We start from the raw sequence: 57671 nt of genomic DNA, 5'->3' as shown, positions 1-57671 counted from the left end.
AGAGATTCGACACGGTACACAGCGAGGTCGAGGTTAAGGGAGCAAAAACACCATTTCTCTTACACGGCCTCGAACTGTACAGTTTCCCGGATGACGGAGAACCCATCGATATTCCGGAGATATTCAGCTCGGCGCTGACCGTAACCATCGATGGTTTCGATGCCGCAGGCCGACCGGTCAACCGGCCCATCATCATCGACCTGTTCCCGTCCGGCAAGGCGCCATTCTCGACCATCCAGGTGTCCTTGAACAAGAACTCCGGCTGGACCAGGCCGGTGCACTCGGTGGTGTTCACCGCCGAAGGCGGCAGCGCACCACGCTTCGTGATGGACAACCTCGCCTTTACACCTGTGCCCCTGCCACCGGCACTCCTGCTGCTAGGCTCGGCCGCCACCCTGCTGCTGGCGGCTACCCGCAGGCGCAGAAGGCCGCTCTCCCCTCAGGGTAACTGACCGGCCGCGATCATGCGCTCGTAGAGCACCACGGGCGAGATCCATTCCACGATGTCATCGAAATAGGCCCGCGCCACATCGGTGTCAGGCTCTCCGCGACGCGGGCCGGCCACGAAAATATCGTCCTCCGCGATCCAGTAACCGCCCAGCAGGGAAGGGATGACAGCCGACTCTCCCGCGTTTTCCAGCTGGTAGGTGGAGAAGAAGCCGTAGCCGGGCATGTTGCTGCCATCCGGCCCCAGGGAATAGAACACCACCGGTGCCTGACTGGTCAGCGCAAGCGCGCCACCGTCACTACAATTGGGAGTGACCTCACTGCCCGTGCCCGTAACGTCGTCCGGTGGCGGACCCTCGCTTGAACACACCTCCAGGTCCGGTTCCAGATTCTCCATGCCCACCCGGCGCATCTCGCCATCGGCCACGAAGTCCCACCCTTCCTCAGCATCCAAATTGAATCTCGTGACGCTGTAGCGATAGGGGTTGCCCCAGGCATCCACCAGCACCAGCAGGTTGTCGCCGTTGAAGGGGCCGGAGACGCCAAGGGTCACCGCGGGAACGAAGCCGTGCTGGAGGGACTTCACGCCATCGTTGCAAGTTCTTGCGGCCCCGCCCGCTGCCTCCAGTTCCTCCCCATCGGTGGCGTGGGTCGCGGGACAGGGCAGGCGGCCGTTCACCTGGGCAAAGCCGATGAGGGCGCTGCGGATCTCCGCCAGCTTGCGCTGGGTCTCCTGGATCTTCGCAGTCTCCACTTGCACCGACAGGGGCACCAGGATCCCCGTCAGCAGCAGCCCGATGACCACCACCACCACGGCCAGCTCGATGAGGGTAAAGCCCGTTTGCTTACCCTGATCCCGATGACAGCCACGGCGGCCCGCTCGCCCGCTATATGAGAGACCTTTCAAGGCGTTACGATCCTCATCACATCATTAAGACCGTCGTGGTCTACTCCAAACCAGAAGAATTCATCGTCTGTGTCGGCATTTTCACCTTCAAGGTAGCAGTCCACGGTGTTAGCGGCACTGCATTGGATTCCCTGTGCTCGATCCTGAGGGAATGGGCCCGGACCAACACTCGCTTGAGCCTGCCCGGCCACCAAGACTAAAGCCTCCACATCATTCCGTATCACGGTTCCGCTTTCATCAACCAGATTCAAACAGTTTCCTGCGCCGGCGCAATTACCGGCCCCGTCGGGGTCCTCGTCATCGGAGATCGCCACCGCCACGAGCCGTTCCCAGCCCTGTTGGAAGAACCATGGCGGAAGATCGACGACGTCTTGTTCGTCCACATCCCCGTCACCGTCAATATCCTCGTTGACGAGCTCCGTCTGGGGCATGAAATCCAGACGCAGGCCGGAAACGCGCATCCACCCCGACCAGCCGGTGGAGGTCCCGCTGATCGTCCACTCACCCCTCCCCACCTCCGATGCACCGGCGTAGTCCTGCACCGTTAATTGCCCCTCGACCTGCCCATCGAGAGTGACATCGGCTTCGGTGCCAGACACGCAAAAGGGAGAAACGGGGTCATAGCCGATGCAAACGCTGCGCGTTCTGATGTCACCGGATGGCTCCACGACGAACTCCGAGCCATTGAAACGCAGCCACAGACGATAGGTGCGCTCAGTGACCTCGCCGACGTCAGTGAAGGTGCCGGCTACCGTGCATCCAGACGGGCTCTCTTCATCGGCCGTCACGGTCAGGGAGAAGGGGGTGATGGTCTCCACCGTTTCGCAGTATACCCCCCGGGGATGGGTCCACTGGCAGGCCCCCGGGGGGAACGACCGCGAACCGGACTCCACCGCATCCTTTAGCTGGAAGGTGTGCTGCCGCTCGAGCGTGAGGGTAGCTGCTCCCGAGCAGAGTTCCAGTATCCCACCAGTCACGTTCCAGTCCAGGGTGAAGGCACTGATGTAGGGCCGCCCCACCGCATGCACGGGCAACAGCCCGAAACGGGTCCCCTCAACGGAAAACTGGCGCCCCAGTTCCCAGCCATCACCTGGCGCAAAAGCGTCGCTGGTGCCACCCAACAAGTGTCTGACTATGAGCTGGTTCGGCAGGGTTACGGTAGCCACCAGACCGAGCGACCCATCTGAATGATTGATGATAGGATCCTCCTGCTGGACACGGAGGTCCGCGAAATCCACCTCGTCATCCACTAGGGTGTCACCCGCGCTGCCAGCGTCGGCCCGGCCATAGCTCGCGCGGAAGCGGTACTTATTGCCCACCGTGAGACCGATATCCCCAACGATTTCCACGGTGCTGGTGCCGGCGCTGAAGCTGACCCTGCTGGCCAAGCTCGCGCCGCCGCCTGTCAGGTTTTCCAACACGCTACCCGGTGGTATCGCCAGTTCAACCAGGTTACTCGCGGTTTCCTTCAGCTCGTCGCCGGCGGTTCCCGTGTCGGCGGTGCCCTCGATGGTGGCATTGGCGGCAACAGGACGGCCACGAAGCAGGATCTGATAGAAATCCGAACCTGCGAAAGTATTTCCTACGCCTCCGGATAACGCGCCCACCGTCAACGTCTGGTTATCTGGGATCCCTACGGTATCCACTACGCCGAGGGAGCCATCGGTGACGTTATGCACCAAGTCACCCCCTTGGACTCCTACCGCCACGAAGTCGTAGGAGGAATCCTTCAAGGTGTTACCAGCGCTCGTGTTCCCCGCAGTCCCCTGGATCCGTGGTTCCAGGGCCAGTGGCTCCCGAAACTCCGCCAGCCATGGAAATCGGCCATAACCATTCTGATAGTTCCTGAGTGCGCTCGCCACCAGTTCGGCCACCCGCTTTTCCACCCGGGGCATCAGCTCGTCGATGGTGATGTAGATGAGGCGGTCGTTGAACTCGTCGCTCTGGTGGATGTAGAAGTCCTCGCCGAGACTATCAGCGCAGCCAGCCGCCACATCGGGGCAGCCGTCGTTGTCGATGTTGCCCACGGTATCGCCGGCCTGATCGAAGGTCTCCAGAAATTCGTCGATAGGCGGCGTGGCGCCGCTGCGGTCCTGACCCTCCAGGGCGGGGCCGGGGGCGATGATGACGGCGGCCACGCGGTCGCTTACGATGTTGCCCTCGCCGTCCCTCACCTGGAGCCAGGGAAAGGGTGGCGGATCGAGATCCACCAGGTTGGAATTCAGAGGTGCTGCACCCGGCCCGGGGTTACGGACCAGGTTCTGGGACACCGCGTACCACAGCCGTGCCCCGTAGCCGTCGGTGATATCTTGGCCATCATGAATGATTAATGATCCGGTACATCCCGCCTCCCCCCGCCAAGGGAAGCGGCCCATAAGCAGCCCAATATTTGCGTCACCAGTAAAACAGTCCGCCTCTCCATCGTAATTTCCATCATTGTTGTCTCGATCTGGATAAGGCAACTCTCCCGGCTTCCGGTTACTCGAAACCGCCCACCCCATCAGCAGCTCCTTCGCCCGCGCCAGGGCCTCGGAGGTCTGCGTCTCCCGGGCCCGTTGATGGATGGAAGGATCGAACCGGGCGAGGATGACGGCGGAGGTGGCCACCACCAGGATGATCAGGAGCACCATGAGGGCCGCGCCGCGCTGGGCCGCGGCGGGGCCGCGAGGCAGGGGGGCCGGCGGTGAAGGGGAGCGGGAATATATGGGCTGCGGCATGGCGGTGACGGACCCCCGGGTGGTCAACGGGAGCGACTGGTGGTCATGGCCCGGCGTCGCCGGCGCGGCCCTGGGGCGCCAGCCCGGGCGCGGTCTCGGAGGGGCCGGGCGTGAGTTCGGAGACGCGGGCGCTGGCGGGGTCGAAGCGCTGGCCGGGTTTGAGGTCCACGGTGGTGTCCGAGCCCCGCACCCGCACGGCCACGCCGCCATCGCGGGTGCTGGTGGGGTCCACGGTCACGCCTTCGTCGGTCGTGCCCTTGCGCAGCACCGGGCGGCCGTCCACCCACGCGGTGTTGGGACCGTGGCTGCGCACCACCAGCCCCTCCATGCGCAAGGAGCGCAGTGGCGGCGGCGGCTCCGGTGGCGGTTGCTCTTCCGCCACCTCGGGCTCCGGGGCCTGCTCCGGGGGCGGGGCGAAGCGTTCCTCGTCCAGGGCCGCGCGCTGCTCGGGGGTGAAGAACAGCCGCCCCAGGGCCTCGCCATGGGCCATTCCCGGCACCAGGACCGCGACCCAGAGCACGCCGAGCACCAGGGCGCCGGGCCAGGAGAAGGGGGGATGCCTTGCGGCCATGGTAATCACCTGCACCTCACGAGGGGTTCCGGAGGGTAATCCACAGCAGGCGGCAACTGGCCATCAGGTTGGGCTGGTCTGGCTGGGGGGGCGCCGTATCCCGGCCGCGCCGGCTGAGGGCGCAGCCGTCGACGCTGAAACTGCCGCTGGCGTCTCTCTCCAGGCGGTCGAAGAGCCTGAACAGGTCGGTCTCGTGGACCAGTCCGGCGGTCAGTTCCATGGCGCTGGCGTAGGGCTCATAGTCGCTCCTGGGGAGCTTTGCGGGCGGCTCGTACTCGCCGCGCGGGGAGATGCTGTACTGCAGCGTGGGCAGCCGCAACTCCTCCTTGACGCGGCGCAGGGTCTCGAGCCATTGCAGGCGCTGCTCCTCACCGATGAGGCCCGCCGCCTTCAACGCCTCGAAGCGCGGCAGGTACTCGCGGATGAGACGCTCCTCCTCGTCCACCGACAGGTATTTACGGCTGGCGTTCAGGAACCGGCGCTGCTCGGTGCTAAAGGCCTGCTCCTGCTCGGCCTTGAAATAACGGCTGGCCACCACCATGGCGCTGGCCACCGCCAGGGTGATGACCAGGATGACGATGGCACCCCGCAGCACGGACCAGTCGATATCATGCCTGTCCATCTTGCTCTCCGAGTACCACGATGAGCGAAAAACCCGCCTCGTCCCGGGCGCGGTCGCCGACGGCATTGCCCGAAAGGGCCTGATTGGGGCTGAGGTTGAGGGGCAGTTTGGTCAGCCTGACCTCCACCACCCCCTGGAGCCCCCGCAGGTTGGCGGCGAATGCCTCGAGCATGTCGAGGGCGGCCCGGTAGTCGCCGTCGAAGGGGTCTATGCGCCCATCCAGCACCGCGTGCTCGTCGCCCGGGCGCTGGTCCTTCTTCTGGTACCGTCTCTGGCGCTTGTCGGTAACCTCTTCCGCCGGCGGTTGTCCGGGACCCTGACCCCACGCCACCTGTTCCACCCGCAGCCGGGGAAAGGCATCCAGGGCCAGGCTGATGAGCTCCATGGCCTCCAGCGGCGTGGTGCGGTGTTGTTCCAGGGTCGCCACGGCTTCCACGGCCCGCTTGAGTTCCTCCGCCTCGGCGGGCAGCTCGGGCAGGCCGGTGCGGGCCGCGTCGTAGCGCTGCTGATAGTAGGCCGTCTGCAGCTGGGAGGCCGCGCTGCGCTGGCTGAGGATCATGCCGGTCACCACGTTCATGCCAGTCCAGGCCACGGCCCCCAGCCCCAGCACGATGGTCGCTGCCGTCATGCCGTTGCGGGCGTAGCGCAGGGTATTGTAGCGGCGCTCCCGGGGCGTGGCGTAGTGGTTGGCGGGGGGGCGGCGCAACAGCAGGTGGGCGAAGAGTGCGTCGGCGTAGGGGGACACGAAGGCCGGATTCATGCCCATGCCATCGGCGATACGGGACATCTCCACCAGCACACAGTGCATGGTGTCGGTGTCCTGGGCCCGCGCATGGAGGATCTCGGCGATGCGGCCCTGGGTCAGCATATACACATTGAGGGGCCGGTCGCGGGGCAGGAGCCGCAGGCTGTTGAGATAGCGGCGCAGTTTCTCGGCCTCGTCCAGCATGGCATCGGCCACCGCCGCAGGCTCCTTGCTGGGCACGTGGGCCAGGCGGCTCATCTTCAGGTACTTGCCGCTGAAGAAGCACTGGCGCAGGTTGCCGGAGCCCTGGAGGGTCATGATCAGGGACTGGCCGTCCTCACCCGCGACATAGGGCACCAGGGTCTCGCACAGCAGGGGCAGGGAGTAGATGCCGGCCAGGGGCACCTTGGCCTGGATGATACGATCCACCCACGGGGTCAGCAGCCCGGGGTTGGTGAGGGCGCTGTAGAGTACCCGGTCGTCCTTGCGGCCAACCGTCTCGCGCCCCTGGAAGCGGGCGGTGTGATAGGACGTGTCACGGAAGTAACGGGCGATGCGGCCCTCCACCATGCCGCGGCGGTCCCGGGCCGACACGTGGGGCACGGTATCCCGCCGGTATTCCTCCTCCACCACGTCCACCACCATGTAGACGGGAATGGAGGGCGCCTCGTTGAGGTAAGAGGAGAATTCCGACAGCCCCTCCTCGCCGAGCTGGAACATGAAGGCCTCCGTCAGGCCGCCCCGCCGCCACTCGTAGGCGGTGAGCTGGTGGCCCGCCACGTAGAGGGCGCGCTTGGGGCCGCGATTAAATCTGGACGGAAGCGACGAGATCATAGAGGGGTCCAAGCACGGAAATCATCACCCAGCCCAGGATGCCGCCCAGCACCAGGGTGATGGTGGGCTCGATGGCCTTCTGCAGGCGGGTGATGGCATCCTCGACATCACGGGAATAGAAATAGCTGACATTGGCCAGGGAGCGGTCCAGGGCGCCGGTATTCTCGCCCACGCGCACCATGCGCAGCACCAGGGGCGGGAACAGGCCCGCATACTCCAGGCTCTGGCTGATGCTGGCACCGTCGGCGATACGGCCGCCGGCGCGGTGAATGGCCTCCTTGATGGCGGCATTGCCGACGATCTCCTCGCTCACCCGCACGCACTCCAGCACCGTGATGCCGGAGCCGTACATGAGCCCGAAGAAGTGGGCGAAGCGCGCCAGTATGGTCTTCTTGAGCAGCGGCCCGATGATCCACACCCGCAGCTTGAGGTCGTCCACGGTGTAGCGGGCGGCGGGACTGACGCGCACGGCGTACTTGAGCCCCGCGAACAGCAGCACCGGCAGGGCGAGGACCACATACCAGTAGTCGACGAAGAAATCCGAGGTGGCGATGAGGATGCGGGTGTGCAGGGGCAGGGTCTGGCCCATGTTCTCGATGACCTTGACCAGCTGGGGCACGATGTAGGTCATGACGAACAGGATCACCGCCGTCATCACCACGGCGATGACGGCGGGGTAGATCATCAGGGTCTTGATCTGCCGTATCTGCTCGTCCTGCCACTTCAGGGTCTCGGTGAGGTTGGCGAGCACCGCCGACAACTCGCCGCTGGTCTCGCCGGCGCGGATGAGGTTCACCATCACCTCGTCGAACACCGAGGGATGCTGCGCCAGGGCCTCCGACAGGGGCGACCCGCCCTCGATGCTCTCGATGAGGGAGGCGATGACCTCGCGAAAACGCGGGTGCTCGATGGTGTCCCGCAGGTCCGACAGGGCCTCGAGGATGGGTACGCCGGCCTGGGACAGCTGCTCCATGTGGAACAGGAAGCCGATGAGGTCCTGGCGGGTGATGCGCTTGTGGCCCACGCTGCGGGTGCGGCGTTTGACCTCCTTGGAGCGGATCAGGTCCAGCCCCATGCGCGCCAGGCGCAGCTCCAGGTCCGCCGGGTTCACCGCCTCCATCTGGCCCCCGGCCATGCGCCCGGCGGGATTCATGGCCTTGTACTGGAACAGTGCCATCAGGTCAGCCTGTCCGTCAGGTCCACCACCCGCGAGATCTCGTCGATGGTGGTGAGGCCCTCCATCACGCGGCGGATGCCGTCATCGGCCAGCGAGCGGAAGTGCCGTTCCTGGGCCTGCCTGGCGATATCGCGCGTGGTGGCCCCCTGGGCCAGCAGCGCGTCGATCTCCGCATCCACGCGCAGGATCTCCATGAGGGCGATGCGCCCCTTGTAGCCCTGATGGTCGCACTTGGCGCAGCCCTTGGCGGCATAGAGGATGGGCGCGGCATCCCCGACGTGCAGGCCCAGCAACTGGCGCTCCACCTTGGTGGGCTCGTAGGGCTCCTTGCAGTCGGGGCACAGGGTGCGGATGAGGCGTTGCGCCACCACGCCGATGATATTGCCCGCCATGATCTCGGAACTGATGCCGATATCCCGCAGCCTGGACACGGCCCCCACCGCCGAATTGGTATGCAGGGTGGAGAAGACCTGATGGCCGGTCATGGCGGCCCGGAACGCCATCTCGGCGGTGTCCTCGTCCCGGATCTCGCCCACCAGGATGATATCCGGGTCCTGGCGCATCAGGGTGCGGATGCCGTTGGCGAAATCGAGCTTCACGGTGTCGTTGACGGAGGTCTGGCGAATGAGCCCCATGGGGTACTCCACCGGGTCCTCCAGGGTCATGATGTTCACGCCCTCCTCGTTCAGATGCATGAGCAGGGAATAGAGGGTGGTGGTCTTGCCGCTGCCGGTGGGGCCGGTGACCAGGATGATGCCCTCGGGCCGGGCGATCATCAGGCGCAGCAGGGACAGCTCCTCTTTGTGCAGGCCGAGGCCGTCCAGAGGCACGATGCCCTTCTGGCGGTCCAGCACCCGCAGCACGATATTCTCGCCATGGGTGGTGGGCAGGGTGGAGACCCGGAAGTCGATGGCGCGCCCGTACAGGGACAGGGAGAAACGCCCGTCCTGGGGCGCCCGCATCTCGGCGATGTCCATGCCCGACATCACCTTGATGCGCACCGCGATGGCGGACCAGTAGTTCTTGTGCAGGCTGCGGATCTGGCGCAGCACGCCGTCGATGCGGTAGCGGATGCGCAGGAATTCCTGCTCGGGCTCGAAGTGGATGTCCGAGGCCTCCCGTTTCACCGCATCGGACAGCAGGGCGTTCACCAGGCGCACCACCGGCTGGCTGTACTCGTCGGTCTCGGCCTCGAGGCTCTGGTAGTCGATCTCGCCGGTCTCGATCTCCAGCAGAATGCCGTCCACGGACAGCTCGAAGCCGTAGAACTGGTCAATGGCCTTCTCGATCTCGGCCTCGCCGGCGAGCAGGGGCCGGATGTGGTATTCGGTGCCGATCTGGGTACGGATCTTGTCCAGGGCCACCACGTTGAAGGTGTCCCCCATGGCCACGGTGAGGAGCTTCTTATCCTCCTCCAGGGACACCGCGAGGACGTTGAAGCGCCGCGCCACGTCGCGGGGAATGAGGCGCACCACGTCGCTGTCCACCACCACCCTGCTGATGTCGATGGAGGCCTGGCCCAGGGAGCCGCCCACGACATCGCGGATGACACCCTCGGTGACGAAGCCGAGGCGCACCAGGATCTTGCCCAGATGCTGGTTGCTGCGCTTCTGCTCGGTGAGGGCGATCTCCACCTGGTCCTTGCTCACCAGTCCCTTGGCGACCAGGACCTCACCGATGCGTCTGGGGCTTGGGGTTACGGTCATGTCATGAAGCCGGTGCCACCGCGGGTGGGGCGAGGGCGTCGATGCGCTGCACGACCCGCGCCCGGTCGAAGCTCACGGACCGCTCGCCGGCGCGCGCCAGGGCCTCGCGGTAATAATCCAGGGCCGCGGCATGCTGCCCCATCTGGTCGAGGCTGATGGCGAGGTTGAAGGCGTAGTCGCCGTTGGTCTTGTCCATGCGGTAGGCATTGAAAAAGGCCTGCTGGGCCGCCGGCCATTGCCGCTGGGCCGCATAGACGTTGCCCAGGGCGAAGTGCAGATAGCCCTCGTCGGGGTTCCTGTCCAGCAGCACCTTGAGGCGGCTGACGGTCTGCACCGGGTCCTGTACCGCCTGCAGGGAGGTCAGCGCGGCGAGGGCCAGGCGGTCCTTAGGGTTCAGGGCCAGCAGGCGCAGGTAGTAGCCCTGGGCCTCCTGCGGCCGCCCGGTCTTGAGGGCCACCGCCGCCAGCCCCAGCAGGGCATCGCGGTTCTGGGGGCTCTTCTTCAACACCTGCCGGTAGGCCGACTCGGCACCGGCCAGGTCACCGCTGCGGTACATGTCGTAGGCGCCGCGGGTCTGACGGAACTCGGGGTCGCGGGCGGGGCTGCGGTCGATGCGGATGGGCAGGGAGCCTTCATCGGCGGCGGGCCGCCCGGCCCGCGCCACCGTTCGCGGCTGTTCCGTCGCCGCGGCGGTGCGTGATGGGGTCTCCCGTGCGGCGGCGGCCCGGTCCGTTCCCCTATCCGTCGTGGCGGCGGCGCCGTCCGCCGCGGCGGTGCGCGGCGGCTCGGGCTCGGCGGCCGGCGCCTGGGGCGTGGTGGCCGCCGCCAGGGCCTGCTCGGGCGTCATGGGCGATGCGGGGGTAGCCGGCGCGGGTTGCGGGGGGGAGGACGGAGCGGCACTCGACGCCGTGGCGGCGGGTGCCGCTGCGGTAGCCGGCGTGGTGGCCGGGGCCGCCGGCGGGCGCGCCGCCGTGGCGGGCGCCTCCGCCACCGGGGCGGGCAACGGGACGCGGGCCACGGGCGGGCGCGCGACGGAGGTCAGGCCGCTCATGGACACCCACAACCAGCCCCCCACCCCGGCCAGCAGCAGCACCCCCGCCACCCCCAGCAGCACCCAGGTACGGCGCGGCGTGTCCTTCCTGCCGGCGCCCTTCACCTTGGCCTTGAACACGTTCAGGGCATCGTGCTGGGACACCCGGGTGGTGGCGCCCGTCGCGTCGGCGCCGCCGCGCTGGGAGGCCATGGCCGACGTCACCTCGTCCCCGGTCATCCTGCCGGTGCCGTCGTAGAAATCGCGCATGGACTCCTGCACGTTTCTCATGGAGGGCATGGTGGCGGCCTGGGGGTCGAACTCGTCGGTATCCCCGGGCGGGGTCAGGTCCTCGTCCGCCGCCGGCCGGGCGAAACGGCCCGAGGAGTCCGTCAACCGGGATGCCAGCTCCTCGAGGTTCAGGCGGTCGCTGTCCTCCTTGCCCCCCTCCCGCCGTTCCAGCCGCAGGGATTCGTCCCCTCCGGAACGCGGGCCCTTCGAGTCATCGTCGTGTTCCATACGCCACCCCCCCGCGGGGGCCTCTTCCAGAGGTTCGATACTGAGTCCCTCGCCGGGCTCCTCATGGGGTTCCGGGCCAGGCATCTGCCGCTCCGGCGGAGGCTCCATCTCCAACCGCTCCGGGCTGGCGCCCTCGCCGGTACGCTCCAGCTTCGCCTTCTCGGCCTGCTTGAGGGCGTCGAGGAGGAGGCTCATGGCCGCGAGCCGGTGGTGGCCGAGGAAACGCTCGGCAGCCGGTAGGCCTGCTCCAGGAAGGGACGGAACTCCCGGAGGTCCTTTTCGATATCGGCTTCATGCACTACCAGGGGGCGCATGAAGATCACCAACTCCGACTTGGTCACCTGATTACGGCGATGCTTGAAGGCCTCGCCAAGCCCACCGTTGTCCGGTAGCCCAGGTAGGCCACTGCTGGTACGGCGATCCTCATCCTGCATGAGCCCACCCAGCACCGCAATGCGCCCGCTTGGCACCTTGAGCACCGAATCCATCTCCCTGACCGCCACCTGGGGCACCAGATTATTGGCGTTCAGGGGGTCGGCGACGAACTGAGTGACCCGGGATATGGTCGGACGCACGTTGAGGATGACATTGTCGGACTCGCTGATCTGGGGAGTCACGTGCATCACGAGTCCCACGGGCACCGTCAGGATGTTGGACTCCTCCGTGGTCACGGTGGAGGCCTCGGACTGCGAAGTGTCGCGGTCGATCTCGAAATAAACGATGTTCTCCACAACCTTGAGCACGGCGGTCTGATTGTTCAGCGCCATCAGTTTGGGGCTGGACAGTACCTTGGCGTTGCCGAACTCCTTAAGCAGACTGACGGTGAAGGTGATACCGTCGTTGCGGTCATCCTTGCTCTGGAAATCCAGCAGGAAGCTGGGAATGTTGTTGGCGGCCCCGAAGGCCGTGGTGGCCAGGGCACCGCCCACCGGAGAAGCGATGCCGGCGGCGCCGGACAGCACGGTGAGGCCTTCACCGATGGCCACTTTCGACCAATCCACTCCCGACTGGTACTCGTCGTTCAACTCGACTTCCACGATAGTGGCCTCGATGAGCACTTGGCGGCTCACACTGGCGACCACACGATCGATGTATTCCTGGATCTGGCGATGCTGCACCTCTGTGGCCCTCACGGTCAGGACGCCGGACTCGCGGTTGCTGATGACGATCTCTTCGTCGCCGGAGCCCTTTCCGAGCATGGATTGGATATTCGTCTCCAGGGTCTCCCAGAAGGTATGATTGGACTCGTTGTCCACTTGGGTGGAAGAGCCGCTCCGGCCCCCGCCGCCCCCACCGCCACTTCCGCTTCCCGAATCACCCACCGACGCGATCTCGGTACTCAGCTGGACGTCACTGGAACTCGTGCGGGCAAGATTCACGTAGTCCACCTTGTAGGTCTTGAGATAGGGACTGTCCGGCATCACCACGAGTTGGTTGTCGGACATCTCGTAGCGCAGGTCCACCTGGCGGGACAGGCGCTCCAGGATCTGGGGCAGGGTCTGGTCCACGGCGTTGAGGGTGACGCTGCCGGCGATGTCCTGGTGGATGTCCACGTTGAGACTGGCGTCCCGGGCCAGGGCGAACAGCAGCTCGCGCACCGGCACGTCGGACACCACCACGGTATAGGTCTCCAGCTTGGGCGCCGGCGAGGGCTCCGGCAGGATGGGCACCTGGCTCACCGGGTCGGGGATGTCCGCCGGGGCCGCCGGAGTGGGATCGGGCCGGATATGGCCCGCGGAGGGCTCCTGGGGCGGCGGCAGGGCCGAGGAGCAGCCCGCCAGCAGGGCGCCGCTCGCCAATAGCAATACCAGTCTTTTCATGATGTCCCCCATGTGCCCCTCACCCTCTTGTCGGCCCGACCCGAGGAATTTTAAACCACTCTCGCCGGTAAATCGCCGCCACTACACATAAATCGCCATCCTGTCACCGCCGCTCGCGGGCACGAGCGGGTCCCCTGCCCGAATGGAGCGTTTGGATGTCGGGATGAATCCCGACCTACATTCATCGTGGCTCGACCCGGCGCATGCGGGCGGCGCGGATATGCCGCCCGCGGATGTCGGGATGAATCCCGGCCTGCGTTCATCCCGGCTCGATCCGGCGCACCCGGCCGGCGCGGATGTCTCGCACGTTGCGGATGAAGGGCTGGGCCGTCTTCATGGAGCGGGGCAGGTCCTCCAGATCCGCGCGGGCGGCGGCATAGCGGGCGTAGTCGCCGAGCAGCACCCCCACGACGTCGGCGCCGTTCACCAGCGCCCGATAGACGTAGATATCCTCGAGACGATGGCCGAGCCCGGCGTCCCGCAGGCGGCGGTCGAGTTCGGCGGCCCGGCGCGAACTCACGAGCATGAGCTGGATGCTGAAATGGGCGGGATCGGCCTCTTCGAGCCAGTCGCGGGTGGCCGCCAGCCGGGCCTCCAGATAGGGGTCCCCGGCCGCCACCGCCGGGGTGGTGACCATCTCCCCGGGGACGAGGGCCGGCGGTGCGGCGGGCCGGGGCTCTTCACCAGCCGGGTCGGACGGTGCAGCGGGCGGAGGCGGTGCGTCCTGCGCCCGTGGGGCGGAGGTTGCGGCGTCGGTGTACGCGTGGGGTCGTACCGGTGTTTCCGGCGCCCGTGGGGCGGAGGTCGCGGCGTCGGTGTACGCGTGGGGTCGTACCGGTGCTTCCTGCGCCCGTGGGGCGGAGGTTGCCGCGGCACGCGGCGGCGTGGCCACGGCGGACGGCGCGTCGGCGACCTGGGGAAGGGGGGTGGGCGCGACCGCCACGGCCGCGGGGCGGGTAGCCGCTGGCCGTTCCGGTTCCCGGGCCGCTTGCCGCGGCGGTACGGGGGCGATGTCCATTCCGGGTCTGACGCCGCCGCCGGGGGCCTTCTTTGCCTGCCCCTGTGTCTGCTGCCCCTGTGTCTGCTGCCCCTGTATCTGCTGCCCCTGTGTCTGCTGCCCCTGTGTCTGCTGGCCCTGTATCTGCTGGCCCTGTATCTGCTCCGGGGCCGCGCTGGGTGTCTTCTCTGCCTGGCGCGGCGAATACTCCCGCACCGGCGCCCCGCCGGGCTGCGGCTGGGGCGGCGCCGGTTGCGGTGCGCCGGCGGCCTCCCGCGGGGGCGCTTCCCGGTTGGCGGCGGGGGCGGCCTGCCGGGACGCGGACGGCGCCGCCGGCGCGGCGGCGGCCGGGGCGTCGGGCCACTGGGGGCGGGTGAGCCACAGGTAACCGGCGGTGGCGAGCACCGCCAGACCGGTGGTGATGCTGACCCAGGCCAGGGGCCGGCGCCACCGCGCGCGACGGCCGAACTCGCTGTCGGCCACCGCCACCTTCACCAGCCGCGGCGTCACCTGATGGGTACCCGCCGCATAGGCGGCGAGGAGGGATTTGTCCGCCAGGATATTGATGCGCCGGATGAGGCCCTCGGAGGCCCGCGCGATGGCCCGCACCGCCGCCGGGGTGAACACCGCCGGACCGCGGTAGCCGGCGGCGCGCATGCGGAAATCCAGGTACTGGCCGATCTCGTCGCGGCTGAAGGCCGGCAGCTCGAAGCTGTGGGTGATGCGCTCGCGCAGTTGGCGGATGTGGGGCGCGGACAGATTGGGCTCGAGTTCGGGCTGGCCGAACAGCACCAGTTGCAGGAGCTTGTGGCGCTGGGTCTCGAGGTTGCTGAGCAGCCGGATCTCCTCCAGGGTCTCGATGGGCATGCTCTGGGCCTCTTCCACGAACACCACCACCTGGCTGCCGGCACCGTGGCGCTCCAGCAGGTAGCGCTGCAACACCTGCATGACCTGGAGCCGCGAGGCGTCCTCGGCGAGACCGAGGTCCAGCTCGAAGGCGATGGCGTGGAGGATGTTGTCGGGGGACAGGTTGGGGTTGGCCAGGTACACCACCTCCACCCCCGCGGGCAGGCGCACCTCGAGCATGCGGCACAGCATGGTCTTGCCGCTGCCCACCTCCCCCACCACCTTGACGATGCCCTCGCCGTTGGTGATGGCGAAGGCCAGGGCGTCGAGGATGGCACCGCGGTTGCCGCCGGTGAAGAACCAACGGGTATCCGGGGTGATGCGAAACGGTGGCTCTGTCAGTCCGAAGTGATCGTAATACATGAAGGCTTAGTCGTGGGCTGCGGTTTCAATGACGGGAGGACGCGTCGGCATCCATGCCCAGCCGCTGGAGCCGGCTGTACAGGGTGGTGCGGTTCACCCCCAGCATGCGCGCGGCCTGGCTCAGGTTGCCGCCCGTGAGTTCCAGGGCGGTGCGAATATAACGCTGTTCCCAGCGGTCCAACACCTCGTCCAGGCGGAAACCCTGCTTCACCAGTTCCAACTGCACCGCCTCATCGCTGCCCTCCTCCCTCGCGACCCGGGCGACCACGCCGGTCTCCAGCTCCAGGGCCAGGGCCGCTTCGTCGACCTCCCGTCCCGCGTACTTGGCGGTCAGGCGGATGACGATGTTGCGCAGCTCGCGCACGTTGCCGGGGAAACCATAGGCGGCGAGGCGTTGCACCGCCTGCTCCGTGAGCCTGAAGGGGACGGAACCGCGGCTGTAGAGACGGCGGAAGCGCTCCAGCAGCAGTATACGGTCGTCGCCCCGCTCCCGCAGCGGCGGCACACGGATGGTCAGCACACTCAGGCGGTGGTAGAGGTCTTCACGAAAACGCCCGGCCCGCACCTCTTCCCGCAGGTCACGGTTGGTGGCGGCGACGATACGGGCCTGGGCGGTACGCGGGCGCGTCTCCCCCACCCGGTAGTACTCGCCATTCTCCAGCACCCGCAGCAGCTTGGGTTGGAGGTCGAGGGGAAAATCGCCGATCTCGTCCAGGAACAGGGTACCGCGGCCGGCATCCTCGAAGAAGCCGGCCTTTGCGGTGGCGGCCCCGGTGTAGGCGCCCTTGGCGTGACCGAAGAGCTGGGCCTCCAGCAACTCGGCGGCGATGGCGGCACAGTTGATGATGAGTGAGGGCTCGCCGGCGCGACGGCTGAGGCGGTGCAGGCACTCGGCCACCAGTTCCTTGCCGACGCCCGATTCCCCCTCCACCAGAACGGGAAACGGGGTGTCGGCGAACTGGTCTATCTGCTCCCGCAGGGTGCGTATGGGGGGGCTGTCACCGAGGATGTTGCAGCCGTCCGGCTGGGCCTCGGCGGCGTCGCTCTCGGCCTCCAGGATCATCAGCTGATGGGCCAGCCGGGCCTTGAGGAGTTCCGTGTCCGTGGGCTTGGGGATGAAGTCCACCGCGCCGAGGGTCAGGGCGTGCTGGATATTGGCACGGCCGCTCTGCCCCGACAGCACCAGGATCTTCACCCGCGGATTGAAGGCGAGGAGTTCCTGGATGAGCTGGAAACCCTCATCGGGCACATGGGTGTCCGGCGGCAGGCCGAGGTCCACCAGGGCCAGCAGCGGCGCCGACCGTCCGCTCTGGAGGATGGCCCTGGCCTCGGGGCGCGAACGGGCCGTGGCCACCGTGTAGTCCTCGGCGAGGACGAACTCCAGGGCATCGGCGATGAGGGGGTCGTCGTCCACCAGCAACAGGGCCGGTGGGGTGCCGCCGTCCATGGTCGGGGATCCATTCACGGGCCCGGGACGCCATGCCGCCATGCCGGCGCCTCGCGAACGCCGGCATGGCCCGCCCATCCCACTGGATCGATTGCCGTGCACATCATCGATCCAAGTCTAGCAATTTGTTCGAATTTATGTCAGCTAATTATCTCAACCCACTGTTATCACGTGAGATTGCTCAGCACTTTCAGGGTCGCCGTGGAGCGATTCATGGTATAGAAGTGCAGTCCCGGCGCGCCCCCGTCCACCAGTTCCTGGCACAACCGCGTCACCACCTCCTCGCCGAAGGCACGGATGGACTCCAGGTCGTCGCCGAAGCCCTCCAGGCGCTTGCGCATCCAGCGCGGGATGTCGGCACCACAGGCATCCGAGAAGCGGGCGAGCTGGGAGTAGTTGGTGACGGGCATGATGCCGGGGATGATGGCTATCTCCACGCCGAGCCCCTGGCACTCCTCGACGAAGCGGAAGTAGGCCTCGGCATTGAAAAAGTACTGGGTGATGGCACCGTCGGCCCCGGCATCCACCTTGCGCTTGAAGTTCTCCAGGTCGGCCCTGGCGTTCTTCGCCTGGGGGTGCACCTCGGGGTAGGCGGCCACCTCCACCTGGAAGTGGTCGCCGCTGTCCTCGCGGATGAAGGACACCAGTTCGTTGGCGTAGTGGAGGTCGCCCAGGGCACTGGAGCCCGCGCCCGAGGGCAGGTCGCCGCGCAGGGCCACCAGGCGCTTGACGCCCTTTTCCCGGTAGCGGGCCAGCAGGGCGGCCATCTCCTCGCGGCTGGCGCCGATGCAGGAGATGTGGGGCGCGGCGTCTATGCCCTGGCCCATGAGCCAGTCGACGGTGGCGAAGGTGCGGTCGCGGGTGGAGCCGCCGGCACCGAAGGTGACGGAGAAGTAGTCGGGTTTGGCAGCGGTGAGTTCGGCCACCGCCGCCTGCATGTTCTCCATGCCCTCTTCCGTCTTGGGCGGAAAGAGTTCGAAGCTCAGATTATTCAATTGTTTCATAGGATATCTCGCAGGAGGCAACGACCGGCGGCGGGACCATAACCGCCCGTGACGCCGCGCTTACACAGGCGCCGCGGAGGCCCCGCCGGGGCGGGGGGTGCCTCATGGCACTCCTCGCCCAGCGGGGTCGCCGGCCGTTACGCTGCGGCCTCATTAATGTGAAAGACGTGCCGGAGGCACACTACCGGCCCCCGCTCCCTCGGGGAGAGGGATCGGGTGAGGGAACGTTCCGGGGCGCGGCGACCTTTCATCGTATGGGTGCGGAGCGCCTCGCCCCATGAACGTCAGTAGCGGTAGTGGTCGGACTTGTAGGGACCGTCCACGGGCACGCCGATATAGTCGGCCTGGTCCTGGGTCAGCCGGGTCAGATGGACGCCGATCTTCTCCAGATGCAGGCGCGCCACCTCCTCGTCGAGGTGCTTGGGCAGGATGTAGACGCCGATGGGATATTCCTCGGGCTTGGTGAAGAACTCGATCTGCGCCAGCACCTGGTTGGTGAAGGAGTTGGACATCACGAAGCTGGGGTGGCCGGTGGCGCAGCCCAGGTTCACCAGGCGGCCTTCGGCCAGCAGGGTGATGCGATGGCCGTCGGGGAACACGATCTGGTCCACCTGGGGCTTGATGTTGATCCACTCGTGCTGCTTGAGCTTCTCCACCTGGATCTCGTTGTCGAAGTGGCCGATGTTGCAGACGATGGCCTGGTCCTTCATGTTGGCCATGTGCTCGTAGGTGAGGATGTCCTTGTTGCCCGTGGTGGTGACGTAGATATCGGCCACCGGCAGGGCCTCCTCGGTGGTGACCACGCGGTAGCCTTCCATCGCCGCCTGGAGGGCGCAGATGGGGTCGATCTCCGTGATCCACACGTTGGCGCCGAGGCCGCGCAGGGACTGGGCGGAACCCTTGCCCACGTCGCCGTAGCCGCACACCAGGGCCACCTTGCCCGCCACCATGACGTCGGTGGCCCGCTTGATGCCGTCCACCAGGGACTCGCGACAGCCGTAGAGGTTGTCGAACTTGGACTTGGTCACCGAGTCGTTGACGTTCATGGCGGGGAACAGCAGATCGCCGTTCTTGAACATCTCGTACAGACGATGCACGCCGGTGGTGGTCTCCTCGGTGACGCCCATCACCTGCTTGCCGATGCGGGTCCACTTCTGGGGATCGGCGGCCACGGAGGCCTTGAGGGTCTGGACGATGACGCGCCATTCCTCGGGATCATCGGCGGCGGCGTCGGGCACGGCGCCCGCCTTCTCGAACTCGGTGCCCTTGTGCACCAGCAGGGTGGCGTCGCCACCGTCGTCGAGGATCATGTTGGGGCCATCGTCACCCGGCCAGGTGAGGGCCTGCTCGGTGCACCACCAGTACTCCTCCAGGGTCTCGCCCTTCCAGGCGTAGACGGGGATGCCGGCGGCGGCAACGGCAGCCGCGGCGTGGTCCTGGGTGGAGAAGATGTTGCAGGAGGCCCAGCGGATCTCGGCGCCGAGCTCAGCCAGGGTCTCGATGAGGACCGCGGTCTGGATGGTCATGTGCAGGGAGCCGGTGATCTTGGCGCCCTTCAGGGGCTTGCTGGCACCGTACTTCTCGCGCAGGGCCATGAGGCCCGGCATCTCGGTCTCGGCGATGGCCATTTCCTTGCGCCCCCAGTCTGCGAGACTGATATCGGCGACCTTGAAATCTGTAAATCCTGTGTCTGGAGCGTTCATGAGTTCTCCTCTTAACGTGTAGTAAGAAGAGCGCGGTTCAAAACTGATGGGTATGTCCCCTTTAACCCGAGCCTGGCAGGAATGGCTCCTGTTGCAGCGCTCCTCGGGAGGGAGGTGGAAATAATTATGAATTTTTAATTTTTAATTGAGGCGTGCGCTGCGCGCACAATCTTTTTTATTTAAAAAGACAGCGAGCGGAGCGAGCCTCAAAACAGGGAATTCAAAATTCACAATTCAAAGTTGAAAATTGGCTGTAAGCCTACGGCTTACAGCTTCGCGGCTGACCGCAGGGCCTCGGCCTTGTCGGTCTTTTCCCAGGTGAATTCCGGCTCCTCGCGACCGAAGTGGCCATAGGCCGCGGTCTTGCGGTAGATGGGCCGGATGGCGTCCAGCATCTGGAGGATGCCGTAGGGACGCAGGTCGAAGTGCTCGCGCACCAGGGCGACGATGCGATCATCCGGGATGCGGCCGGTACCGAAGGTCTCCACGGCGATGGAGGTGGGCTCGGCGACACCGATGGCATAGGACACCTGGATCTCGCAACGATCGGCCAGCCCGCCGGCGACGATGTTCTTGGCCACATAACGCGCCGCGTAGGCCGCGGACCGGTCCACCTTGCTGGGGTCCTTGCCGGAGAAGGCGCCACCGCCATGACGGGCGGCGCCGCCATAGGTGTCGACGATGATCTTGCGGCCGGTGAGTCCGCAGTCGCCCACGGGGCCACCGATGACGAAGCTGCCGGTGGGGTTGATGTGGTACTTGGTGTCCTTGTGCAGCCACTCCTTGGGCAGCACCGGCTCGATGATGGTCTCCATCACGGCCTCCACCAGGTGCTTCTGGTCCACGTCCGGGTCATGCTGGGTGGACAGAACCACCGCATCGATGCCCGCCACCTTGCCGTTGTCGTAACGGAAGGTCACCTGGCTCTTGGCATCCGGGCGCAGCCACGGCAGCACCTTGGATTTGCGCATCTCGGACTGGCGCTGCACCAGGCGGTGGGCGAAGGTGATGGGGGCCGGCATGAGCACGTCGGTCTCGTTGTCGGCGTAACCGAACATGAGGCCCTGGTCGCCGGCGCCCTGCTCCTCGGGCTTGGAGCGGTCCACGCCCATGGCGATGTCGGAGGACTGCTTGCCCACCAGGGACATGACGGCGCAGGTGCTGCCGTCGAAACCCACGTCGGAGCTGGTGTAGCCGATGTCGCACACCACCCCGCGCACCAGGTCATCCAGATCGACCCATGCCTCGGTGGTGACCTCGCCGCCGACGATGACGGCGCCGGTCTTGATCATGGTCTCCACGGCCACGCGGCTGTTGGGATCCTGCTCCAGAAGGGCATCCAGGATGGCGTCCGAAATCTGGTCGGCCACCTTGTCGGGATGTCCCTCGGACACGGATTCAGAAGTAAAGAGATATGATTTGGACATATGTTTATCCACCTAAGTCAATGATTTAATAGGCTCTTGATGCGCCAAAGGAGGGCGCGAGCCAAATTAGTTCGAGTCAGAAGCAATCAAGTCTAACACAAGCCGGACCTCCTTTGCCGGACGACTTAAGTCAGCCGGCATTAATTATGGCGTGAAGATAAAAAGGTATTTGTGCCCCTATAAGAGACTGCTATTGCTGTAACCCCACTGTTAATGGAGAATACAGCGTTTGCTGATAAAGGATGGGCTTGTACCCCTTCGCGAATCTAAGGAGATGAGGATTTAGAGGGAAGACCTCGGCAACGTCCTGTCCTGTACCGAGTTTATACGGATGGTCCATCTCCGGGATGAATAGCGGCCTACACCGCCTAGACGTCCCGTAGAACCCCCTGGATCATCCCACCACGCCATTTCGATAATCGAAACGCTGTTGAGGAGAACCCTATGCCTTCGCGACGAGAACTAGCCAACGCCATCCGCGCCCTCAGTATGGATGCGGTCCAGAAAGCCAAATCCGGCCATCCCGGTGCTCCCATGGGCATGGCTGACATCGCCGAAGTCCTGTGGAACGACTACCTGAAGCACAACCCGGCCAACCCCTCGTGGGCCGACCGTGACCGCTTCGTCTTGTCCAACGGCCATGGCTCCATGCTGGTCTACTCGTTGCTCCATCTGACGGGCTATGCGCTCCCCATCGAAGAACTCAAGAACTTCCGCCAGCTCCACTCCAAGACCCCCGGCCACCCGGAATACGGTTACGCCCCCGGTGTCGAGACCACCACCGGCCCCCTCGGCCAGGGTATCTCCAACGCCATCGGCATGGCACTGGCCGAGAAGGTGCTGGCCGCCCAGTTCAACCGTCCCGGCCACGACATCGTGGACCACCGTACCTACGTGTTTCTGGGGGACGGCTGCATGATGGAAGGGATCTCCCACGAGGCCAGCTCCCTGGCCGGCACCCTGGGCCTCGGCAAGCTCGTCGCCTTCTACGACGACAACAACATCTCCATCGATGGCGAGGTGCGGGGCGGTGCCGAAACACCGGCCTGGTTCCTCGACGATACCCCGGCCCGCTTCGAGGCCTACAACTGGCACGTCATCCGCGATGTGGACGGTCACGATGCCGCCGCCGTGAAGGCGGCCATCGAACAGGCCCGCGCCAACACCGACCAGCCCACCCTCATCTGCTGCAAGACGGTCATCGGTTTCGGCTCCCCCAACAAGGCGGGCAAGGAGGAATGCCACGGCGCCCCCCTGGGGGAGGACGAGGTGGAACTCACGCGCAAGGAGCTGGGCTGGAGCCACCCGCCCTTCGAGGTGCCCCAGGATATCTATGACGGCTGGTCGGCGAAGGAGTCGGGCAGCAGCGCCGAGGCGGCCTGGCAGAAACGCTTCGAGGCCTATCGCGCCGAGTTCCCGGCCGAGGCCGCCGAGTTCGAGCGCCGCATGGCCGGCGACCTGCCCGCCGACTGGGAGGAGACCGCCGCCGCCTTCATCAGGCAGGTCAACGAGAAGGCCGAGACCATCGCCTCACGCAAGGCCTCCCAGAACACCTTGAACGGCTTCGGTCCTGCGCTGCCGGAGTTCCTGGGCGGCTCCGCCGACCTGGCGGGCTCCAACCTCACCATCTGGTCCGGCAGCAAGGGCATCTCCAAGAACGATGCCGGCGGCAACTACATGTATTACGGCGTGCGGGAATTCGGCATGTCCGCCATCATGAACGGCATCGCCCTCCACGGCGGCTTCATCCCCTACGGCGCCACCTTCCTGATGTTCATGGAGTACGCCCGCAACGCCGTGCGCATGGCCTCCCTCATGAAGCTGCGCACCATCTTCGTCTACACCCATGACTCCATCGGCCTCGGGGAAGACGGCCCCACTCACCAGCCGGTGGAGCAGGTCTCCACCCTGCGCATCACCCCCAACATGTCCACCTGGCGGCCCGGCGACGCGGTGGAATCGGCGGTGGCGTGGAAGGCGGCCATCGAGCGCACCGACGGCCCCACGGCCCTCATCTTCTCGCGTCAGGCCCTGGCTCACCAGAACCGGAGTGACCAGCAACTGGCGGACATCGCCCGCGGCGGCTACGTGCTGGTGGACCCCGACGGCGGCAGCCCGGAGGCCATCATCATCGCCACCGGCTCGGAGGTCGGCATCGCCGTGGAAGCGGCCAACCAGCTCAACGGCGCCGGCGGCAAGGTGCGGGTGGTGTCCATGCCGAGCTGTGACCGCTTCGACGCCCAGGACGCCGCCTATCGAGAGTCCGTGCTCCCGTCCGCCGTCACCCGCCGCGTGGCGGTGGAGGCCGGCATCACCGGCTTCTGGTACAAGTATGTGGGTCTGGACGGCAAGGTGATCGGCCTCGATCGCTTCGGCGAATCCGCCCCCGCCGGCGACCTCTTCAAGGAGTTCGGCTTCACCGCGGACAACGTGGCCGCAACGGTGCAAGAGATCATTTAACCGACGCGCGGGGGCACGGCGCCGGAGCGGCGCCCGTGCGACCCGCGTCCTGGCCTTCAACCCGTTAGACTCAGGAGCAAGCGATGACAATCAAAGTGGGTATCAATGGCTTCGGCCGTATCGGCCGCATGGCGTTTCGCGCCATCGCCAAGGACTTCCCGAATCTCGAAGTGGTGGGCATCAACGACCTGCTGGACGCCGATTACCTGGCCTACATGCTCAAGTACGACTCGGTGCACGGCAACTTCGACGGCGATATCTCCGTGGACGGCAACCACATGGTGGTCAATGGCAAGAAGATCCGCCTGACCGCCGAGCGCGACCCGGCCAACCTGGCGTGGGGCGACGTAGGCGCCGAACTGGTGATCGAGAGCACCGGGTTCTTCCTCACCGAGGAGACCTGCCAGAAGCATATCGACGCCGGGGCCAAGAAGGTGGTGCAGAGCGCCCCTTCCAAGGATACCACCCCCATGTTCGTCTACGGCGTGAACCAGGAGGCCTATGCCGGCCAGGCCATCATCTCCGCCGCCTCCTGCACCACTAACGCGCTGGCCCCCGTGGCCAAGGTGCTGAACGACAAGTGGGGCATCAAGCGCGGCCTCATGACCACCGTCCACGCCGCCACCGCCACCCAGAAGACCGTCGACGGCCCGTCCCAGAAGGACTGGCGCGGCGGCCGCGGCATCCTGGAGAACATCATCCCGTCGTCCACCGGCGCCGCCAAGGCGGTGGGCAAGGTGCTGCCGGAGCTGAACGGCAAGCTCACCGGCATGGCCTTCCGCGTGCCCACCTCCGACGTCTCGGTGGTGGACCTGACGGTGGAACTCGACAAGGACGCCTCCTACGACGACATCTGCGCCGCCATGAAGGCCGCCTCCGAGTCGGGTGACCTGGCGGGCGTGCTGGCCTATACCGAGGACAAGGTGGTCTCCACCGACTTCCGCGGCATGAGCGCCCCCTCCGTCTTCGACGCCGGCGCCGGCATCGCCCTGGACGGCACCTTCATCAAGGTGGTGGCTTGGTACGACAACGAGTACGGCTACACCTGCAACATGTTGCGGCTGGCGGAACACATAGCGAAGTGATTGGGCTGCTGCCGGAGTGGGCTCGCCCCACTCCGGCAGTGCCCAATCACACATGAATTGTGAATTGTGAATTTTGAATTGAAAACCGGCACTGGCCAACGCATGGGCTTCGCCGGGACCGCAATTCAGAATTCAAAATTCAAAATTCATAATTCGAACGACGAAGGAGTTCGTACTTCATGTCCTTTATCAAACTGACCGACCTCGACCTCGCGGGTAAGCGGGTCCTCATCCGTGCCGACCTGAATGTCCCCGTGAAGGACGGCAAGGTGACCAGCGACGCCCGCATCACCGCCTCCATGCCCACCGTCGAGCATTGCATGAAGGCCGGGGCGAACGTGATGGTGTTCTCCCACCGCGGCCGCCCCGAGGAGGGCATCGTGGACGAGGAGAACTCGATGCAGCCCATCGCCGACGACATGTCCGCCAAGCTGGGCCGCACCGTGCCCCTGGTGAAGGACTACCTGGAACACGCCCCGCAGATGGATGACGGCGAGGTGGTGCTGCTGGAGAACGTGCGCTTCAACAAGGGCGAGGGCAAGGACGACGAGACCCTGGCGAAGAAATACGCGGCCCTGTGCGACGTCTTCGTGATGGACGCCTTCGGCACCGCCCATCGCGCCCAGGCATCCACCCACGGCGCCGGCAAGTTCGCGCCCGTGGCCTGCGCCGGCCTGTTGCTGGCCGAAGAGCTGGACGCCCTGGCCAAGGCCCTGGCCAATCCGGCCCGCCCCATGGTGGCCATCGTCGGCGGCTCCAAGGTCTCCACCAAGCTCACGGTGCTCGAGTCCCTGTCCACCAAGGTGGACCAGCTCATCGTGGGCGGCGGCATCGCCAACACTTTCATCGCCGCCATGGGCCACAACGTCGGCAAGTCCCTCTACGAGGCGGACCTGGTGGACGAGGCCAAACGCCTGATGGAGGCTGCCCGCGCCAAGGGCGGTGACATCCCGGTGCCCCTGGACGTGGTGGTGGGCAAGGAGTTCTCCGAGTCCGCCGCGGCCACCGTGAAGAAGGTGGACGAGGTGGCGGACGACGACATGATCTTCGACGTCGGCCCCGAGACCGCGGCCCAGTACGCCGACATGCTGAAGAACGCCGGCACCATCGTGTGGAACGGCCCCGTGGGGGTGTTCGAGTTCGACCAGTTCGGTGCCGGCACCAGGGCCATGGGCATGGCCATCGCCGAGTCTAACGGCTTCTCCCTGGCCGGCGGCGGCGATACCATCGCCGCCATCCAGAAGTACGGCATCTACGACCGGGTATCCTACATCTCCACCGCCGGCGGTGCCTTCCTGGAGTATCTGGAGGGCAAGACCCTGCCGGCGGTGGCCATGTTGGAGGAACGGGGCGCCTGAGGCCCCCGCGCCTTCGCCGGTAACCCCCTGGCAACCGAAGGCGCGTATCCTGGCGCCTTGGCGGCGGCGGTCCTCCCCGGCCACCGCCCGGCCATGGCCCCCGGGATTTCGACACTCCGGGTCCATTCGTACCATTTCACAGGGTTACCAAGGCATCCCATGCTGAGAAGAACAAAGATAGTCGCCACCCTCGGGCCGGCAACGGACGACCCCAAGAGCATGGACCGCGTCATCGAGGCCGGCGTGGATGTGGCCCGCCTCAACTTTTCACACGGCGACTGGGCCACCCATCGGGTGCGCGCCGAGACCGTGCGCAACCGCGCCCGCGCCTTCGGCCGCCAGGTGGGGCTGCTGATGGATCTCCAGGGCCCCAAGATCCGCATCGAGCGTTTCAAGGGTGGCGAGGTGGTGCTGGAGGAAGGGGCCGCCTTCGTGCTCGACGCCGAATGCCCGACCGACGAGGGTGATCAGCACCGGGTGGGCGTCACCTATAAGGCCCTGCCCGCCGACGTGAGCCGGGGCGACATCCTGCTGCTGGACGACGGCCGCATCGTGTTGTGGGTGACGGGGGTGGAAGGCCCGCGGGTGGAATGCCAGGTGACGGTGGGGGGTATCCTCTACGACTGCAAGGGCATCAACCGCCAGGGTGGCGGGCTGTCGGCCCAGGCCCTCACCCAGAAGGATCGCGACGACATCGTGGTGGCGGCGGAACTGGAGGCGGACTACCTGGCCATCTCTTTTCCCCGCGACGCCAACGACGTCCTCGAGGCACGCCGGCTGTTCCGGGAGGCCGGCGGCAAGGGCAGCATCGTCGCCAAGATCGAGCGCGCCGAGGCCCTGCAGAACATCGACGAGATCCTCGAGGCCTGCGACGCCATCATGGTGGCCCGCGGCGACCTCGGCGTGGAGATCGGCGATGCCGCCCTGCCGCCGGTGCAGAAGGACCTCATCCACCGCGCCCGCGAGGCCAACCGCCTGGTGATCACCGCCACCCAGATGATGGAATCCATGCGGGACAACCAGATCCCCACGCGCGCCGAGGTGTTCGACGTGGCCAACGCCGTGCTGGACGGCACCGACGCCGTGATGCTGTCCGCCGAGACCGCCACCGGTAAGTACCCCGCCATCGTGGTGCAGGCCATGGACCGCATCTGCGTGGAGGCGGAAAAACAGCGCTCCGCCCGCACCTCCGCCCACCGCATCGGCACCATATTCGGCCATATCGACGAAGCCATCGCCATGGCCACCATGTACACCGCGAACCACCTGGGGGTGAAGGCCATCGCCGCCCTCACGGAGTCGGGCTCCACGCCCCTGTGGATGAGTCGCATCAGCTCCGGCATTCCCATCTACGCCTTGACCAAGCACGTCGCTACGCGTAGAAAAGTGACCCTTTACCGCGGTGTGTACCCGGTCAGCTTCGAGCTCTCCACGGACGATATTCTCGAGGCCAACAAGGAGGTTACGGACGAGCTGGTGCGGCGCGGCACGGTCCGCGAAGGCGACCTCGTCATCATCACCAAGGGGGATCGCCGCGGCATCGAGGGCGGCACCAACCTGATGAAAATCATCCGCGTGGGCCAGGAGGTCACACGCACAACTAGGAAACAGCAGTGATTCTTATTCGAGAGGAGAGAAGACAATGGCATTGATTTCCCTGCGCCAGTTGCTGGACCACGCCGCCGAACGCGGCTATGGCGTGCCTGCATACAACGTGAACAACCTGGAACAGATGCGGGCCATCATGGAGGCCGCCGACGAGACCGACAGCCCGGTCATCGTCCAGGCCTCGGCCGGCGCCCGCAAATACGCCGGCGCACCCTTCCTGCGCCACCTGATCCTGGCCGCCATCGAGGAGTGGCCCCACATCCCGGTGGTGATGCACCAGGACCATGGCTCGTCGCCCGCCGTATGCCAGCGATCCATCCAGCTCGGCTTCTCCTCGGTGATGATGGACGGCTCCCTGGGCGAGGACATGAAGACCCCCATGGACTACGACTACAACGCCCGCGTCACCCGTCAGGTGGTGGACATGGCCCACGCCTGCGGCGTGTCCGTGGAGGGTGAGCTGGGCTGCCTCGGCTCCCTGGAGTCGGGCATGGCCGGCGAGGAGGACGGCTCCGGTGCCGAAGGCAAGCTGTCCCACGACCAGCTCCTCACGGATCCCGAAGAGGCCGCCCAGTTCGTCAAGGACACCCAGGTGGACGCCCTGGCCATCGCCATCGGCACCTCCCACGGCGCCTACAAGTTCACCCGCCCACCCACGGGCGACATCCTGGCCATCGAGCGCATCCGCGAGATCCACGCCCGCATCCCCAACACCCACCTGGTGATGCACGGCTCCTCCTCGGTGCCTCAGGACTGGCTGAAGATGATCAACGACCACGGCGGCGACATGGGCGAAACCTACGGTGTGCCGGTGGAGGAGATCGCCGAGGGCATCAAGAACGGCGTGCGCAAGGTGAACATCGACACCGATCTGCGCATGGCCTCTACGGGCGCCATCCGCAAGCACCTGGCGGAAAACCCCAAGAACTTCGACCCGCGCAAGTACCTCCAGGCCGCCACCGACGGCATGAAGAGCGTATGCAAGGCCCGCTACGAGGCCTTCGGCACGGCCGGCAATGCCTCCAGCATCAAGGTCCTGTCCCTGGAGGCCATGACCGACCGCTACATCAAGGGCGAGTTGGACCCGCGGGTGAACTGACCCGACCATAAAACACTTGGCAAAGTGTGAAGGGGCCTGCGGGCCCCTTTTTTTGTTCGGGGGACATTCTTTCATCCCGCCCCCGCGGTGTGCTTAGATCGGGCCATGGATCTCGTGCCGCCTTCGACGCCCGAACGCTTCCCCTGCCCCTGTTGCGGGCATCTGGTGTTCAGCATGGCCCCCGGCAGCCACCAGGTCTGCCCGGTGTGTGCCTGGGAGGACGACCTCGCCCAGCTGCGTTTTCCGCGCATGCCCGGCAGTGCCAACGGCATATCCCTGGAGGATGGTCAGATAAACTACTCCAGCCACGGCGCCGCGGAGCGCCGCAATCGCGGCACCACCCGCCCCCCCCTGGAGCAGGAGCCCCGGGAGGCCGCCTGGCGGCCCCTGGATGCCCGCCGCGACAACATCGAGGAACCCCGGCGCGGGGTCCGATACGGCGACTCCTATCCCCTCGCCGACACCACCGTGCTCTACTACTGGCGGGACACCTACTGGCGGCGGCTGTCCAGCTGATGATCCGGGTACCGCGCGTATCGCCCCCGGGGCGGGCAGACGAAACTTGCCCGTGCCGGCGCGAATGGCCCTAGAATAGGGCTCCCGCGGAGCCGGCCACCGCGGTGTACTCCCCCGATACCCCACCACTGCAGCGTGCAAGGTTACGAAATTGAAGAGAACGAAAGTCAATTACGTCGGCGTGCGTAACGACCGCAAGGCCGGCATCAGCGACGCCGAGCGCATAATCCGGGACGCCTGGTTGTTCGAACTCCTGCCCGAGACGGAGGACGGGGCGGGCTGGAGCTACGACCGTATCCAGGAACTCTACGACCAGGTCTACAAGGAGTGGATGAAGTACGGCCACCTGGTATCCAGGCTGCCGCCGGACTTGCGGGAGCGTCACCAGCGCATCTACGACGAGGCCATCCACCAGGCCCGGGAGGACGGCTGGGACCCCTCAGCCGACCTCGAGGACGAGGCCTGAGCCACCACCATGGCGTCCGGCCACACCACCGAGACCTTCGTGCGCCTGCCCGAGGTAGACAGGTTGGCGTGGACCATGCCCGCCCGCTACTACAACCGCTGCCGGCTGTTCCTGGCCCGCAGTGAGACCGGTTGCGTGTTCATACCCATCCGCACCATGCAGTACGTGGGGGTGGTAGACGCCGAGGAGATCGTCTTCGTGGATAGCCAGGGCGGCCATGTGCGCCACGACGAAGACTGGGGCCGCCCCATACTCATCTCCTGGCGGGCCGCGGCAGGCGCCGCGCGCAACAGCCTGGAGGCCGGCGTCCCCTGCGAAGTCATCTACTACCGGGAAGGCCTCGATGACATTCAGCAGCGTTTGGTGAGCGAACTGGGCCCAGCCCTGGACCGCATGGAGGAACGCTACCGCGACGGCGCCATCCCGGCGCAGGGTGCCCAGGTAGTCCCCCTTCTCCGCGAGTAGCCCCCCCGACTCATGGACGCGCCAGCGACCGACGGCCGCTGGCTCCAACATTTGGGGTCACAACATTTGGGGTCAGAGTAAAAACCTGCTGTTTTTACTCTGACCCCAAATCTTCCGGTTGACGTACTGGACATACCGCTGCCCCAACCGTTTCATCATCTTCCCCTGTTATCCTGCCCTGTTATTCTATTATTTGGCATCTCGACCCTTGGCGCGCTACATTTCAGAAAAAGCACTCGTTTTTCCTGAAAAGATCAGCACTCAAAAATCGTGCAACCTGTTGAAAAAAAAATAATATCAAGGATATACGGGCGCGGCAGGGGGTGGGCCTTCACCAAGGCGGACTTCGCCCCGGATTTCAGTGAGGCCAACATCCACCAGGCCCTGTCCAGCCTCGCGCGCGCCGGCACCATCCGGCGGGTGTACCGCGGTGTCTATGACTATCCCCGCTACAGTGAGTTGCTGGGCCAGATTCTGAGCCCGGACATGGACCAAGTGGCCCACGCCTTGGCTCGGAAGTTCAACTGGCGAATCCTCCCATCCGGGGATGCGGCGTTGAACCTGCTGGGGCTGTCCAGCCAAGTGCCGGGGCGCTGGGTCTATCTCTCCGATGGGCCGAACCGCCTGTACGACGTCCGGGGAACCACCCTGGCATTCAAGAAGTCCGCACTGAAAGACGTGGGGTTCCAGGTCAGGGAAAGCGGCCTCTTGGTCCAGGCTATCAAGGCCCTCGGCCCCGAGCACGTGAACGAGACCGTCGTCGAGGCCCTACGCAAGCGGCTGGACCGCAATACCTGCCGGCGTATCCTCAAGGAAACCCGAACTGTGACCACCTGGGTCCTCCAGGTCATCAAACGGGCCTGCCGGGAGGCCAACTGATGGACCGAGTCGCCCGCCTTTCCCCTGGAGAACGGCGCGACCTGTTCTCCGAGACAGCGGCCGTCAAGGGGACCACCCCGGCGGTGGTGGAGAAGGACTTCTGGGTGACCTGGGTTCTCGGTCGGATCTTCCAGGCGCCCCAGCTAGCGCCGTTGCTGATGTTCAAGGGCGGCACCAGCCTGTCCAAGGTCTACGGTTTGATCGAGCGGTTCTCCGAAGACATCGACTTGATCCTGGACTGGCGGGTGCTAGAAGGGGAGGACCCCTTGGCCGAGCGGTCGAAGACGAAGCAGGACTCGCTGAACAAGGCCATCGACGAACAGGCGGAGACGTATATCGCCAGGGAGTTGCTCGCGTTGATCGCCATGGCCCTGGACGGTGTCTGCCATTGCGGGGTCGATGGCGCCGATGGGCACGTCATCAACGTCCGGTACCCGGCGGCCTTTAACGCGGGCTATCTGCGCCCCGAGGTACGCCTGGAGATTGGTCCGCTCGCTTCCTGGCTTCCCAACGAGGAACGGACCATCAGCAGCTATGCCGCCGAGGCCTTTCCAAACGTGTTCGAGCGCTCGAGTTGCGCTGTCCGGGTGATCAAGGCGGAACGGACGTTCTGGGAAAAGGCCACCATCCTTCATCATGAGGCCCATCGGCCGGAGGACAGGCCCCAGCCACCCCGTTACTCGCGCCATTACTATGACCTGGCGAGAATGGCGCGATCACCGGCAAAGGACGCCGCGCTCGCCGATCTGGAACTGCTGGCCAACGTGGTGGAGTTCAAGCAACGGTTCTATCCTCGTGGATGGGCGCGCTACGATTTGGCGGCGCCGGGAACCATGCGCCTGGTTCCGGAAGGACACGTGCTTGCCGCCATAGAGGCTGACTACCGGTCTATGGCGACTATGATATTCGGGGAGCAGCCGAAGATCGGCGAGGTGCTGACGGCCATCCAAGGACTCCAAGACGAAATAAACGGGGCTCGCCAGCAGAATTCGTGAGTGTAGAGAGGAGAAGTTCCTCTCACCAAGCCAAGAGCGCCAAGTTTGAGATCATCCTGAACATTTGGGGTCAGAACATTTGGGGTCAGAGTAAAAACAGCAGGTTTTTACTCTGACCCCAAATACGACCCCAGATACGCGTTCAGTTCCCGTTCATCCCCACCATGGAATGATGCTCTCCAAGGTCGAATCCTCGGCCGCCATCGAACCCCTGGAGGTGAACACCATGAAAAGCAAGATCGGCAGTCTGCTGGCCGTCACGGCCCTGAGCGTCTTCCTGCTGCCCGCAGCCCCGACCCAGGCGGGGACCAAGTTCGGGCTGTATATCGGCGACTACCACCCATCGGACCGCCACCACTCCTATCGCGGCCGCTATTCGAAAAAAGACCACTACTACGGCAAAAAAGACTACTACCACGGCAAGAAAGACTACCACCGCGAGCACGGCCCCAAACACTACAAGCGCGGTCATCGCTCCCGCGGAGCCAAGGTAATCATCATCAGCCCCCGCAGCCATTATCGATCCGACTACGGCCACGGCTACCGCGATTACCGGGACCACGGGAGTTACCGCGGCTACCGCAAGCACTATCGGTACTGAGGGAATAGTCAGCGCCTCCCCCACGGCCCACGGACGGGCCCACTCCCCATCACCCATGTCCCTTTCACCATTCCCTATTCCCTACTCCCTACCCCTCATTCCCATTTCCCTATTCACCATTCACTATTCACCATCCACTATTCACCATTCACCACCCACTATTCCCTATTCACCATTCACTATTCACTAATCACTATTCCCTATTCACTATTCCCACCTCCCATCCCCCACCCTTCAAAGCTGCTTCTCCGCCTGCCGAAGGACCGGATCGTCGGGATTCGTGGTCAAGCGGAAACCCAGTGACTTCAACAACTCGAGCATGGGGCGGTTGTTGGCCAGGATATCCCCCGTCATGGTGGCCAGGCCGCGGGCCCGCGCGGCCTCCATGAGGGTGGTCATGAGGCGGGTGCCGAGGCCGCGGCCCTGCCACTCGTCTCCTACCACGATGGCGAACTCGCAGGACTGGCCGTCCGGGTTGATGGCATAGCGGGCCACGGCGATCTCCCGCTCGCCGTCATCCTCCTCGATCACCGCGATGAGGGCCATTTCCCGGTCATAGTCGATCTGGGTGAAACGGATGAGCATGGTGTCGGACAGATCGCCGATGTTCTGCATGAAGCGGAAATACTTGGACTGCTGGGAGAGGTTGTTTACGAAGTCCCGCTCGATGTTGGCATCCTCGGGACGGATGGGTCGGATCTCGATGTTGGTGCCGTCAGCCAATTGCCATACGCTCACCAGGTGGGACGGGTAGGGATAGATGGCCATGTGGGCATAGGGCGCCGTTCCCGGCGGCGGATGAGCCGCCACGATGCGGGCATCCACCACCAGCACCCCCTCGTGATCCGCCATCACCGGGTTGAGATCCATCTCCACCAGTTCGGGCAACTCGCAGGCCATCTCCGAGACCCGGAGCAACAGGGTCTCCAGGGCGGTCATGTCGATGGCGGGGAGGTTGCGGAAGGCCCCCAGCATGGCCGCCACCCGGGTCCTGGATATCAGGTTCCTGATGATGAAGCGATTCAGCGGCGGCAGGGCCACCGCCTGGTCGCCCATGATCTCCACCGTGACGCCGCCGGCACCGAAGCTGATGGTAGGGCCGAAGGCGGGGTCGCGGGCCACGCCCACCATCAGTTCCCGGGCGTTGGGGACGCGGGCCATGCGCTCCACGGTGACGCCGCTGATACGGGCATCGGGCATCACTTGCTGCACCGCCTTCACCACCTCCCCGTAGCCGGTGCGCACCGCCTGCGGGGTGGCCAGGTTCAGACGCACCCCACCCACATCCGATTTGTGAGTGATGTCGGGGGAGCTGATCTTCAGGGCCACCGGAAAACCCAAGCTCTCCGCCGCCACCAGGGCCTCGTTGGCGGAATGGGTCTCCACCGAGCGTGCCACCTCGATACCGAAGGCGGCCAGCACTGCCTTGGACTCGGTGAGGCTGAGGTTGGAGCGGCCCTCCTCCAGCACCCCCTGGATGATCATGCGCGCGCCCTCGGCATCGGGGTGGCTCTCGTAGCCCAGGGGACCGGGCACCTGCATCAGCAGCTTCTGGTTGAGGCAGTACTCCGCCAGATACGAGAAGGCCTCGACGGCGGACTCGGGGGTCTCGAAGTGGGGTATGCAATGGCTCTGGAACAGTTCCCGCCCCGCCGCCACCTGGGCGCCCCCCATCCAGCACATGAGCACGGGCTTCTTCTGGCCCTTCGCCGTCTCCGCCACATCCCTGGCCACCGCCAGGGGATCGGTGACCGCCTGGGGGGTGAGCAACACCAGCACGCCGTCCACCCCCGGGTCTTCGAAGCACAGGGCGGTGGCCTGTTGATAGCGCTTCGCATCGGCATCCCCCAGGATGTCCACGGGGTTGCCATGGGACCAATGGTCGGGCAACAGCCGGTCGAGGCGCTTGACGGTGCTGGGGTCCAGCGCCGCGAGGGCGAGGTTCTTCATGTCACCCAGCCGGTCCGTGGCCAGCACCCCCAAGCCGCCGGCGTTGCTGACGATGGCGAGGCGGTTGCCCAGGGCCCGCGCCCCACTGCCCAGCACCGCCGCGGCGGCGAACAGGCCGTCCAGGTCCCGCACGCGGATGACACCCGCCCGTTCCAGGGCGGCGCTGAAGACGTCATCGCCACTCATGAGGGCGGCGGTATGGGATTTCGCCGCCGCCGAACCCGCCGGGTTGCGCCCGGCCTTCACCACGATGACGGGCTTGACCCGCGCGGCGGCCCGCAGGGCGCTCATGAAGCCGCGGCTGTGCTGTATGCCTTCCACGTAGAGCAGGATGCTGTGGGTCTTGCGGTCCAGGGCCAGGTAGTCCAGCACCTCGCCGAAGTCCACGTCGCCGGCATTGCCGAGGGACACCATGGCCGAGAAGCCCAGGTTGCGCTCCTGGGCCCAGTCGAGCACCGCCGTCACCACCGCACCGGACTGGGACACCAGGGCGAGGTCCCCCGCCAGGGCCGAGCCGTTACTGAAGGTGGCGTTGATGCCGGCATCCGGACGGATGAGACCGAGGCAGTTGGGGCCGAGGATGCGCACGCCCTGTTTGCGGGCGAGGTCCATCACCTGCTCCTCCAGGGCCTGCCCCTTGGCCCCCGTCTCGGCGAAGCCGGCCGACAACACGATGGCGGCGGGCGTGCCCCGCTCCCCACACTGGCGGATGATGCCCGGCACGGCACGGGCCGGCGTGGCCACCACCGCCAGGTCCACAGCATGGCCGATGGCCTTGAGATCGGGATAGCAGTCGCCGTCCAGCACCCGCTTGTGCTTGGGATTGACCGCGTACAGGGTGCCACGATAGCCGCTGTCCGTGAGGTTCCTGAACACCCGCCCACCCACGCTGCCCGGGCTGTCGCTGGCCCCGAACACCGCGATGGCGCGCGGATTGAAAAAGCCCTCCATGTCCCGCAGGGCATTGGGCTGCGTGCTGCGCGGCTTGGTCACGTGGATTCGCCCCAGAAAGGTCCAGAGACATTCTTGCTGCATCGCAGCAACAGATCAAGGCCCACCCTACAGGCTGAACCCGCCGTCGGCCAGGCCCACCGTGCCGGCGACGATGGGCACGATTTCGAGTGCCTTCCCCCGGAGGGGCCGTGAGCGTGCCAGTTGATGATGGACGATCGCGGCCCGCGCTTCGGTGCGCTGGACAACATAGGGTTGTCGAGGGGCTATAATATTGATTTTCTGTGGGTCACAGGAGGGATGCTGTGAATCGCGAGGCCAGACCAAGGAATGTAAGTACGGCAGGTCGCAGTGCCGTTGCCCGGTTCGATGCCGCGACCGGGAATCGACTGCTCGACGCGTTGCCGGCCGAGACGCGCCGGCGCCTCCTGCCGCATCTGCAGCGGGTGCCGATGGCGTTGGGCGAGGTGATTTGCGAGCCTGGCAGGGCAATGGGCCACGTCTATTTTCCCACCAGCTGTATCGTATCCCTGCTCTACGTGACCAGGGATGGCGAGTCGAACGAGATCGTCGCGGTCGGCAACGAAGGCATGGTCGGCATATCAGCATTCATGGGCAGCGAGTCCACCACTACCCAGTCCATGGTACGCAATGCCGGCCACGCTCACCGCCTGCCGGCGCAGGTGCTGAAGGATACCTGCGATCCTGGTGGCCCGCTGCACCGCCTCCTGCTGCGCTATGCTCAGGCCCGGATCACCGAGATGGCCCAGACGGCGGCGTGCAACCGTCACCACTCTATCGACCAGCAACTGTGCCGCTGGTTGCTGATGCAAGTGGACCGCCTGGATTCGGACGAAATGACCATGACCCAGGAACTGATCGCCAGCATGCTCGGGGTCCGTCGCGAGGGGGTCACCGCAGCCGTTGGAAAATTGCAGCGTGCGGGCCTGATTGATCACCATCGTGGCCACCTCACGGTGCGGGACCGCGGCGGCCTGGAGGCGCGCGCTTGTGAATGCTACCGGGTCGTCAAGATCGAGTTCGCCCGCCTGCTCCCGGAACTTAACCTGTGACGACGGGGGATGGTGCCCGGGGCCCACTGAACGTTTGCGTTCGACCGCCCCGCCCTGCCAGGGGCCTGCCATCGCGGGGAACTGAATACGACGGGGTAAGCCGGGCAGGACGAGGCGGCCCCGGGCGTGCGCCACGATTGCTTCGTCCCATGATGGCCTCCTATCCTTCCAGTGAGGGTATGATGCTGGGTGACATTGGCACATTCTGTCTATGGGGACACGGGTATCACGGCACAACTTTTACGAACTGCATGGGCCTTACGAACTGCATTGGTCTTACGAACGGCATTGGACGATGCATCATGGACGCCCGGCCGCGAGTGCCGGAGTAGTCCGGCGCCGGGGTGTCTTGCGCCACTGTAGATAAACGGAGGTTATATGTCCAAATCCACCCGTGAGCAGAACGACCCGTTCAGTTTGCGCATCGACGCCGAGACCTGGCTGAAGCAGGGTACGGCGCCCTCCTCCGGCGACTGGTCCGTAAGCGTCGACGCCCTGGCCATGCTCCACCGCCTCGCCAGTGCGCCCGCCACCGCCGGTGACGCCCTCAAGCTCCTGCACGAGCTGCAGGTTCACCAGGTGGAGCTGGATCTTCAGCGCGGGCAACTCGAGGTGAATGAGCGCGAGATGGCGCAGGCCCTGGCGCACTACAAGGCCCTCTACGATTGTGCACCATTGGGATACTTCGTCGTCGATCTCAACGGCCAGGTCATCGAGGCCAACCCGGCCGGAGCCGACCTGCTGGGTATCGCAAGGGACGCGTTGGCGGACCGCGCGATGGCCAGCCTGCTGGAACCCGCGAGCCGGCCGGCCCTTGCCGGGCTGCTGGAGGAGCTGCGCGACGGCAATGCGCACGCGGCCTGCACGGTGCAGTCCGGCACAGGCGCTCCGCGCCCCCTGAGGATCATCGCGAAGGTCTCTCCGGGCGGCGAGGCCATCATGATGATGGCCTTCGAGAACGAGGGGTCGCAGGGGGCGTGACGTCCCCCGGCCGCACCCCCGGATCTACCGAGAGCCGGTCCGGCATGGACTCCCCGGCGGCCGCTGATGGCGCCGCCGAAGCGGCCGCCTCGATCCGCATCGTCGGCATCGGTGCCTCGGCGGGTGGGCTGGTGGCACTGGAGCAGTTCCTGGCGCCGATACCGCGCAACAGCGGCATGGCCTATATCGTGGTGCAGCATCTCGATCCCACGCAACGCGCGCTACTGCCGGAACTGTTGCAGCGGGCCACGAAAATGCCCGTCCACGAGGCGCAGCAGGACATGCGCGTCGAGCGGAACTGCGTTTATGTGATCCCGCCGAATGCCGAACTCAGCGTGGTCGACGGCACGCTGCACCTGGCGAGACCCAGCGAGCCGCGCGGCATGCGGCTGCCCATCAACGTGCTGTTCTCGTCCCTGGCCAAGGCGCAGGGTGAGGATGCCATCGCGGTAGTCCTGTCCGGCATGGGAACGGACGGCACCCTGGGCCTGCAGGCCATCAAGGCGGTGGCCGGACTGACCCTGGTGCAGGCACCCGACTCGGCACAGTTCGATTCGATGCCCAGGAGCGCCATCGCCGCGAACTGCGCCGACATCGTCGCGCCACCCGGCGAGTTGCCGGCCCACATCCTGGCCTCTGTCGCCAAGGTGTCGGGCCCGGACACTACCGAGGAGCAGAAACCGGCCGAAGCGGCCGCAGCACCGCTGGAGCGGGTTGTCAACCTGCTGCAGACGCACACCGGGCACGACTTTTCGCTGTACAAGAACAGCACCCTGCATCGCCGCATCGAACGGCGCATGACCATCCACAAGATCGCCTCGATGGCACTCTACGCGGAGTTCATCGAACACAATGCCCAGGAGCTCGACCTGCTGTTCAATGAGCTGCTGATCGGAGTAACCAGCTTCTTTCGCGACCCGAAGGTCTGGGAGTATCTCGCCCAGGTCGCCATACCGGACCTGCTGGCGCGTCGCGAGCCTAAGCACCCGCTGCGGGCCTGGGTCGTGGGCTGTTCGACCGGCGAGGAGGCCTATTCGCTGGCCATGGTCTTCCGGGAGGCGGCGCGGCGGGTGACGTCGGCAGACGAATTCCGGTTGCAGATCTTCGCCTCGGACCTGAGCCAGGACGCCATCGCGACGGCACGGCGCGGCAGCTATCCCCTGTCTATCGACGCCAACGTGTCCGCGGACAGGTTGGCCCGCTACTTCGTTCGGCACGAGAACCACTATCAGATCGACGCGCGCATCCGCGACATGGTGCTGTTTGCCAAGCACGACGTGATGCTCGACCCGCCTTTCACCAAGCTGGACCTGATCGCCTGCCGCAACCTGTTGATCTACTTTGATCCCCGGTTGCAACGCCGACTGCTGCCGCTGTTTCACTACTGTCTGCGCCCGGGTGGCCTACTGCAGCTTGGAAGTGCGGAGACGGTGGGGCAGCTCGATTACCTGTTTGTCCCGGTCGTGTCCAGGCTACGCCTCTACCTCCGCCAGGACGATGTCTCCGTGCGGGACCCACACTTCACACTCAACGCGTTCCCCCAAATATACCGGCCAACCAAGGAGCACCACGTGTCGCCTCCCAGCCCACCCAGCCACCCGCCGGACAGCCTGCAAGCGGCGGCCGATGAGGTATTGTTGCAGGTGTACGCCCCTGCAGCCGTCGTGCTCAACAGGGACGCCGATATCGTCTATATCAGCGGGCGCACCGGAAAGTACCTGGAACCGGCAGCCGGCAAGGCCAACTGGAATTTCTATTCCATGGTACGCGACAGTCTACGCGTGCCCCTCACCGACGCCCTTAAAAGGGTCTCTGCACGGATCGAACCACTGCATCTGCACGGCCTCCGGGTGGAGCTTCCGGGCGACACCCAGCAGTCCGTCGACGTCACCGTGCACGCCTTTCGCGAACCGGCTGCGCTGCGGGACATGACCATGGTCGTGTTTCGTGATGTCGCCGCGATCCCGACCGGCCGGGGCAAGGCCAAGGGTGCGCGGGATGCGGCCCACGAGGCCGAGGTACAGCAATTGCGCCACGAGATCGAGATACTGAACGATCAGGCACGCGCATCCGGGGAGGAACTGCAGTCGGCCAACGAGGAATTACAATCCACCAACGAGGAACTGCAGTCGACCAACGAGGAACTGACGACCTCCAAGGAAGAGATGCAGTCCATGAACGAGGAACTGCAGACCATCAACGTCGAACTTCAGACCAAGCTGGACGATCTCTCCCTCGCCCAGAGCGACATGCAGAACGTGCTCAACAGCATCGAGATCGCCATCCTGTTTCTCGACCAGAACCTGCATGTAAGACGCTATACCGACCGGGCGGCGAAGATCATCAACCTGCGCGAAAGCGACGTCGGCCGGCCCCTCAGCGACCTGACCACCACCCTGCAATACGCGGGGCTCCATGAAGATGCCCTGGAGACCTTGCGCACCCTGGTGTTTACGGAAAAGGAGGTCCTCGCCGACGACGGACGATGGTTTGCCGTGCGCATCATGCCCTATCGCAGGCTGGACAACGTCATCGACGGGGTCGTAATCACGCTGGTCGACATCACCGCGACTAAGAAGCTTGAGTCCACACTGCGTCAGGAGGCGGGCCACTGACCGGCCGCCTTTCGCCCCTGGCCGAAGACGGGGCGCCCTGCGGCGCCCGGGACGTCCGGCAGGCGCCGATCTAGCCCCCACGGCCATCGCTATGTGCGCTGCCGCACGGAATGCCGAGGATCAGCGCCATACCATTGCCGGTAATAGTCCAAGCCTCGGCTAAGGGATCGCCCCACTGCAAGGAGCGCGGTCTGCAAAGAGGGTTCGTATGGACGGTATCGACAAGAAGAAGGATGCAGCTGTGCTGCGCCGCCGGGCAGAGGCATTGCTGCGCCAGCAGCAACGAGAGGGCGTGACCCACGGCAAGTATGCCGACGTCCTCAGACAACTGAACGAACTGCAGGTGCACCAGATAGAACTGGAACTGCAGAACACGGAACTGGCTCGGGCGCGTGACGAGATCGAAGACGGCGCGCGCCGCTACGCCGAACTCTACGACTTCGCTCCGGTGGCCTACCTGGTCCTCGACCAGGATTTCATCATCCGCCAGATCAACCTCATCGGGGCCGACCTGCTCGGAACCGAACGCACGCAGCTGATCGGGGAGCGCTTCAGCCGCTTCGTCGCCCCCGGCGATCTCTCCTCCTTCGAGGATTTCGTCGCCAGGGTCGTGGCGAATCGGACTCAGGAGACCCGCGAGACCTGCGAGGTCGGGCTGCTGCGGCCCGACAGCCCGGACGCGCAAGCCCATATGCGCATCGAGGCCGTCGCCACGGACTCGGATACCAGTTTCCGCGCCATCGTATTCGACATTACCGAGCAGAGGCACTTGAAAGACCTCATCTGGCGGCAGGCCAACTACGATACGCTCACGCAACTCCCCAACCGCCGCCTGTTCATCGACCGCCTGGGCCATCAAATCAGCGTGGCGCAGCGCGCCGGCCAGATGCTGGCACTGCTGTTCATCGATCTCGACCATTTCAAAGAGGTCAACGACACCTTCGGCCATGACGCGGGTGACCGGCTACTGGTCGAGGCGGCGCGGCGCATGGGCGAATGTGTGCGTTCCACCGACACCGTGGCGCGACTCAGCGGTGACGAGTTTGCGATCTTTCTGCCGGCACTGACCGATACGGATCGCGTCGGCACGGTCGCACGCAAGATCGGCGAGGCCCTCGCGCAGCCGTTCCTGATCGGCGAGACCGCCGTGCACGTGTCGGCCAGCATCGGCATTACCCTGTATCCGAGCGACGCGCAGGACGCCAGTCAACTGCTCATCAACGCGGACCGCGCGATGTACGTCGCCAAGGCCGATGGGCGCAACCGATTCCACTATTTCACGCCCAGCCTGCAGCTTGCCGCGGAGCAGCGACTGACCCTGATCGAGGAGCTGCGCCTCGCCGTGGAGCACGGGCAGTTCGAACTGTATTTTCAGCCCATCGTCGATCTCGGAACCGGAAGCGTTGTCAGGGCCGAGGGGCTGTTGCGCTGGCATCACCCGCAGCGCGGCTTGCTCAGTCCGGGCGAATTCATCGCCGTCGCCGAGGATGCGGGGTTGAGCGGTGCCATCGACGACGCGGTGTTTGCCGACGCAACACGCCTGGCACGGCAGTGGCGGGACGAACCGGGGCACGACATACAGATGAGCATCAACGTGTCGACGAGACGGTTCGCGGTTGCGGGCAGGGCCGCGCGCTGGGGCGGGGTGCTGAGCGACCTGGGCCTGGCCTGCAGCCAGGTCGGTATCGACGTCACCGAGGCCCTGCTGCTGGATGACGCCCCGGAGGTCGAGGACGAACTGCGTCGTGTCCGCGAGAGCGGCATTACCGTGTCCATCGACGGCTTCGGCACCGGTACGTCTGCGCTGTCCTGTCTGACGGCACGAGGTATCGACTCCCTCAAGATCGACCGCAGCATTATTCGCGGGGTCGACACCGATGCGAGACAGCGCACCCTGGTCGAGGCCATCGTTGCCGTGGCCCATGCCCTCGGCATTCGTGTGGTCGCCACAGGGGTCGAGTCGGTGGCGCAGCGCGACTTCGTACGCGCTGCCGGTTGCGATTTCGCCCAGGGCTTTCTGTTCGCACCACCGCTGCCGCCGGCGTCGGCGTGGGCCCGGTGGTCGACCATCGGCGCGCCTCACGACGCGGAGCGAGGGTCGCACCCAGCGCACGGACGAACGGCATTGCAAGCCTAGAGTTTCCGTCGGCTGCCAAGAGCAGCGGACCTACGCCTCTGTCCTTCTCCCCCGAGGAAATGGGAAAGGGGAAATGGGAAAGGGGAAAAGATTACCACCCGTGCGTCCGCTCTGCTGAGGTCGAAACGGTGGATCCGCTGCGCCTTTTCAAACGGCCACTCCTCCCTGACCTTCTCCCTTTTCGCGTCACTCGCGTCTTTCGCGGTTACGCTTTTCGTAGGTCGGGATTCATCCCGACATTCGAACCCGCCGCGCATACCTCACGCCGGGTCGGTACCACCGGCCAGGGTTCGGTGTCGGGCTGAAGCCCGACCTACAGCCCGACCTACAGCTGGGCCTACGCAACACCCCACCGCCCATTCCTTTGGCACGGATGTAGGTCGGGATTCATCCCGACATTCAAACCCGCCGCGCATCACGCGCGACCCGGTGCTGCCCCCTTTGCGAGGGCTGATGATGTGACCTGCCGCAGGCATGCGCACGCCACCGGCCTCAGGCGTTCCACGGGTCAATCAATTCCAGGCCGCAGTCCGCGAAATCGCGAACGTTGCGGGTGGCCAGGACAGCCCCCCTCGACCGCGCCATCGCTGCGATCATGGCGTCGAACTGGCTGATGGGGCGGCCCAGCAGCCTGCGGGAGGCGGCGATCTCCGCGTAACCATCCGCAGCGTCCGCGTCGAAGCTCAGCACCTGTCCCGCGAAGTCCTGGTCGAAAATCGCCTGCAACGCCGCCATCAATCCACGGCGCCGCCGGCCATCCGGCAACAGGCGCACGCCGTAGAAGAGTTCTCCCCGGGTCACCGTCGTGGTGAACAATGCACCACGCCATTGCCCTTCCAGCCACTCCAGGATGCGGAGCGTCGGCGCCGGGCGCAGGGTTTCGGACAGGACGTTGGTATCCAGAACGATCACCGACCCAGATCCTGCGGCTCCCGGATGAGTTCACGCGGCGGTTCCTCGAGTTCCACGCCCCCCAGGGGTGCCAACCGGGAACGGATCGAATCGATCAGGGACGGCTTTGCTGCGGACTCGACAGACAGGGCCGAGCGCAGGATATCCCGGACTTCATCCTCCATCGATCGGCCATGCTGGGCGGCGCGCACGCGCAGCCGTGCCTTCAGACGATCATCGATATTGCGAATGGTCATCGTTGCCACGGGTGCAGGCCTCCAGTTGACAGCAATGCATGCATATTAGTCATTGACTGATCAGCGATCAAGCGACCATCAGGCAGCCTCGCCGCGTCGCCGCTGACCGGACGTGAAGGGCGTGAAGGTGCCATAGTTACTCATGATGAAACGAATACTGACGATGCTCTTGCTGGTCCTCATGTCCTGGCAGCAACCGGCTTGGGGCCAGGAGTTGTATACATCCGAAACCAACGTCACGGCCCCGGCGATCCAGGTGCTGGACGTCCCGGAGGACGCCCTGATCCGCAACCGTCTCCTCGCCGTGCTGGGCGCCATCGACGGCCTGCAGGACATCGATGTCCAGGTCACTTCGGGTGTCGTCACCCTTGCCGGCGAAGTCCCCAGCTCCCGCCTCAACCGCGACGCCTTCGCGATCGCGAGCCACACCGAGGGCGTCGTCTATGTCTTGAACCGCCTCAGCGAGGAGGCGGACGTGGCCAGTCGCCTGCGCCCGGCCAGCCGCAAGTTTCAGAAAATTGGCGCCGACCTGCTGCGAGCCTTACCAGTGGGCCTGGTCGCCCTGCTCGTGGTGGTGCTGTTCTGGTTCCTCGGCCAGTGGGCGGGGTCGCGTGGTGCCTGGTTGCGGCGCGCCGGCCTATCCGACCTTGCCGTGAACCTGGGGCTGCGCGTCGTTCGCCTGCTGGTCATCGGCATCGGGCTGCTGATCGCCCTGGAGATCCTGGACGCCATCGCCGTGGTCGGGGCGCTGCTCGGTGTCGCTGGGATCGCAGGGATTGCGCTGGGCTTCGCCTTCCGCAATATCGCGGAAAACTACCTTGCCGGCGTGCTGCTCAGCGCCCGCAACCCCTTTTCCATCGGTGACCAGGTGCAGATCGGAGAATTCCTCGGCAAGGTGGTGCGCCTGACCTCACGCGATACGGTGCTGATGACCCTGGATGGCAACCACTTGCGCATTCCCAACAGCACTATCATCACCTCGGCAATGTTGAACTTTACCCGCAATCCCTTGCGTCGCTTCGAGTTCAAGGTGGGTGTATCCGTGGACCTGGACGTAGCGGCCGCCCGGGACCTCGGCATGACGACCTTGGGGCGGATAAACGGGATCCTGCCCGCCCCGGGACCGCAAGTGCTGATCTCGGAACTGGGCGACAGTACGGTGCAACTGAGTTTCCTCGCCTGGATCGACCAGCGTGAAACGGACATCTCGAAGGCGCGCAGCGAGGCCATCCGCCTGGTGAAGGCCGCGTTCGACGCCGCTGGCATCGAGATGCCCGAACCCATCTACCGCATCCACCTGCGCGATGCGGTTCCTCTATCGCCCGGCGAAGGCGGGGCCGCACGCCCCGCACCGGCACCGCCGCCGCGCCAGGCCGCTGCCATGGCTGCAGACAGCGACGTGACGGCCGACCATACGATCGACAAGCAAGTGGCCGATGACCTGCGCACCTCCGACGAAGAGAACCTGCTGAAGAAAGGCGGCTGACTTTCCGGCTGGGAAGGGCGCGCAAGTAACGGGGTCAGACACTGTGGGATCCCCATGAATTTCCTCTCGCCAAGACGCCAAGAGCGCCAAGGGAACAGCAATGGTCTTCCAGCCGATTGACGAAGCGGGTGATGCCGTTCTCCATGAGCGCCTCGCCGAATTGGACGTCTTGGGGCTCGACTGGAATCGAGACATCAAAATTCGTGGAGATGCCTCGGATACTGACCCCTTTAGGGCCTTTCAACCCAGCCCTACTTCGACGGTGTGTTCGCGGCGGTCGTCGACGAGTGGAATGAGCGTGTCGGGACACTCGGCACCGTCCAGCGTTACGCGGCTCACGTGCCCCTGCGTGCCGGCACGTCTGATGGTGATGTGATAGACGGTGTCGCGATAGCGGTAATGGATCTTGTACGAATCCCAATCGGCCGGGATGCGGGGCGCTATGCGCAGATGGTCCACTTCGAGGTTGAGGCCGAGCAGGGTTTCCACGGCCAGCCGGTACATCCAGCCGGCCGCGCCGGTGTACCAGGTCCACCCACCACGGCCGATATGCGGTGACACACCATAGATGTCGGCACACATGACGTAGGGCTCTACGCGGTAGCGCGCGATCCGCTCAGGTGTGCTGCCGTGGTTGACGGGATTGAGCAGATCAAAGTATTCCCACGCGCGTTCCGTATCGCCCAGCATGGCGAAGGCCATCGTGGCCCAGATCGCCGCGTGGGTGTATTGACCGCCGTTCTCGCGCACGCCCGGGATGTAACCCTTGATGTAGCCTGGTTCCAGGTCGGCGGTATCGAAAGGCGGGTCGAGCAGCTGGATGAGCCGATGGTCACGCCGCACCAGACGCTGGTCGACCGCTGTCATCGCCTGGTGGGCCCGCCCGGCGGCGCCTCCGCCGGAAATGACCGCCCAGCTCTGGCTGATGGAATCGATCTGGCATTCTTCGTTGGCGGCCGATCCCAGCGGGGTGCCGTCGTCGAACCAGGCGCGCCGGTACCATTGACCATCCCAGGCCTGGTCCTCGATGTTGCTGCGCAGCCGGGTTGCCTGGGCGGTACACAGCTCGGCAAAGTCGGTATCTTCGCGATCGCGCGCCAGGCCGGCAAATAGTTCCAGGTTTTCGAGCAGGAACCACGCCAGCCATACGCTTTCGCCCTTGCCATCCTTGCCGACGAGATTCATACCGTCATTCCAGTCGCCGCATCCCATCAGGGGCAAATGATGCTCGCCGAAACGCAGCCCGTGCTTGAGGGCACGCACGCAGTGCTCGTACAAGCTGGCGGCGTCGGGCGAACGTCGCGGCTGATCGTAATAGGCCTCTTCTTCGGCATACAGCTCGCGGCCTTCCAGAAAATGGATGAGTTCGTCAAGCACGCCGGTGTCGCCGGTCGCCCGCACATAGCGGCAAGCGGCGTACGGCAGCCATAGATAGTCGTCGGAAAAACGCGTGCGCACACCCTGTCCGCCGGGCGGGTGCCACCAGTGCTGCACGTCGCCTTTGGGAAACTGTCGCCCGGCGTGTCGGATCAGTTGCTCGCGGGCGAGCCCGGGCGTCGCATGGATCAGCGCCATGGTGTCCTGCAGCTGATCGCGGAAACCGTAAGCGCCGCCGGACTGGTAATAACCGCTGCGTCCCCACAACCTGCATGACAATGTCTGGTAAACCAGCCAACCGTTGACCAGCATGTTGAGCGCGGTATCGGGTGTGTCGACATTTACCGCACCGAGGGTACGGTTCCAGTGTTCCCACACCGCTTCCAGCGCCTGCCGCGCGCTCGCGCATCCGCCGAAGCGCTGAATGAAGCGCCGCGCTTCGCCGGTGTCACGGGCCGCGCCGAAGATGAACACGATCTCGCGTTCCTCCCCGACCGCCAGCTCGGCCCCGGTCTGGATCGCGGCGCATGGATCGAAGCCCGCGCCGGTCCGGCCCGACAGGCGCTTGTGTCCCATGGCCGCCGGGCTCGCCAGCGAGCCGTTACGACCGATGAACTCGACACGGTCTCCGCTCACCGTACGCCCGCGTTCGCTGACGTGGGCGAACACCACGCGGTCGGCGTATTCACGGCCGTAGGCATTGCGGGCAAACAGCGCGTCGCTGTGCGGATCGGTTTCAGTGACGATGTGCATCTGGTTGGTGTGCCGCCATTCGCCGAGCACCAGTTCCCAATAGCCGGTAAGGGATAGGCGGCGTTTGTACTGCGAGGCGTTGCGCAGCTTCACGACCACGAACTTCACCGGCGCGTCCATGGCGACGTAGGTACGCAACTCGGAAGCGATGCCGGACTCGAAATGCTCGAACACGCTGTAGCCGAAGCCGTGTCGGCACACATAGCCGGATCTGCCACGAGCGGGCAGCGGCGTCGGCGACCAGAATGCGCCGGTCTCCTCATCGCGCAGGTAAACCGCTTCCCCGCTGCTGTCGGAGAGGGGATCATTGTGCCAGCTGGTCAACCGGAATTCGTGGGCGTTCTCCACCCAGGTGTAGGCGCTGCCACCCTCGCTGACGACCGTGCCCATGTACGGGCTGGCGATGACGTTGGACCACGGTGCCGGTGTGTCCTGGCCGGGTTCGAGGGTAATCACGTATTCGTGCCCGTCGGGTGTGAACCCGCCCAGCCCGTTGCTGAAAATACGCTGGCGCGCCGCCAGCGGATAGATCGGATCGTGAGCCGCCCGCCGCACGGGCTCCAGTAGGTCCGACGGACGCTTCGCCGACCTGCGGCGTTCCACCTGCTCGATCAGCATTTCGGTAGTGTCGCTGAAGACGATGCGGGCAACGGTCTGCAGCAAGACGCGTTCGTCCTCCGTCAACTCCTCGGCCCGCCGCACGAAGACCCCGCCCGGCCTATCCATCGCGTGCGCGTCGGACCCCGTGTTGATCAGGCCCATGATCAGGTCCTGCAACTCCGCCCGGTAGCCGGAGAAATCCTCATTCACGATCACCAGATCGGCGGCCAGACCCTTCATGCGCCAATAGGCATGGGCCTGCAGGACCTGTTTGACCAGATCGATGCGACCGATACCGCCGATGTGCAACAACACGATGGGCAGATCGCCCGAAATGCTGAACCGCCACAGCCCGGCCTGCCCCAACTGGTTGCGTGCAAGGATATCCGGTGAAGCACGGCGCAGGGCATGGCCGAAGACGACGGAGTTCGCCATACGGCCGAAGAGCTGCGCCTCGGCTTCGGTTATGTTGAGGTGGCGCAGCACCTCCTGGCTCTGGTACCAGGCCATCTCGAACGCGCGCTCGACGAAGTGGCGGTCGTTGTATTTTTCCAGCAGCGCCAGTGCGGCCTCGCGCGTATCGGCCACTCCGGAGATGACTTGCACGGTGGCCGATTCGTCGGGTGACAGGATCAGGGCACGGCGGATCGACACGATGGGGTCGAGCACCGGGCCGTCCGTGTTCGACAGACGGGTTGGACCGTCCCGGTTATCGAGCATCAGCGGGTTGGCCGCGGTGCGGCCGCGCCCGATGAAGCGGGCGCGGTCCGTCTCGAAGGATGGTTCGTCCGCAGTGGCCCCCGGCGCGGCCAGCAGGTGAAACATCCAGGGGGGCTGCTCACCCGGCGTGCGCGGTCTCCGCGTGCAGAGGATCGCTCGCAGCTCGGGCAGGATTTCGGTCTGCACGAACAGGTTGCTGAAGGCGCGGTGCGCGAGGTCGGCATGGGGCGGCGCCAACACCACTTCCCCATAGCTCGTCACCTCGATGCGACGGCCGCGGGCCGACTGGTTGGTGAGGGTGACGCGACGGATCTCGACATCGTCCTCCGGCGACACGCAGATTTCGGTATGCGCCTCGATGGCGTGATCGCGCCGCCGGTATTCGGCACGCCCCTGCACGAAGATCGCCTCGTAATGTTCGGCAGGGCGCAGGGTCGGCTGATGCGCGGCCGACCAGTACTCGCCGCTGTCGCGGTCGCGCAGGTAGATGAAGGTACCCCAGCCGTCGGTGGTGGCGTCCTCGCGCCAGCGCGTGATGGCGAGGTCGCGCCAGCGGCTGGCGCTGCCGCCGGCATGGGTTGCCATGACGTGATAGCGGCCGTTCGACAACAGGTGCACTTCGGGCAGCCGGGTGTTCGGTTCGGTGAACACGCGCATGATCGAACCGACGTCCGCGCTGGGCGGGCGGGCGGCGGCACTCACTTCGGCCGCGTGCGGGTGCAGGGTGGCGCCCTTCTTCGGCACCCGCTCCTGCAGCAGCAGTTCGGTCGCCCGCGCGAATGGGTCGGACATGAAGCGGTGCTGCATCGGCTGGTCGAGCAGGACATGCGCGTACGCCAGCAGGCTCATGCCCTGGTGATGCGCCATGAACGAACGCACGATGGCGTGCGGCTTGCCACGCGGCACCCGCGACGGCGTGTAGTCGATGGCCTCGTAGAAACCGTAGGCGCCGAGAAAGCCCTGATTGGCCAGGGTCTGCAGGTTGCGGCAGGCGTCCCGCGGCATCACCGTCAACGCCAGGGCGCTGGCATAGGGCGCGATGACCAGGTCTTCGCCCAGCCCGCGCTTGAAGCCGAGGCCCGGCACGCCGAAGGCCCTGTACTGGTACACCTGGTTGAGATCAGTAGCGTTGTAGCAGGACTCGGAGATCCCCCATGGCACCGCGCGCTGGCGGCCGTATTCGACCTGGCGCGCCACCGCCGCCTTGCAGGTCTGCTCCAGCAGGGTGTTCGGGTAACTCGGCATGATCAGCAGCGGCATCAGGTACTCGAACATCGAGCCGCTCCACGAGATCAGGCTGAGGTCGGCGCCGTGCCTGGTGAGCAGGCGGCCGAGCGAGAACCAGTGCTTCTGTGGCACCTGTCCCTGAGCGATGAGCAGGAAACTGGCCAGCCGCGATTCCGATGCCAGAAGGTCGTAGCAGGAAGGATCGCGCCGTCGCTCGCCGATGTCATAGCCGATGGCCAGCAGATCACGCGCGGCATCGTAGAGAAATCCGAAGTCCATCGCTGCCAGGTCGCGGCACCGTTTCATCAGGTCATGGATGGAGTCCAGTTGTGTCAGCACGACAGCGCCGGCTGTCCCCGCGCCGGCCAGTTCCATGCGCGTCGGGATGGCGCTGCCCTGCCACGAAGCGGGCACCAGGAATGCGAGTTCGTCCTGGAGGGCTCGGGACTGCCGGTCGAACGCCTGCGCCCAGTAAACCCCTTCATGGTCGCTATCGGTGTCCGTGGGCAGCGATTCAAGCAACATGCCGCTCGCGCGTCGAATCTGCTCCAGCGCACTGGCGGCGCCAGCCAGGGTCAGCGGCGGCCCGTCGGCTGTGAGTGCGCGCAGGGTGTCCTGCAGCAGGTCGATGCCTTTCGCCGGCTCGGGAGCGGCCGCGGCGGGCCACTGTTCGGCCAGTATCTGCAGGGTGTCCCGCAGTCCCTGAAAGGCGCTGCCTGACAGCACCGGCTGATGCGTCATTTCGGCCAGCCCCGCCTGCAGGGTGAGTAGGCAGCCCGCCAGGTTGCCGCTGTCCACAGAGGAGACGTATTGCGGATGCAGCGGTTGCAGCGTGCGGGTGTCGTACCAGTTGTAAAGATGGCCGCGGTAGCGTTCCAGCTTTTCCATGGCGGCCAGGGTGTTGCCGATGCGCTGCAGGCATTCCCCAACCGTGATGTAGCCGAAATCGACCGCAGCCAAGTCAGCCAGGAGAGACATGCCAATGTTGGTGGGCGAGGTGCGGGAAGCGACGGCCGGCGCCGGATATTCCTGGAAGTTGTCGGGTGGCAGCCAGTTGTCCTGCGGGCCGACGAAGTCCGCGAAGTAGCGCCAGGTGCGTCGGGCCGATGTCCGCAGGAAGGCGTGCTGATCGGCACTCAGGCCTGGTGCAGGGGCCACCAGCGGCTGGCTGATCCACCAGCCGATTGCCGGCGATGCCAGCCATAGCAGCAGCAACGGCGCCGCGGCGTGCCATGGTGTCCCCGCCACGGCCAGGGCCCCGCCCAGCGCCGTCGCGAGCGCCGGCGCGATCCACATTTCGCGAAAAAATTCGGGCAGGGTGCGGCGGGCGTTGCGGCGCCCGTAGGCCGGCAGTTGCCACAACAACAGACCGCGCCGCGTGAACAGCATGCGGACGCCAGAGCCCAGGATTGCCCCCAGGCAGATCCGTGTGTCGTTGGGCAGGAACACGAGGGTCAGCAGGCCGAGCATGAGCGGGCGACCGGCGGATCGGCCGGTCACGTTCAGGTGCACCAGCCAGGCGCGTTCGGGTGGCCTGCGCACCAGCTCGAGCAGGGTGGACAGCAGGGGCGGCAGGAGCACCACGGCCACGACCACCAGGGTCCATAGCCACACGGGTCCCAGGCCCAGTAGCCATCCCCCCGCCAACAGGGCCAGCAACGCCGGCGCCACCAGGCTGCGCCGCAGGTTGTCGAACAGCTTCCACCGTGACAGTGCCGACAGCGGATTGGGTAGCCGCCTTGCCTGCGTGCCGTTGGGCGGACCAGGCACGCGCGGCAGCAACCAGCCGGCCAGCTGCCAGTCGCCCCGTATCCAGCGGTGGCGGCGGCTGGCATCGACGTTGACGCCGGCCGGATGTTCCTCGATGAGATCGACGTCGCTCACCAGGGCCGAACGCGCATAGCCGCTTTCCAACAGGTCATGACTGAGAATGAGGTTCTCCGGAAAACGGCCGTCGACAGCCTGACGAAACGCGTCGACGTCGTAGATGCCCTTGCCGATGAAGGAACCCTCGCCGAACATGTCCTGGTAGACGTCCGACACTTCGCGGGTATAGGGATCAATCCCCGAGTCGCCGGCGAAGAGCCGGGCAAAGCGCGAGCCCCCGGCGCTGGTCAGGCTGATCGAGGCGCGCGGTTGCAGGATCGCGTAGCCGTCGACGATTCGGCCCCTGGCAGCATCGTAGACCGGCCGGTTGAGGGGATGCGCCAGATTGCCGACCAGAGTCCGGGCCGCATCCCGCGGCAACTGGGTATCGGTGTCCAGGGTGATGACGTACCGAATGGATTCGAGGATGGATGGGTCGCCGACGATATCCGAGAATGCCTTTCGGGCATCGCCCCGCAGTCGGGCGTTGAACTGCTCCAGCTTGCCGCGCTTGCGCTCGTAGCCCATCCATACCCCCTCTACGGAGTTCCAAAGCCGGGGCCGATGAAACAGGTAGAAGATACAGGGGCGGTCGTCGCGGTAAGTCGCGTTGAGCGCGTCGACCGCGGCGCGTGCATGGGCAAGCAGGGCGCTGTCTTCCGGCAGCGTCTGTACCGGGGCGTCGGCAAAGTCCGTCAGCAACGCGAAGAACAGATTGGGGTCGCGGTTACCGAGATAGCGGATCTCCATCGCTTCGATCAGGTTATCGATGTCCTGCGTCCTGGTTATCAGGGTGGGTACGACCACCATGGTGCGGTGGCGATCCGGTATCCCGGCGGAAAAATCCATGCGCGGCAGGGCGCGCGGCGGCAGGACGAGGGTGACCAGCCGGTTCATCAGCGGGACCGCCAGGGCGGAGGCGGCGATGAGGAGGGGCAGGGCCAGAAGCCAAAGCCGTTCGTCATGCACGTCATATCTGCCGAGCGCGGACAGTACGATGTCAATGGATAGTGCGGTCAGCAGGAGGATGGGCCCCAGATAGAGGAACAGGCGGATGGGCTGGGCCACGCGACTCATGCGGGACTTCCACGGCACCCGGCAGCCGACTGCGTGCTCCAGCTGGGAGCGGCCGCGACCGATCAGAAAGTACCCGACATGCGCACTGCGATCATGGGACCCGCGGTGCGCGGCCTGCGCGAGGGCGATGGCTTCGCGCGCCACCACCCATTCGCTCGCCGTGCTGTGGCGCGCCACGTCCTCGATGGCGTGCCGGTAGCGGTCGCGGGTGGCGAAATCCTGGCTGGCGTAACTGTCCAGCGGGTCTTCGCGCAAGGCCCGCTCGACGAGGCTGAGAGATTCGACGAATTGCTTCCAGTCCATGGCGCCAATGAAGCGCAGGCTACCGATGCTGTTGGCGATGGAGATCTGGTTGGCCGCGGCGGTGCGGCTGGCCGCTTCAGACAACCCGGTGGCAGTCACCCCCTGTTCGAGCAGCTTCTGCTCGACCCAGGTCTGAACGAAAGCCATGGCAGATCCCTGCGCCTGCAGTCGGCCGTAGAATTCCTCGACGAACGGCGCCGTCAACGGCACGTCAGCGTAGGCGAATTCGGCCAGCAGGTGGATCAGCTGCTTCGGATCTCTTTCGGCCGCGGCGAACATGCGGTCTGCCCAGATGGTGGCGGCGTCGCGCTCTTCGCGCCGCTGGGCGATGCGGACGCCGACGCGGCGCAGGTTTTCGAGCAGCGCCAACTGGAGCATGATGGGGAAGGCCCACAGTTCGCCCAGCTTCAGGGGCTCGGCGGCCTGGTAGGCGGAGATGAACTGAGTGGCGTTGTCGCTGTCGACGCGGCCGTCCATATGGGAGATGAGTTCCTGGGCCAGTTCGTAGATGCGCGGGAAACCGGCCAGCGGACCATCGGATAGCCGTGGCAGTTGCCGGCTGTAGCCGCGCGGCAGATGCCGGCGCGCCAGACTGATCTGCTGCTCAATCAGATAGAAGTTGTCGAGTAGCCAGGCCTCGGCCGGCACGATGCGCTGCCCCGGCGTGGCGGCAGCGGCGGTAACGACGTCATAGGCCGTCAGCAGGACGCGTTCATTGTCCGCCAGCCGCGGCAGCAAGCGGTCCGGGCCGGGGCCTGGGTCGATCCGGTGCCGGCCCGCCAGGGTGAGGGCGTGGCGCTTCAGCTGATCGATGCTGAACAGCTCCGACCGCAGCAACTCGGTGTCGTGGTCGTGGCGCAGCGCAGTGCCAGTGCCTGAGAAGAAATCCCAAAATTTGCTGTCTATGACCTGCCCCTTGTTGGTATGACAAGTAATTGCGGAACGGGCCTGATGCCTGTAGATACGCTCGGGAGGTGATTACGCGGGCCTGTCAGGAACCATGGGCATGGGAGATGCTGGAGGGCACTAAAAGGACCTCAGGCCAGGGTAGCCGACCGATAGCCGGCTGGAACCGCCAAACACGCCGCGACCGGTATCCGCACGAGGCGAGAGCAGATACCTGATGGTGTCCTCTATGAATCACCGCCGAGACCCCGCGTAGTGTGGCGCAAACCGGTCGAGATCATCATCGCCACCGGGCATCTGCGATGCCCGCGAACGATGATACTCGCATACGGTAACCGCGAAAGGATGCAAAGACCATTTTTAACCACGAAATACTCGAAATCACACGAAATTTTTGGGGAGGACTGTAGGTGGGGTGTGCTTGCGAATCCCAGCGGATATTCTCAACGGACTCCACCGCACATTCCTTTGGCACGGATGTAGGTCGGGATTCATCCCGACAATCAAACCCGCCGCGCATATCGCGCGCCGGGCCGGTACCACCCGCCAGGGTTCGGTGTCGGGCTGAAGCCCGACCTACAACCGGACCTACAACCGGACCTACACAACACCCCCACCGCACATTCCTTTGGCACGAATGTAGGTCGGGATTCATCCCGACATTCAAGCCCGCCGCGCATACCGCGCGCCGGGTCGGTACCACCGGCCAGGGTTCGGTGTCGGGCTGAAGCCCGACCTACAGCCCGACCTACAGCCCGGCCTACAACCCGACCTACGTCTTTCGCAATTTTCGTGTGTTTCGTGGTTACAAAAATCTGTAGGTCGGTTGCTCCTGGCAACCGACACCCCGGCTAACCGGTGATGGTGGCGAACACCGCCGGGAGGCGCTCCGGGAGCCGTTCCACGTTGTCCACGATGGAATAACGGTTCTCGCCGAAGATCCGCGCCACGTAGCGATCGGCCATGGGGTCTAGGGTCAGACAATAGGTGTGGATCCCCTGCATCTGCAGGTCCTCCACCGCTTTCTTGGCGTCGTGGCGCAGGTATTGGGGGTCGCGCTCGTCGATGTCGGCGGGCTCGCCGTCGGTGATGAGCAGCACCAGCCGCTTGCTGGCGGCCTGCTGGGCCAGGTGCCAGCCGGCGTGGCGCAGGGCCGCGCCCATGCGGGTGGACAGCCCGCCCTGCATGCCGGCCATGCGAGACTTGGCGTCGTCATCGTAGGGCTGGTCGAAATCCTTGAAGCGATAGTATCGGACGTCGTGGCGCCCGTCGGAGGCGAAGCCGTGGACGGCGAAGGCGTCGCCGATGGCATCGATGGCCCAGGACAGCAGACCGGTGGACTCGCGGGTGAGGTCGAGGATGCTGGCGGCCTCGTCGTAGTCGGCGGTCCCCTCTTTGACATCCCCCACCTTCTCGTTGGTGGATTCCGAGAGGTCCATGAGCACCACGATGGCCAGGTCGCGGACATGGCGGGTGATGCGGATGTTGATGCGCGGGTCCGGGGTGACGCCGCGACGGATGTCGATCATGGCACGCACGGCGGCGTTGATATCGAGCTCCTCGCCCTCCTCGTAGCCCCGGCGCCGCACGATACCCTGGGGTTGGAGGGCATCGATAAGATGGCGGATGCGGCTGGCCACGGGCTTGTACTTGGTGAGGATCTCGTCCATGAGTTCGGGGTCGCCCTTGGGCTGGCGGCGCTCCATCACGGTGGCCCAGTCGGGCCGGGCCAGCTGTACGTGGTAGTCCCACTCGTCGTAGTGGTAGGGCTCGGACACGGGCTCCTTGCCCTCCAGTTCGTTGAGGCTCTTGCCCTCGTCCTCGTAGGGGAAGACCTCGGTCTCGCAGGTCCAGATCTCCTGAGCGTCGTCGCCGGCCCCCGGCACATCCAGCTCGTTGGCCATCTCGATGATGCTGACGGTGCGCCGCACCTGGCGATCCTTCTGGGGTATGTAGTCCACCCCGCGGGACTCGAACATATTCTCGGCGAAGGCCCACACGTAACGGTTGTCATCCCGGTAGGGGATGGGCATCTCCGCCAGCTGACGGACGCCGGGCAGGGACATCTTTTCGGCCACACGGTTGTAGAGGCCGACACCGGCCATCCAGCTGATGCGGTTGTCGTCGGCCCCGGCCGCCAGGTCGTCGCGGAAACCCGCCGCGGCCTCGTTGACGAAGGCGTTGTCGTCCCGGTAGTCCGCGTCCAGCAGGGCGCGGGACATGCGCATCATGAGGTTCATGACGGGATGGACCTCCGGCACGTCGTCGTCGGGGCCGGGGGGCGTGGCGAAGAAGGACAGCCACAGTTTCCTGAGGCCGGGGAAGTCGCGCATGGCCAGGTGTTCCACCCGGGCGTCCTCGAACAACTCGATGAATTTCATCTGGGCCGGCGACAACTGCTCGGCGCTGATGGGCTCGCGGGTATACACCAGATGAGCCGCGCAGTGGGCGGCGGCGGCACGGTAGACCTCGATGCCCGAAATACCGTGGAAATCGTCGAAGGCGTCGGGGAGGTGGATCTGGAACTCCTCAATGAAGGGCCGGAGGCCCTCGCGCTTCTCATAATCCCCCGAGGTGGGGCGCATGAAGAAGGCGCGCGCCCACAGGGCCCGCAGGTAGAAGTTGAGGCGCCGCTGGTTGTCGATGAACAGGGTGCCGCGACGCTCCTTCTGGAGTACCGAGCGGGACGACTCGGTCTTGAGGCCGAAATAGGCCAGCTGGCCTTCGAGGTCCCGCTGGTGGGCCTGCATGCCCCAGTTGGCCCAGCGCCGCAGGCCGCCCAGGGTCAGCTTGGACAGCAGCTCGTCCAGGTGCTCCATCATGGGCCGCAGTCCCCGGGGGGCCTTGCCGGCGAGCTGGTGCAGCAGCTTGAGATAACCGCGCATGACGTCCACGTCGCCGAGGCGGCGCGCGGCCAGGGGCATGTTGGCCATCATCTGGGTGAGCACGGTGCCGGAGGTATGAGAAGCCAGCTTCATGAGGCTGGTGACGATGTCGGGGATGATGTCCTCCCCCACCTCCCGGGCCACTTCGGGGATCTCCTGCACGTAGGTAAGGACGAGGTCCTGGCCGCGCCCGAGGGTGCACATGGCGCGCATGCCCTCGAGATAATTCTGCAGGCCGCGGGGCGACATCACGCGCCCGGCCTCATGATAGGCGGACTCCAGGGCCTGGCGGTGTTCGTGGTCGCCCTCGTCCAGGCAGTTGATGTATTCGGAAAAGTCGATGCTCACGGGTCTAGTCCTGTTTTGTGGCCAGGGCCACCGTGTAGTGGGCGCCCTGTTTGCGCTTGTCGTAGTTACCGAACACGTCCTTGAGATTGCGTTCGATGAATCGCCGCAGCCCGCTCACCGTCACCACGCACAGGCGGCCGCCCGGCCTGAGATGGCGGCGGGCATCGTGAAGCAGGATGGACAGCAGCTCCTTGCCCACCTTGGCCGGCAGGTTGGAGACCACCACGTCGAAGCAACGGTCTCCCACCGCCCCGAAGCCATTGCTCAGGACGGCCTCGGCGTTGGCCAGGCCATTGCCGTGGATATTGCGCCGGGCGTAATCCACCGCCACGAAGTCCTTGTCCACCAGCAGGGTACGGCCCCGCGGGGCCAGGGCCGCCAGGGTGATGCCGAGGGGCCCGTAGCCGCAGCCCACATCCAGGCAATCATGATGGTCCTCCACCTCCAGGTGGTCGAGCAGCAGGCGGCTGCCCTCGTCCACCTCCCGGGGCGAGAACAGGCCCCAGGTGGAACGGAAGGTCAGGGGCCGGCCCTTGAGGCGCGCCTCGAAGACGATATCCGCCCGCAGATGGGCCACCGGATCGCCGCCTGTGGGCCGGTCAGACATCAGTGCCGGTTCATGCGGTCCAGGAACGCCATGCCCATGGCGGAGAGCACGAAAGTCATGTGGATGATGACGTACCACATGAGCTTGCTGTCGGGGATTTGCTGGGCGTTCATGAACACCTTGAGCAGGTGGATGGAGGAGATGGCGACGATGGAGGCCGCCACCTTCTGTTTCAGGGAGCCAGAGT

Annotated in this window: 38 protein-coding genes and 1 riboswitch (2 of these 39 only partly in view); of the genes, 17 read left to right on the top strand and 21 right to left on the bottom strand. The window is 65.5% G+C overall.

The genetic code is table 11. From position 1 onward, the window contains the following. Positions 1-452, top strand: partial view of a hypothetical protein gene (locus tag U5S82_09125; protein ID MDZ7751809.1) — the 3' portion only. The gene continues 196 nt to the left of window position 1, outside the view; the window shows 452 of its 648 coding nt (coding positions 197-648); its start codon lies off the left edge, out of view; its stop codon occupies positions 450-452. Here the strand turns inward: U5S82_09125 and U5S82_09120 are convergent. From U5S82_09120 to metK, 14 genes are all read right to left on the bottom strand, one after another. Continuing rightward, entirely contained in the window at positions 440-1354 is a 915-nt protein-coding gene (locus U5S82_09120) for a type II secretion system protein (GenBank protein MDZ7751808.1), read from the bottom strand. The genes U5S82_09125 and U5S82_09120 overlap by 13 nt on opposite strands. Further along, positions 1351-3984 (bottom strand): hypothetical protein, encoded by a 2634-nt coding sequence (locus U5S82_09115; protein MDZ7751807.1) that lies wholly within the window; start codon positions 3982-3984, stop codon positions 1351-1353. The genes U5S82_09120 and U5S82_09115 overlap by 4 nt, the downstream gene beginning before the upstream one ends. A gap of 130 nt (positions 3985-4114) precedes the next feature. Then, positions 4115-4642 carry a hypothetical protein gene (locus U5S82_09110; GenBank protein MDZ7751806.1) on the bottom strand — a complete coding sequence of 176 codons (528 nt, stop codon included), beginning with the start codon at positions 4640-4642 and terminating at the stop codon, positions 4115-4117. Between the two features lie 16 nt (positions 4643-4658). Further along, on the bottom strand, positions 4659-5264 hold the full coding sequence (locus U5S82_09105) for a hypothetical protein (GenBank protein ID MDZ7751805.1): 606 nt from the start codon (positions 5262-5264) through the stop codon (positions 4659-4661). Beyond that, complete coding sequence (locus tag U5S82_09100; protein MDZ7751804.1) at positions 5251-6843, bottom strand: hypothetical protein; 1593 nt, start codon at positions 6841-6843, stop codon at positions 5251-5253. Before U5S82_09100 ends, U5S82_09105 begins: the two co-directional genes overlap by 14 nt. After that, positions 6815-8020: a type II secretion system F family protein gene (locus U5S82_09095; protein ID MDZ7751803.1), complete on the bottom strand. Its 1206-nt coding sequence runs from the start codon at positions 8018-8020 to the stop codon at positions 6815-6817. Before U5S82_09095 ends, U5S82_09100 begins: the two co-directional genes overlap by 29 nt. Then, entirely contained in the window at positions 8020-9726 is a 1707-nt protein-coding gene (locus U5S82_09090) for a GspE/PulE family protein (GenBank protein ID MDZ7751802.1), read from the bottom strand. The genes U5S82_09095 and U5S82_09090 overlap by 1 nt, the downstream gene beginning before the upstream one ends. A 1-nt stretch (position 9727) precedes the next feature. Further along, the gene (locus tag U5S82_09085) at positions 9728-11470 is read right to left on the bottom strand and encodes a tetratricopeptide repeat protein (GenBank protein MDZ7751801.1); all 1743 of its coding nucleotides are present in this window, start codon (positions 11468-11470) and stop codon (positions 9728-9730) included. Then, positions 11467-13095, bottom strand: a complete 1629-nt coding sequence (locus tag U5S82_09080) for a secretin N-terminal domain-containing protein (protein ID MDZ7751800.1) — start codon at positions 13093-13095, stop codon at positions 11467-11469. The genes U5S82_09085 and U5S82_09080 overlap by 4 nt, the downstream gene beginning before the upstream one ends. A gap of 259 nt (positions 13096-13354) precedes the next feature. Then, positions 13355-15361 (bottom strand): AAA family ATPase, encoded by a 2007-nt coding sequence (locus U5S82_09075; GenBank protein ID MDZ7751799.1) that lies wholly within the window; start codon positions 15359-15361, stop codon positions 13355-13357. A gap of 25 nt (positions 15362-15386) precedes the next feature. Further along, positions 15387-16808 (bottom strand): sigma-54 dependent transcriptional regulator, encoded by a 1422-nt coding sequence (locus tag U5S82_09070; GenBank protein ID MDZ7751798.1) that lies wholly within the window; start codon positions 16806-16808, stop codon positions 15387-15389. A gap of 167 nt (positions 16809-16975) precedes the next feature. Further along, the gene (metF, locus tag U5S82_09065; GenBank protein ID MDZ7751797.1) at positions 16976-17812 is read right to left on the bottom strand and encodes a methylenetetrahydrofolate reductase [NAD(P)H]; all 837 of its coding nucleotides are present in this window, start codon (positions 17810-17812) and stop codon (positions 16976-16978) included. Between the two features lie 284 nt (positions 17813-18096). Further along, positions 18097-19515: an adenosylhomocysteinase gene (ahcY, locus tag U5S82_09060; protein ID MDZ7751796.1), complete on the bottom strand. Its 1419-nt coding sequence runs from the start codon at positions 19513-19515 to the stop codon at positions 18097-18099. 21 nt (positions 19516-19536) lie between these two features. Further along, positions 19537-19626: riboswitch (S-adenosyl-L-homocysteine riboswitch) on the bottom strand. A 155-nt stretch (positions 19627-19781) separates the two neighbouring features. Continuing rightward, on the bottom strand, positions 19782-20942 hold the full coding sequence (gene metK, locus U5S82_09055) for a methionine adenosyltransferase (GenBank protein ID MDZ7751795.1): 1161 nt from the start codon (positions 20940-20942) through the stop codon (positions 19782-19784). A gap of 444 nt (positions 20943-21386) precedes the next feature. Here metK and tkt point away from each other — a divergent pair, with 444 nt between their 5' ends. The 11 genes from tkt (at position 21387) to U5S82_09000 (ending at position 32474) form a co-directional block, all read left to right on the top strand. Beyond that, positions 21387-23402, top strand: a complete 2016-nt coding sequence (gene tkt / locus U5S82_09050) for a transketolase (GenBank protein ID MDZ7751794.1) — start codon at positions 21387-21389, stop codon at positions 23400-23402. Positions 23403-23485: 83 nt separating this feature from the next. Further along, positions 23486-24487 carry a type I glyceraldehyde-3-phosphate dehydrogenase gene (gene gap, locus U5S82_09045; GenBank protein MDZ7751793.1) on the top strand — a complete coding sequence of 334 codons (1002 nt, stop codon included), beginning with the start codon at positions 23486-23488 and terminating at the stop codon, positions 24485-24487. 179 nt (positions 24488-24666) lie between these two features. Continuing rightward, positions 24667-25845 (top strand): phosphoglycerate kinase, encoded by a 1179-nt coding sequence (locus U5S82_09040; GenBank protein ID MDZ7751792.1) that lies wholly within the window; start codon positions 24667-24669, stop codon positions 25843-25845. Between the two features lie 159 nt (positions 25846-26004). Then, a complete protein-coding gene (pyk, locus tag U5S82_09035; GenBank protein MDZ7751791.1) occupies positions 26005-27462 on the top strand; it encodes a pyruvate kinase in 1458 nt (485 codons plus the stop codon). Positions 27463-27487: 25 nt separating this feature from the next. After that, a complete protein-coding gene (gene fba, locus U5S82_09030) occupies positions 27488-28552 on the top strand; it encodes a class II fructose-bisphosphate aldolase (GenBank protein ID MDZ7751790.1) in 1065 nt (354 codons plus the stop codon). A 105-nt stretch (positions 28553-28657) separates the two neighbouring features. After that, complete coding sequence (locus tag U5S82_09025) at positions 28658-29068, top strand: CPCC family cysteine-rich protein (protein MDZ7751789.1); 411 nt, start codon at positions 28658-28660, stop codon at positions 29066-29068. A 151-nt stretch (positions 29069-29219) separates the two neighbouring features. After that, on the top strand, positions 29220-29534 hold the full coding sequence (locus U5S82_09020) for a hypothetical protein (GenBank protein MDZ7751788.1): 315 nt from the start codon (positions 29220-29222) through the stop codon (positions 29532-29534). Between the two features lie 9 nt (positions 29535-29543). After that, a complete protein-coding gene (locus tag U5S82_09015) occupies positions 29544-29999 on the top strand; it encodes a hypothetical protein (protein MDZ7751787.1) in 456 nt (151 codons plus the stop codon). Between the two features lie 270 nt (positions 30000-30269). Continuing rightward, positions 30270-30878, top strand: a complete 609-nt coding sequence (locus tag U5S82_09010) for a DUF6088 family protein (protein ID MDZ7751786.1) — start codon at positions 30270-30272, stop codon at positions 30876-30878. Continuing rightward, positions 30878-31873, top strand: coding sequence for a nucleotidyl transferase AbiEii/AbiGii toxin family protein (locus U5S82_09005; GenBank protein MDZ7751785.1), 996 nt, complete (start codon positions 30878-30880; stop codon positions 31871-31873). Before U5S82_09010 ends, U5S82_09005 begins: the two co-directional genes overlap by 1 nt. Positions 31874-32042: 169 nt before the next feature. After that, positions 32043-32474 (top strand): hypothetical protein, encoded by a 432-nt coding sequence (locus tag U5S82_09000; GenBank protein ID MDZ7751784.1) that lies wholly within the window; start codon positions 32043-32045, stop codon positions 32472-32474. A 234-nt stretch (positions 32475-32708) separates the two neighbouring features. On the opposite strand, the gene U5S82_08995 is transcribed toward U5S82_09000, so the two are convergent. Further along, the gene (locus tag U5S82_08995; GenBank protein MDZ7751783.1) at positions 32709-35375 is read right to left on the bottom strand and encodes a bifunctional acetate--CoA ligase family protein/GNAT family N-acetyltransferase; all 2667 of its coding nucleotides are present in this window, start codon (positions 35373-35375) and stop codon (positions 32709-32711) included. A gap of 389 nt (positions 35376-35764) precedes the next feature. Here U5S82_08995 and U5S82_08990 point away from each other — a divergent pair, with 389 nt between their 5' ends. The 4 genes from U5S82_08990 (at position 35765) to U5S82_08975 (ending at position 42181) form a co-directional block, all read left to right on the top strand. Next, a complete protein-coding gene (locus U5S82_08990) occupies positions 35765-36448 on the top strand; it encodes a Crp/Fnr family transcriptional regulator (protein MDZ7751782.1) in 684 nt (227 codons plus the stop codon). Between the two features lie 378 nt (positions 36449-36826). Further along, positions 36827-37429, top strand: a complete 603-nt coding sequence (locus U5S82_08985; GenBank protein MDZ7751781.1) for a PAS domain-containing protein — start codon at positions 36827-36829, stop codon at positions 37427-37429. A gap of 44 nt (positions 37430-37473) precedes the next feature. Further along, positions 37474-40044 carry a chemotaxis protein CheB gene (locus U5S82_08980; GenBank protein ID MDZ7751780.1) on the top strand — a complete coding sequence of 857 codons (2571 nt, stop codon included), beginning with the start codon at positions 37474-37476 and terminating at the stop codon, positions 40042-40044. 208 nt (positions 40045-40252) lie between these two features. Further along, complete coding sequence (locus U5S82_08975; GenBank protein ID MDZ7751779.1) at positions 40253-42181, top strand: EAL domain-containing protein; 1929 nt, start codon at positions 40253-40255, stop codon at positions 42179-42181. Between the two features lie 492 nt (positions 42182-42673). Here U5S82_08975 and U5S82_08970 read toward each other — a convergent pair whose 3' ends face one another. Then, positions 42674-43093 carry a type II toxin-antitoxin system VapC family toxin gene (locus U5S82_08970; protein ID MDZ7751778.1) on the bottom strand — a complete coding sequence of 140 codons (420 nt, stop codon included), beginning with the start codon at positions 43091-43093 and terminating at the stop codon, positions 42674-42676. After that, positions 43090-43338, bottom strand: coding sequence for a plasmid stabilization protein (locus tag U5S82_08965; GenBank protein MDZ7751777.1), 249 nt, complete (start codon positions 43336-43338; stop codon positions 43090-43092). Before U5S82_08965 ends, U5S82_08970 begins: the two co-directional genes overlap by 4 nt. A 133-nt stretch (positions 43339-43471) precedes the next feature. Between U5S82_08965 and U5S82_08960 the strand changes: the two genes are divergently transcribed. Next, positions 43472-44815 carry a mechanosensitive ion channel family protein gene (locus tag U5S82_08960; GenBank protein ID MDZ7751776.1) on the top strand — a complete coding sequence of 448 codons (1344 nt, stop codon included), beginning with the start codon at positions 43472-43474 and terminating at the stop codon, positions 44813-44815. Positions 44816-45055: 240 nt separating this feature from the next. Here U5S82_08960 and U5S82_08955 read toward each other — a convergent pair whose 3' ends face one another. The 4 genes from U5S82_08955 to U5S82_08940 all read right to left on the bottom strand — a co-directional run. After that, positions 45056-53575: a glucoamylase family protein gene (locus U5S82_08955; protein ID MDZ7751775.1), complete on the bottom strand. Its 8520-nt coding sequence runs from the start codon at positions 53573-53575 to the stop codon at positions 45056-45058. Positions 53576-54495: 920 nt separating this feature from the next. Next, entirely contained in the window at positions 54496-56877 is a 2382-nt protein-coding gene (locus tag U5S82_08950) for a VWA domain-containing protein (protein MDZ7751774.1), read from the bottom strand. 4 nt (positions 56878-56881) lie between these two features. Beyond that, complete coding sequence (locus U5S82_08945; GenBank protein ID MDZ7751773.1) at positions 56882-57484, bottom strand: methyltransferase; 603 nt, start codon at positions 57482-57484, stop codon at positions 56882-56884. Continuing rightward, positions 57484-57671: the end of a TIGR00645 family protein gene (locus U5S82_08940; protein ID MDZ7751772.1), read on the bottom strand. Its footprint extends 301 nt past the window's final position; only the last 188 of its 489 coding nucleotides appear in the window; the start codon falls outside the window, past its right edge; its stop codon occupies positions 57484-57486. The genes U5S82_08945 and U5S82_08940 overlap by 1 nt, the downstream gene beginning before the upstream one ends.

It is taken from the genome of Gammaproteobacteria bacterium (genome assembly GCA_034522055.1).
In the GTDB taxonomy this organism is placed as follows: Bacteria; Pseudomonadota; Gammaproteobacteria; order JAABTG01; family JAABTG01; genus JAABTG01.
The sequence above is the reverse complement of the archived record's forward strand: the minus strand, read 5'-3'. Positions and strand labels throughout refer to the sequence as shown.

What these genes read in the sequence shown, in the direction of transcription:
- U5S82_09075 (MDZ7751799.1), bottom strand. Translation starts at nt 15,361, where the DNA reads ATGTATTACGATCACTTCGGACTGACAGAGCCACCGTTTCGCATCACC.
- U5S82_09070 (MDZ7751798.1), bottom strand. Translation starts at nt 16,808, where the DNA reads ATGGACGGCGGCACCCCACCGGCCCTGTTGCTGGTGGACGACGACCCC.
- metK (MDZ7751795.1), bottom strand. Translation starts at nt 20,942, where the DNA reads ATGTCCAAATCATATCTCTTTACTTCTGAATCCGTGTCCGAGGGACAT.
- U5S82_08945 (MDZ7751773.1), bottom strand. Translation starts at nt 57,484, where the DNA reads ATGTCTGACCGGCCCACAGGCGGCGATCCGGTGGCCCATCTGCGGGCG.
- U5S82_09110 (MDZ7751806.1), bottom strand. Translation starts at nt 4,642, where the DNA reads ATGGCCGCAAGGCATCCCCCCTTCTCCTGGCCCGGCGCCCTGGTGCTC.
- U5S82_09000 (MDZ7751784.1), top strand. Translation starts at nt 32,043, where the DNA reads ATGATGCTCTCCAAGGTCGAATCCTCGGCCGCCATCGAACCCCTGGAG.
- U5S82_09015 (MDZ7751787.1), top strand. Translation starts at nt 29,544, where the DNA reads ATGGCGTCCGGCCACACCACCGAGACCTTCGTGCGCCTGCCCGAGGTA.
- U5S82_09090 (MDZ7751802.1), bottom strand. Translation starts at nt 9,726, where the DNA reads ATGACCGTAACCCCAAGCCCCAGACGCATCGGTGAGGTCCTGGTCGCC.
- U5S82_09085 (MDZ7751801.1), bottom strand. Translation starts at nt 11,470, where the DNA reads ATGAGCCTCCTCCTCGACGCCCTCAAGCAGGCCGAGAAGGCGAAGCTG.
- fba (MDZ7751790.1), top strand. Translation starts at nt 27,488, where the DNA reads ATGGCATTGATTTCCCTGCGCCAGTTGCTGGACCACGCCGCCGAACGC.
- metF (MDZ7751797.1), bottom strand. Translation starts at nt 17,812, where the DNA reads ATGAAACAATTGAATAATCTGAGCTTCGAACTCTTTCCGCCCAAGACG.
- tkt (MDZ7751794.1), top strand. Translation starts at nt 21,387, where the DNA reads ATGCCTTCGCGACGAGAACTAGCCAACGCCATCCGCGCCCTCAGTATG.
- U5S82_09025 (MDZ7751789.1), top strand. Translation starts at nt 28,658, where the DNA reads ATGGATCTCGTGCCGCCTTCGACGCCCGAACGCTTCCCCTGCCCCTGT.
- U5S82_08985 (MDZ7751781.1), top strand. Translation starts at nt 36,827, where the DNA reads ATGTCCAAATCCACCCGTGAGCAGAACGACCCGTTCAGTTTGCGCATC.
- ahcY (MDZ7751796.1), bottom strand. Translation starts at nt 19,515, where the DNA reads ATGAACGCTCCAGACACAGGATTTACAGATTTCAAGGTCGCCGATATC.
- U5S82_09040 (MDZ7751792.1), top strand. Translation starts at nt 24,667, where the DNA reads ATGTCCTTTATCAAACTGACCGACCTCGACCTCGCGGGTAAGCGGGTC.
- U5S82_09105 (MDZ7751805.1), bottom strand. Translation starts at nt 5,264, where the DNA reads ATGGACAGGCATGATATCGACTGGTCCGTGCTGCGGGGTGCCATCGTC.
- U5S82_08975 (MDZ7751779.1), top strand. Translation starts at nt 40,253, where the DNA reads ATGGACGGTATCGACAAGAAGAAGGATGCAGCTGTGCTGCGCCGCCGG.
- U5S82_09005 (MDZ7751785.1), top strand. Translation starts at nt 30,878, where the DNA reads ATGGACCGAGTCGCCCGCCTTTCCCCTGGAGAACGGCGCGACCTGTTC.
- gap (MDZ7751793.1), top strand. Translation starts at nt 23,486, where the DNA reads ATGACAATCAAAGTGGGTATCAATGGCTTCGGCCGTATCGGCCGCATG.
- U5S82_09100 (MDZ7751804.1), bottom strand. Translation starts at nt 6,843, where the DNA reads ATGATCTCGTCGCTTCCGTCCAGATTTAATCGCGGCCCCAAGCGCGCC.
- U5S82_09115 (MDZ7751807.1), bottom strand. Translation starts at nt 3,984, where the DNA reads ATGGTGCTCCTGATCATCCTGGTGGTGGCCACCTCCGCCGTCATCCTC.
- U5S82_08980 (MDZ7751780.1), top strand. Translation starts at nt 37,474, where the DNA reads ATGGACTCCCCGGCGGCCGCTGATGGCGCCGCCGAAGCGGCCGCCTCG.
- U5S82_08995 (MDZ7751783.1), bottom strand. Translation starts at nt 35,375, where the DNA reads ATGGAGGGCTTTTTCAATCCGCGCGCCATCGCGGTGTTCGGGGCCAGC.
- U5S82_09095 (MDZ7751803.1), bottom strand. Translation starts at nt 8,020, where the DNA reads ATGGCACTGTTCCAGTACAAGGCCATGAATCCCGCCGGGCGCATGGCC.
- pyk (MDZ7751791.1), top strand. Translation starts at nt 26,005, where the DNA reads ATGCTGAGAAGAACAAAGATAGTCGCCACCCTCGGGCCGGCAACGGAC.
- U5S82_09080 (MDZ7751800.1), bottom strand. Translation starts at nt 13,095, where the DNA reads ATGAAAAGACTGGTATTGCTATTGGCGAGCGGCGCCCTGCTGGCGGGC.
- U5S82_08960 (MDZ7751776.1), top strand. Translation starts at nt 43,472, where the DNA reads ATGATGAAACGAATACTGACGATGCTCTTGCTGGTCCTCATGTCCTGG.